This window comes from Ruegeria sp. BHSC026, from assembly GCF_059613065.1.
The window spans coordinates 1-57,110 of sequence record NZ_JBXWRV010000017.1 but is presented as its reverse complement, the minus strand read 5'-3'; the positions used below and the strand labels follow the sequence as shown (position 1 = coordinate 57,110).

General features: G+C 59.8%; 51 protein-coding genes, 2 tRNA genes and 2 pseudogenes (1 of these 55 running past the window's edge). 27 read left to right on the top strand and 28 right to left on the bottom strand.

The genetic code is table 11. The features are described 5' to 3' along the window. From AC2FME_RS16050 to AC2FME_RS16040, 3 genes are all read right to left on the bottom strand, one after another. Nucleotides 1-952: the 5' portion of a sarcosine oxidase subunit beta family protein gene (locus AC2FME_RS16050; protein ID WP_496800968.1), read on the bottom strand. It extends 302 nt beyond the left edge of the window; 952 of the gene's 1,254 nt are visible here — the first part of the coding sequence; the start codon lies at nt 950-952; the stop codon falls past the left edge of the window. Nucleotides 953-1,086: 134 nt separating this feature from the next. Next, nucleotides 1,087-1,986: a hypothetical protein gene (locus tag AC2FME_RS16045; protein WP_496741802.1), complete on the bottom strand. Its 900-nt coding sequence runs from the start codon at nt 1,984-1,986 to the stop codon at nt 1,087-1,089. 99 nt (nt 1,987-2,085) lie between these two features. After that, entirely contained in the window at nt 2,086-3,516 is a 1,431-nt protein-coding gene (locus AC2FME_RS16040) for a Glu/Leu/Phe/Val family dehydrogenase (RefSeq protein WP_496679563.1), read from the bottom strand. 322 nt (nt 3,517-3,838) lie between these two features. On the opposite strand from AC2FME_RS16040, the gene AC2FME_RS16035 reads away from it, so the two are divergent. The 3 genes from AC2FME_RS16035 to AC2FME_RS16025 are packed head-to-tail and all read left to right on the top strand — an operon-like array spanning nt 3,839 to nt 6,556. Beyond that, a complete protein-coding gene (locus AC2FME_RS16035) occupies nt 3,839-5,458 on the top strand; it encodes a pilus assembly protein TadG-related protein (protein WP_496800967.1) in 1,620 nt (539 codons plus the stop codon). Beyond that, entirely contained in the window at nt 5,455-5,988 is a 534-nt protein-coding gene (locus AC2FME_RS16030; protein WP_496710921.1) for a TadE/TadG family type IV pilus assembly protein, read from the top strand. Before AC2FME_RS16035 ends, AC2FME_RS16030 begins: the two co-directional genes overlap by 4 nt. Before the next feature lies 1 nt (nt 5,989). Continuing rightward, a complete protein-coding gene (locus tag AC2FME_RS16025; protein ID WP_496710922.1) occupies nt 5,990-6,556 on the top strand; it encodes a TadE/TadG family type IV pilus assembly protein in 567 nt (188 codons plus the stop codon). Here the strand turns inward: AC2FME_RS16025 and AC2FME_RS16020 are convergent. Further along, the gene (locus tag AC2FME_RS16020; protein ID WP_496710923.1) at nt 6,553-7,029 is read right to left on the bottom strand and encodes a hypothetical protein; all 477 of its coding nucleotides are present in this window, start codon (nt 7,027-7,029) and stop codon (nt 6,553-6,555) included. The two genes, AC2FME_RS16025 and AC2FME_RS16020, sit on opposite strands and share 4 nt — an antisense overlap. A gap of 158 nt (nt 7,030-7,187) precedes the next feature. On the opposite strand from AC2FME_RS16020, the gene AC2FME_RS16015 reads away from it, so the two are divergent. Further along, nucleotides 7,188-8,099 carry a pirin family protein gene (locus AC2FME_RS16015; RefSeq protein WP_496800966.1) on the top strand — a complete coding sequence of 304 codons (912 nt, stop codon included), beginning with the start codon at nt 7,188-7,190 and terminating at the stop codon, nt 8,097-8,099. 21 nt (nt 8,100-8,120) lie between these two features. On the opposite strand, the gene AC2FME_RS16010 is transcribed toward AC2FME_RS16015, so the two are convergent. Further along, on the bottom strand, nt 8,121-8,708 hold the full coding sequence (locus AC2FME_RS16010; RefSeq protein ID WP_490360811.1) for a TetR-type transcription factor C-terminal domain-containing protein: 588 nt from the start codon (nt 8,706-8,708) through the stop codon (nt 8,121-8,123). Nucleotides 8,709-8,809: 101 nt separating this feature from the next. On the opposite strand from AC2FME_RS16010, the gene AC2FME_RS16005 reads away from it, so the two are divergent. The 14 genes from AC2FME_RS16005 to AC2FME_RS15940 all read left to right on the top strand — a co-directional run bounded on the left by AC2FME_RS16005 (nt 8,810) and on the right by AC2FME_RS15940 (nt 21,551). Then, on the top strand, nt 8,810-9,058 hold the full coding sequence (locus AC2FME_RS16005) for a hypothetical protein (protein ID WP_496679548.1): 249 nt from the start codon (nt 8,810-8,812) through the stop codon (nt 9,056-9,058). Nucleotides 9,059-9,197: 139 nt separating this feature from the next. Next, entirely contained in the window at nt 9,198-10,484 is a 1,287-nt protein-coding gene (locus AC2FME_RS16000) for a homoserine dehydrogenase (RefSeq protein ID WP_496679546.1), read from the top strand. 72 nt (nt 10,485-10,556) lie between these two features. Further along, nucleotides 10,557-11,540 carry a class II fructose-bisphosphatase gene (glpX, locus tag AC2FME_RS15995; RefSeq protein WP_496710925.1) on the top strand — a complete coding sequence of 328 codons (984 nt, stop codon included), beginning with the start codon at nt 10,557-10,559 and terminating at the stop codon, nt 11,538-11,540. Nucleotides 11,541-11,618: 78 nt separating this feature from the next. Continuing rightward, nucleotides 11,619-13,361 (top strand): single-stranded-DNA-specific exonuclease RecJ, encoded by a 1,743-nt coding sequence (gene recJ, locus AC2FME_RS15990; RefSeq protein WP_496800965.1) that lies wholly within the window; start codon nt 11,619-11,621, stop codon nt 13,359-13,361. 109 nt (nt 13,362-13,470) lie between these two features. Beyond that, nucleotides 13,471-13,545 (top strand) — tRNA-Glu (locus AC2FME_RS15985). Nucleotides 13,546-13,569: 24 nt separating this feature from the next. Further along, nucleotides 13,570-13,644: transfer RNA gene (locus AC2FME_RS15980), tRNA-Glu, on the top strand. Between the two features lie 319 nt (nt 13,645-13,963). Continuing rightward, nucleotides 13,964-15,703, top strand: a complete 1,740-nt coding sequence (locus tag AC2FME_RS15975; protein ID WP_496679539.1) for an ABC transporter substrate-binding protein — start codon at nt 13,964-13,966, stop codon at nt 15,701-15,703. A 93-nt stretch (nt 15,704-15,796) separates the two neighbouring features. Next, nucleotides 15,797-16,855, top strand: a complete 1,059-nt coding sequence (locus tag AC2FME_RS15970; RefSeq protein WP_496679538.1) for an ABC transporter ATP-binding protein — start codon at nt 15,797-15,799, stop codon at nt 16,853-16,855. A gap of 1 nt (nt 16,856) precedes the next feature. Continuing rightward, nucleotides 16,857-17,933, top strand: coding sequence for an ABC transporter ATP-binding protein (locus AC2FME_RS15965; RefSeq protein WP_496800964.1), 1,077 nt, complete (start codon nt 16,857-16,859; stop codon nt 17,931-17,933). Then, nucleotides 17,930-18,793, top strand: coding sequence for a carbohydrate ABC transporter permease (locus AC2FME_RS15960; protein ID WP_496741794.1), 864 nt, complete (start codon nt 17,930-17,932; stop codon nt 18,791-18,793). The genes AC2FME_RS15965 and AC2FME_RS15960 overlap by 4 nt, the downstream gene beginning before the upstream one ends. Next, a complete protein-coding gene (locus AC2FME_RS15955; RefSeq protein WP_475143518.1) occupies nt 18,790-19,587 on the top strand; it encodes a carbohydrate ABC transporter permease in 798 nt (265 codons plus the stop codon). The genes AC2FME_RS15960 and AC2FME_RS15955 overlap by 4 nt, the downstream gene beginning before the upstream one ends. A 146-nt stretch (nt 19,588-19,733) precedes the next feature. After that, nucleotides 19,734-20,003 carry a DUF2160 domain-containing protein gene (locus AC2FME_RS15950; RefSeq protein ID WP_370797609.1) on the top strand — a complete coding sequence of 90 codons (270 nt, stop codon included), beginning with the start codon at nt 19,734-19,736 and terminating at the stop codon, nt 20,001-20,003. A 68-nt stretch (nt 20,004-20,071) separates the two neighbouring features. Continuing rightward, entirely contained in the window at nt 20,072-20,467 is a 396-nt protein-coding gene (locus AC2FME_RS15945; RefSeq protein WP_005983946.1) for a BlaI/MecI/CopY family transcriptional regulator, read from the top strand. Beyond that, the gene (locus AC2FME_RS15940; RefSeq protein WP_496800963.1) at nt 20,454-21,551 is read left to right on the top strand and encodes a M56 family metallopeptidase; all 1,098 of its coding nucleotides are present in this window, start codon (nt 20,454-20,456) and stop codon (nt 21,549-21,551) included. The genes AC2FME_RS15945 and AC2FME_RS15940 overlap by 14 nt, the downstream gene beginning before the upstream one ends. A 9-nt stretch (nt 21,552-21,560) precedes the next feature. On the opposite strand, the gene AC2FME_RS15935 is transcribed toward AC2FME_RS15940, so the two are convergent. From AC2FME_RS15935 to AC2FME_RS15895, 9 genes are all read right to left on the bottom strand, one after another. Continuing rightward, nucleotides 21,561-21,719: a hypothetical protein gene (locus AC2FME_RS15935; protein ID WP_496687030.1), complete on the bottom strand. Its 159-nt coding sequence runs from the start codon at nt 21,717-21,719 to the stop codon at nt 21,561-21,563. Nucleotides 21,720-22,047: 328 nt separating this feature from the next. Further along, nucleotides 22,048-23,091 (bottom strand): ACR3 family arsenite efflux transporter, encoded by a 1,044-nt coding sequence (gene arsB / locus AC2FME_RS15930; RefSeq protein WP_496710929.1) that lies wholly within the window; start codon nt 23,089-23,091, stop codon nt 22,048-22,050. Next, the gene (gene arsJ / locus AC2FME_RS15925; protein ID WP_496800970.1) at nt 23,088-24,323 is read right to left on the bottom strand and encodes an organoarsenical effux MFS transporter ArsJ; all 1,236 of its coding nucleotides are present in this window, start codon (nt 24,321-24,323) and stop codon (nt 23,088-23,090) included. The genes arsB and arsJ overlap by 4 nt, the downstream gene beginning before the upstream one ends. Nucleotides 24,324-24,361: 38 nt before the next feature. Then, nucleotides 24,362-25,360: an ArsJ-associated glyceraldehyde-3-phosphate dehydrogenase gene (locus AC2FME_RS15920; protein ID WP_496800962.1), complete on the bottom strand. Its 999-nt coding sequence runs from the start codon at nt 25,358-25,360 to the stop codon at nt 24,362-24,364. Then, nucleotides 25,357-26,196, bottom strand: a complete 840-nt coding sequence (locus AC2FME_RS15915) for an arsenate reductase/protein-tyrosine-phosphatase family protein (RefSeq protein ID WP_496800961.1) — start codon at nt 26,194-26,196, stop codon at nt 25,357-25,359. Before AC2FME_RS15915 ends, AC2FME_RS15920 begins: the two co-directional genes overlap by 4 nt. Before the next feature lie 139 nt (nt 26,197-26,335). Further along, complete coding sequence (gene modC, locus AC2FME_RS15910) at nt 26,336-27,454, bottom strand: molybdenum ABC transporter ATP-binding protein (RefSeq protein ID WP_496800960.1); 1,119 nt, start codon at nt 27,452-27,454, stop codon at nt 26,336-26,338. After that, nucleotides 27,454-28,122, bottom strand: a complete 669-nt coding sequence (gene modB, locus AC2FME_RS15905) for a molybdate ABC transporter permease subunit (protein WP_496682487.1) — start codon at nt 28,120-28,122, stop codon at nt 27,454-27,456. The genes modC and modB overlap by 1 nt, the downstream gene beginning before the upstream one ends. Nucleotides 28,123-28,126: 4 nt before the next feature. Continuing rightward, entirely contained in the window at nt 28,127-28,918 is a 792-nt protein-coding gene (gene modA, locus AC2FME_RS15900) for a molybdate ABC transporter substrate-binding protein (protein ID WP_496800959.1), read from the bottom strand. A 596-nt stretch (nt 28,919-29,514) separates the two neighbouring features. Beyond that, nucleotides 29,515-30,399, bottom strand: coding sequence for a LysR family transcriptional regulator (locus AC2FME_RS15895; RefSeq protein WP_496800958.1), 885 nt, complete (start codon nt 30,397-30,399; stop codon nt 29,515-29,517). Between the two features lie 101 nt (nt 30,400-30,500). Between AC2FME_RS15895 and AC2FME_RS15890 the strand changes: the two genes are divergently transcribed. Next, nucleotides 30,501-32,063 carry a proton-conducting transporter transmembrane domain-containing protein gene (locus tag AC2FME_RS15890; RefSeq protein WP_496800957.1) on the top strand — a complete coding sequence of 521 codons (1,563 nt, stop codon included), beginning with the start codon at nt 30,501-30,503 and terminating at the stop codon, nt 32,061-32,063. 29 nt (nt 32,064-32,092) lie between these two features. Further along, nucleotides 32,093-34,468, top strand: a complete 2,376-nt coding sequence (locus AC2FME_RS15885; RefSeq protein ID WP_496800956.1) for a YbcC family protein — start codon at nt 32,093-32,095, stop codon at nt 34,466-34,468. A 408-nt stretch (nt 34,469-34,876) separates the two neighbouring features. Here AC2FME_RS15885 and cls read toward each other — a convergent pair whose 3' ends face one another. The 5 genes from cls to AC2FME_RS15860 all read right to left on the bottom strand — a co-directional run bounded on the left by cls (nt 34,877) and on the right by AC2FME_RS15860 (nt 38,768). Further along, nucleotides 34,877-36,283 carry a cardiolipin synthase gene (cls, locus tag AC2FME_RS15880; RefSeq protein ID WP_496800955.1) on the bottom strand — a complete coding sequence of 469 codons (1,407 nt, stop codon included), beginning with the start codon at nt 36,281-36,283 and terminating at the stop codon, nt 34,877-34,879. After that, complete coding sequence (locus tag AC2FME_RS15875; protein WP_496682468.1) at nt 36,276-37,433, bottom strand: mechanosensitive ion channel family protein; 1,158 nt, start codon at nt 37,431-37,433, stop codon at nt 36,276-36,278. The genes cls and AC2FME_RS15875 overlap by 8 nt, the downstream gene beginning before the upstream one ends. Nucleotides 37,434-37,628: 195 nt before the next feature. Then, complete coding sequence (locus AC2FME_RS15870; RefSeq protein WP_496682466.1) at nt 37,629-38,111, bottom strand: hypothetical protein; 483 nt, start codon at nt 38,109-38,111, stop codon at nt 37,629-37,631. Between the two features lie 10 nt (nt 38,112-38,121). Then, complete coding sequence (locus AC2FME_RS15865) at nt 38,122-38,367, bottom strand: hypothetical protein (protein WP_496682465.1); 246 nt, start codon at nt 38,365-38,367, stop codon at nt 38,122-38,124. A gap of 170 nt (nt 38,368-38,537) precedes the next feature. Beyond that, on the bottom strand, nt 38,538-38,768 hold the full coding sequence (locus AC2FME_RS15860; RefSeq protein WP_496682463.1) for a hypothetical protein: 231 nt from the start codon (nt 38,766-38,768) through the stop codon (nt 38,538-38,540). Between the two features lie 271 nt (nt 38,769-39,039). Between AC2FME_RS15860 and AC2FME_RS15855 the strand changes: the two genes are divergently transcribed. Then, entirely contained in the window at nt 39,040-40,224 is a 1,185-nt protein-coding gene (locus tag AC2FME_RS15855; protein ID WP_496800954.1) for an AI-2E family transporter, read from the top strand. Nucleotides 40,225-40,382: 158 nt separating this feature from the next. Here the strand turns inward: AC2FME_RS15855 and AC2FME_RS15850 are convergent, their stop codons facing one another. Next, nucleotides 40,383-41,429 carry an AraC family transcriptional regulator gene (locus tag AC2FME_RS15850; protein WP_496800953.1) on the bottom strand — a complete coding sequence of 349 codons (1,047 nt, stop codon included), beginning with the start codon at nt 41,427-41,429 and terminating at the stop codon, nt 40,383-40,385. A gap of 218 nt (nt 41,430-41,647) precedes the next feature. Here AC2FME_RS15850 and AC2FME_RS15845 point away from each other — a divergent pair, with 218 nt between their 5' ends. The 6 genes from AC2FME_RS15845 (at nt 41,648) to AC2FME_RS15820 (ending at nt 49,435) form a co-directional block, all read left to right on the top strand. Continuing rightward, nucleotides 41,648-42,556: a hypothetical protein gene (locus AC2FME_RS15845; RefSeq protein ID WP_496800952.1), complete on the top strand. Its 909-nt coding sequence runs from the start codon at nt 41,648-41,650 to the stop codon at nt 42,554-42,556. A 50-nt stretch (nt 42,557-42,606) separates the two neighbouring features. Further along, nucleotides 42,607-43,467, top strand: a complete 861-nt coding sequence (locus tag AC2FME_RS15840; RefSeq protein ID WP_496800951.1) for a hypothetical protein — start codon at nt 42,607-42,609, stop codon at nt 43,465-43,467. A 178-nt stretch (nt 43,468-43,645) separates the two neighbouring features. Further along, on the top strand, nt 43,646-44,173 hold the full coding sequence (locus AC2FME_RS15835) for an HdeD family acid-resistance protein (RefSeq protein WP_496800950.1): 528 nt from the start codon (nt 43,646-43,648) through the stop codon (nt 44,171-44,173). Between the two features lie 185 nt (nt 44,174-44,358). Further along, nucleotides 44,359-45,939, top strand: coding sequence for an arylsulfatase (locus AC2FME_RS15830; RefSeq protein ID WP_496687009.1), 1,581 nt, complete (start codon nt 44,359-44,361; stop codon nt 45,937-45,939). Nucleotides 45,940-46,018: 79 nt separating this feature from the next. Further along, nucleotides 46,019-47,695 (top strand): alkaline phosphatase family protein, encoded by a 1,677-nt coding sequence (locus tag AC2FME_RS15825; RefSeq protein ID WP_496800949.1) that lies wholly within the window; start codon nt 46,019-46,021, stop codon nt 47,693-47,695. A gap of 9 nt (nt 47,696-47,704) precedes the next feature. Beyond that, nucleotides 47,705-49,435 carry a Na/Pi cotransporter family protein gene (locus AC2FME_RS15820; protein ID WP_496800948.1) on the top strand — a complete coding sequence of 577 codons (1,731 nt, stop codon included), beginning with the start codon at nt 47,705-47,707 and terminating at the stop codon, nt 49,433-49,435. A gap of 54 nt (nt 49,436-49,489) precedes the next feature. On the opposite strand, the pseudogene AC2FME_RS15815 reads toward AC2FME_RS15820, so the two are convergent. From AC2FME_RS15815 to AC2FME_RS15780, 8 genes and pseudogenes are all read right to left on the bottom strand, one after another. Continuing rightward, a pseudogene (locus AC2FME_RS15815) lies at nt 49,490-50,193 on the bottom strand (IS6 family transposase). A gap of 158 nt (nt 50,194-50,351) precedes the next feature. Next, nucleotides 50,352-51,101 carry a proteasome-type protease gene (locus tag AC2FME_RS15810; RefSeq protein WP_496710978.1) on the bottom strand — a complete coding sequence of 250 codons (750 nt, stop codon included), beginning with the start codon at nt 51,099-51,101 and terminating at the stop codon, nt 50,352-50,354. A gap of 11 nt (nt 51,102-51,112) precedes the next feature. Then, complete coding sequence (locus AC2FME_RS15805; RefSeq protein WP_496687002.1) at nt 51,113-51,910, bottom strand: transglutaminase family protein; 798 nt, start codon at nt 51,908-51,910, stop codon at nt 51,113-51,115. A 3-nt stretch (nt 51,911-51,913) separates the two neighbouring features. Then, nucleotides 51,914-52,855 carry an alpha-E domain-containing protein gene (locus AC2FME_RS15800; RefSeq protein ID WP_496687001.1) on the bottom strand — a complete coding sequence of 314 codons (942 nt, stop codon included), beginning with the start codon at nt 52,853-52,855 and terminating at the stop codon, nt 51,914-51,916. A gap of 2 nt (nt 52,856-52,857) precedes the next feature. After that, on the bottom strand, nt 52,858-54,276 hold the full coding sequence (locus AC2FME_RS15795; protein ID WP_496710949.1) for a circularly permuted type 2 ATP-grasp protein: 1,419 nt from the start codon (nt 54,274-54,276) through the stop codon (nt 52,858-52,860). 532 nt (nt 54,277-54,808) lie between these two features. Continuing rightward, a complete protein-coding gene (locus AC2FME_RS15790; protein ID WP_496800947.1) occupies nt 54,809-55,807 on the bottom strand; it encodes a DUF1214 domain-containing protein in 999 nt (332 codons plus the stop codon). A 14-nt stretch (nt 55,808-55,821) separates the two neighbouring features. Beyond that, nucleotides 55,822-56,838 carry a DUF1214 domain-containing protein gene (locus AC2FME_RS15785; RefSeq protein WP_496800946.1) on the bottom strand — a complete coding sequence of 339 codons (1,017 nt, stop codon included), beginning with the start codon at nt 56,836-56,838 and terminating at the stop codon, nt 55,822-55,824. Between the two features lie 175 nt (nt 56,839-57,013). Next, nucleotides 57,014-57,110, bottom strand: a pseudogene (locus AC2FME_RS15780) (IS5/IS1182 family transposase); the annotation flags it as partial.

Below are 57,110 nucleotides of genomic sequence, written 5' to 3'. Positions count from 1 at the left end.
CGGCCTCCATCACGCTTTCGACCGTGGGCAGATTGCCGCGCGCCGCGTAGGAGGAATAAAAATCCAGGTCGCCGCCGAACACTAGCCCGCCCTTGTCGGATTGGCTGATGTAGAAATGCCCCATCCCAAAGGTCACGACGTGGTCGATGCAGGGCTTCAGCCCCTCGGTCACAAAGGCCTGAAGCACGTGGCTTTCGATCGGCAAGCGCATCCCGGCCATCGCCGCGACCTGGCTGGACCGGCCTGCAACCACGATCCCCACCTTCTTGGCCCGGATCGCCCCGCGCGTCGTCTGCACCCCGCGCACGGCGCCGTTTTCGATGTCGATGCCCGTGACCTCACAATTCTGGATCAGATCCACCCCGCGCTGGTCCGCCCCGCGGGCATAACCCCAAGCCACGGCATCATGCCGCGCTGTACCGCCGCGCGGATGGTATAGACCGCCATAGATGGGAAAGCGCAGATCGTCATAGTTCAGATACGGCAGCATCTCGCGCAGTGCATCGCGGTCCAGCAGGATGGCATCGTCGCCTTGGCTGATCATCATGTTGCCCCGCCGCGCGGCCGCGTCCCGCTGCCCGTCTGAATGGAACAGGTTGATGATGCCTCGCTGTGAATGCATCACGTTGTAGTTCAGGTCCTCTTCCAACCCCTCCCACAGCTTGAGGGAATGCGAATAGAACTCGGAATTTCCTTGCAGAAAATAGTTGGCGCGAACGATTGTCGTGTTGCGCCCCACATTGCCGCCGCCGATATAGCCCTTTTCCAGCACGGCGACATTTGTCAGCCCGTGCTCTTTCGCCAGATAGTACGCGGTGCTGAGACCGTGCCCCCCGCCGCCGATGATGACGATGTCGTATTCGGCTTTGGGCTCGGGATCACGCCAATGCGCCGTCCAACCTTTGTTGCCGGTCAGTCCTTCCTTCAGGACGCGTAAGCCGGAAAAGCGCATTCAGATCTCCCTGCGGGTTTGCTGGCATCAAACCAACTTCCAAAAGGAGTAGCAATCCGGGCTCGGGGCTCCGCATCCGTTTTCGACAAGAACTTGTCAACGCGCGACCAAACCGGTCGCAAACGAATTCGCCCTCAGAACCGCAGACGGAAGGCAACACCGACGATCGGAGCGGTATCATAGCCCTGCCGGCTGACCTCTTGCCCCGCTGCATTGTCCAGGCGCAACTCGCCGTCAAACTCGGCACCCGCAAATGCCGACAGCGAAACTCCGGGGTTTGGCGCGTATTCAACCGACAAAACGACCGGAATGCTGCTGTCCTCGCCCACGCCGCCCGGTGCCAACCCGCTTTCGTTCAGCTGAAAGCGGACCCGCTCGGACCGAACGGCAAGCCCCACGCTGACACTTTCCGAAGCCTTGTATTCCAGCGTGACGCCGGGGCCTTGAGTGGCCCCCAGCGCGCGCCCGGTGCTCAGACGCCAGCGCTCGGCAAAGGTCCAGTCGACCAGAAGCGCAGGAAAGACTTCGAGGTCATTGGTTCCAACCTCGGAGAACACGCCAAATGCCGGGCCGATGCGCAGATTGGGGTTCACCGCCCATGAAATGCCGGCGAAGGCACCATAGGTGAAGCCGTCCGAGGCACTGGCGCCGGTCTCGTAATCCCATCTCAACTGGGGCGAGACGATCACCGTAGCCCCGTTGTCCAAAGTGAAGCGCAATGGAACGCTCAGGCGAATGTCGCGGATGTCGTCCCACGGCTGGTTTCCGGGCAACCCGAAATCGTAGGCAAACTGACCGAAACTAGCCAGCAACCCCACAAAGGACCCGTCACCATAGCCGTAAATGCCGCCTGCCCGCAGGAACGCGCGCGATGCGCTGAAATCACCGCCGCCCTCAAGATCGGCGCTGCCCTGATAGACAACCAACCCTTCCACAGTCGGCGTCCAGCCTTGTCGGGGTTGGGCAATGGCAGCAGTCGCAAGCGCCAAGGTCGCGGACCCAATCGCCGCGGCCCAAGCTACAGAACGGGTCATTTGCATGAGATCCTCGGTGGCTTCACTGCATGAACTCCAGCGCAGGATGTGCGGCAACCGGACTTTTTGTCAAAGCCCGATTGCCCAGTTTCCGAGACGTCAAAGGCCTTTGGCGCGATAGCTTTTGGCCACGCGGTCGATGGACACGATGTAGGCCGCGGTGCGCAGGTCCTCGACGTCATTGCGATCGTGCCATACTTCACGCATCGCTTGGTAGGCGATGCGCATCGTGTCATCCAGGCCCGAACGCACCAACTCGAGCTCATCCGCACCTTTGAGGTATTTGGCCTTGAAGTCCGGAGACATCGACCATGCATCGCCAAGATAGCGGTCCAGCCGTTCCAGCTCCTTCACGATCAGCTCGTGTCGCGCCTCTTCCTGACGGCGCTGCATCCGGCCGAAACGAATGTGACTCAGGTTCTTGACCCATTCGAAATACGAGACCGTCACACCGCCCGCGTTGGCATACATGTCGGGAATGATCACGGTGCCCTTCTTGCGCAGAACTTCGTCGGCCCCGGCGGTCACCGGACCATTCGCCGCCTCGATGATCAGCGGCGCCTTGATGCGCTCGGCATTGGACAGGTTGATCACGCCCTCCAGCGCCGCCGGGATCAGGATGTCGCACTCCTCTTCCAGCACAGCAGTGCCTTCGGCGGTATGCGTCGCATCCGGGTAGCCCTTCACGCCCCCATGTTTGACGATCCATTGATGCACCGCCTCGACGTCGATCCCCTCGGGGTCATACAGAGCACCGTCGCGCTCGATGATGCCCACGATCAACGATCCGTCCTCTTCGCTGAGGAATTTGGCCGCGTGATAGCCTACGTTGCCCAACCCCTGAACGATGACCCGCTTGCCCTCCAGCGACCCCGACAGGCGCGCCTTCTTGACGTCCTCAGGATGGCGGAAGAATTCGCGCAGCGCATATTGGATGCCACGCCCCGTCGCCTCGACCCGGCCCGAGATGCCGCCCGCATTCAGCGGCTTGCCGGTCACGCAGGCCCTCGCGTTGATATCGGTGGTGTTCATCCGCGCGTATTGGTCGGCGATCCAGGCCATCTCGCGCTCGCCGGTGCCCATGTCGGGGGCCGGAACGTTCTGCGAGGGGTTGATCAGGTCGCGCTTGGCCAGTTCATAGGCGAAACGGCGGGTGATCTGCTCCAGTTCATGCTCTTCATATTTGCGCGGGTCGATGCGCAAACCGCCCTTGGACCCGCCGAAAGGCGCCTCGACCAGGGCACACTTGTAGGTCATCAGCGCGGCAAGCGCCTCGACCTCGTCCTGGTTCACGGCCATGGCATAGCGGATACCACCCTTTACCGGCTCCATGTGTTCGGAATGAACCGAGCGATATCCGGTGAAGGTATGGATCTGCCCTCGCAACCGAACCCCGAAACGGACGGTGTAGGTGGCGTTGCACACCCGGATCTTCTCCTCCAGCCCCGGCGGAAGATCCATCAGGGCGGCCGCCCTGTTGAACATCAGATCCACGCTTTCCCGAAAGCTGGGTTCCTTGATGGTCGTCATAAAATCCTCCATGACGGTAGACGACGAAGCAATGGCGTTTTGTCGCACCCTTGGCAGGTGGCTGCAATCACGATCTGCACTTTTTTTCATCAGCTTGTGAACGGCAGGTTTACGCGCGCAGACCTGAGTCGCCGCAGGTTAACCATTTGGTCAAATTGTCAACTTACCGGAAACAAAGCCCAGTCATCACCCGGAATGCGGACGATTCTCATTCAAAAAGAGCGCTCTAGGGGCAAATCCGCCCAATTCTCGCCACGTTCTGTGGGTAATTTTGTACACGAAATTTTTACGCGTCCGCTCTCTGCTCCGCGAGGTATCCAAAATGGCAACGCCGAATAACTATTTCAAAAAGGTCCGTGCCAACAGTGTTTTTTGTCGCGTCCGTCAATTTGCCGCGAACGAAGACGGCACCTTCACTATTTTGGTCGTTTTCCTGTTTCTGGCACTTCTTGCCGCAGCCGGGATCGGCGCGGACTTGATGAATTACGAGCGCGACAGAGCCAACTTGCAGTCGACTCTTGACCGGGCGGTACTTGCTGCCGCCGATCTGGACCAGAAAGAACCTCCCCAAAAGGTGGTCGAAGCCTATCTCGAAAAAGCCGGTCTGCTGGAGCAACTGAAAACAGTAGAGGTTCAGGAGTCATTCGGAACCCGCAAAGTGTCGGCAACGGCAGAAGCAGTGGTGGAAACGAACTTCATGCGCCTCTCCGGTATCAAAACCATGACGGCTCCTGCAGCAAGCGCCGCTGAGGAATCGATCGGTGCCGTCGAAATTTCGCTGGTGCTGGATATTTCTGGATCAATGGGCAATGCTTCGGCCACTGCCGGAAAAACGAAACTGCAGGTTTTGCAGGACGCTGCTGTCGATTTCGTTCGACTTATGCTGGACAGGGAAGACGGTGGTTCGGACGGCATATCGATTTCGATTATTCCTTATGCCACCCAAGTCAACGCTGGAGAGCCGATCCTGAGCAAGTTCACAAATGTAACGCAAGAGCATAGCTACTCTCACTGCGTGAACTTTATTCCCGAGCAATACAGCGATTCAGACCTGCATCGGGATGACACGCTCGAACGGACCGCTCATTTCGATCCATTCACTTATTCCGAGGGCACCATCCGGATGCCGGTGTGCCCGGTTCGTGCCGGCAGCGCGATCACCCCGGTGACCGATAATCTGGTCGCATTGGAGAACCAGATCAAGGCCTTGACCGCTCAGGGGAACACATCAATCGATGTGGGCATGAAATGGGGCACCGCCCTCTTGGACCCCAGTATGCGTGGTATCGTGGCCGATCTTTCCGCAGAAGGTCTGGTGCCAGCCAAGTTTGCCAACCGCCCGACGGATTACGGCGGCGACGTTCTAAAGATTGCGATCGTTATGACCGATGGTCAGAACACGGATCAGTACATGCTGAACCCATCGCTGCGCGAAGGAATGTCTGATGTGTGGTACAACGAAGAAGCAGAAGAATACACGATTTACCATTCTCAGGGCAAACCCAATTACTTCTGGCCACAGCAAGACATGTGGGCTGATCATCCATTTGGCAGCCCCGACCCCGAAACGCCAGCCAATGAAGAGGTCGGGACGGCTGTTCGGTTGAGCTATCCGGAACTGTTCAACCGCGTCTCGCTGGCCTGGAATGCCAAGTACAACTACTATTGGCAGTCCAGCGGCTGGGCCGAATGGTATTCCAAGGCATATTCCAAGGTGGAAACATCCGCCAAGAACCAGCGCACCAAGCACATTTGCGATGCGGCCAAGGATCAGGGCATCATCGTTTATGGCATCGCTTTCGAAGCGCCCCGCTCCGGATACAGAACGATCAAAAACTGCGCGAGTTCGGACAGCCATGTGTATGACGTCGAAGGGCTGGACCTGGAAAAAGCCTTCGCGTCGATTGCATCCTCGATCAGAAAACTTCGGTTGACCCAATGATTAAGTTGCTCGAGTCCAGAATGCGTCGGTTCCGACGCTCGGAAGATGGCAACGCAACAATCGAGTTCATCTTCATCTTCCCTGCCTTCATGTTCTTCGTGTTGTCGGGTGTCGAACTCGCCTTGCTGACGACGCAGCAGGGCATGCTGGAAAGGGCCGTCGACATAACAGTTAGGGACATTCGTCTTGGAACCGGCAACAACCTGCAACATGACGATATCAAGGACGTCGTTTGTGAGCGTGCCCAGTTTATCAAGAACTGCTCGGAAAACCTTCGCCTGGAGATGATCAAACAAGACCCATTTCAGGTTTTGGCTCTTCCAGAAACGCCAGACTGCACCGACAACTCGGAGCAAGTAAACCCCGTTCGCAACTTTGAAAACGGCCTCGAGAACGAACTGATGATATTGCGGGTCTGCGCGAAAATTGATCCGGTATTCCCCACGTCGGCAATGGGACGAGCGTTGGTGGATGAAACCGGGCAATACGCCTTGACCGCGACGACTGCGTTTGTACAGGAGCCTTCGTAAAATGTGGACTAGTCTAAGGCGCATAGGAACCCGTATCAGCCAGTTCAAGCGAGACGAAAGTGGAATTCTGACCGTCGAAGCGATAATGATCTTTCCGCTTCTGTTTTGGGCGGTAACCGCGACCTATGTCGTGTTTGAGGGATTTCGCCAGAGCGCATCGAATTTGAAAGCCGCATACACGATTGGCGACCTAATCTCGCGAGAAACCCGAACGATCACAGAGACATATGTCGACACGCTTCATGAACTTATGGAAGCGATGGTAAACAATCGATCGGAAATGAGGATGCGCATTTCTCTGATCGTCTATGATGAGGAAGAAAAGCGTCACGAAGTACGTTGGTCCACGGTGCGTGGGTACGATTTTGAATGGACCAACGCCAACATCAAGGAAATAGAAAACAGCCTTCCGCCAATGCCTGATCAGGACACGTTGATCCTCGTGGAAACATCCAACGACTATGTACCGTTTCGCACTCCAGGATGGGGCATCGGAACAGGAATTACATTTGATAACTTCGTGTTTACGCGACCTCGATTCACCAACGAAGTTGCGGGCGCAGTTTAGCCGTCGGATTCGCCCGCCAACAACGCGGACAGCATCTCAGACATGAACTTGGTCTCGGCGGCGGCCGTCATGCCGCCGACACCAACCCGTCGCCCGATGCGCCACCACAGGCCGGGCGCCCAGGCGCGCTCGGCCCTGCTTTTGGTCGTGACCAGAAAACCGTTTGACGGTTTGAACGCAAACACACCGCGGTCCACGCCTTCGATATCCGCCACGTCCAGAATCCTGATGCCGCTGCCCGTGCGCAGTTCCGTGCGCGTCAGCTCGATCCGGTCGGCAGTCGCGTGCCAGACCCGATGCGCCAACCAAAGGGCCGAGCCGCCGACGGCGAACAGAAAAACCTGCCACAGCGGCGCGGGCGGTCTGGCCAAGGCGACATAGATCACCAGCGCCCCAACCGACAGCAGCATCGCCACCCCCATCCACCGACGTGCCGCCGAGGCCTGCACCGTCGCCAGAATCTCGTCCTGCATTCAAACCTCCATTCGTTTCGTACCCCGTAGCCGAAATTCCGCGACAACAACAGACCATTGACGGATTTGTTGAAACACGCACAGGCGCGGTGAGTTTTCGTTGAATTGACCGCAGCGCGTCGCCGCCCATATTCACAATCACAACCGCAGGAGGCCCTATGTCCCTTAGACCCACCCTCGAAACCCGCAAAGCCGTTCCGACTCTTGAAGGCGCCGGCGTTAAGCTGCACCGCGCATTTGGTTTTCAGGACCCGTCCGAGCTGGATCCGTTCCTGCTGTTCGATGATTTCCGGAACGAGGTCCCTCGGGACTATCTGGCTGGGTTTCCCTGGCACCCCCATCGCGGAATCGAGACGATCACCTATGTGCTGTCCGGTATGGTCGAACACAAGGATTCGCTGGGCAACAGCGGGACCCTCGGCGCTGGCGACGTGCAGTGGATGACCGCCGGATCGGGAATCCTGCATCAAGAGATGCCCAAGGGGAACGCGTCAGGTCAGATGCATGGGTTTCAGTTGTGGGGCAACCTGCCCTCGGCCCAGAAAATGACTGCGCCCCGGTATCAGGACGTTCAAGGCAAGGACATTCCCGAAATCGTCGATGACGACGGCACCCGGGTTCGGGTCATCGTCGGCACGTTCTGGGGAAAGACCGGCCCGGTGGACGGAATCGCGGCCGACCCGCAATACTTGGATATCTCGGTTCCCGCCGGTGTTCGAAAGACCTTTAAGATCGACACCTACCGCCGCGCCTTTGCCTATGTGTTCGAAGGGCAGGCCGCCTTTGCGGATGCCTCCAAGCCCAGAGGGGTCCTGTTGGAGAAAGAAGTCGCCGGGCAGGAAGTGAACATCCGGGACATGTCCGGAAACCGAACCCTTGTGCGCTTTGGAACGGGTGACGAAGTAACCGTCCAGGCGGGACCGGACGGGGTACGGTTCCTGCTGATTTCAGGGGCTCCGATCAACGAGCCCGTGGCCTGGCACGGACCGATCGTCATGAACACCCGCGCCGAGCTTGAACAGGCCTTTCGCGAGTTGCGCAACGGCACCTTCATCCGACCTGCCCATTGACGGCCCAGGCGGAGAGACGGGTCAGGCGGACACGGCCTTGCGCACCATGTCCCAATAGATCTGTTCGACCTGATCCAGCGACAGGCGCCCGCCGGCCCGATACCAGGTCATGACGCCGTTCAGCATCGCAATCACCGCAAGCGTGGCAATCTTGGCATCCTGAAGCGCGAACACCCCCTCGGCCTGTCCGGCGACCAGGATTCCCTGCAGCGCGTCCTCGTAATCGCGCCGCAGGGCTTCGATCTCGGCAAAGTTCTCGGGGGTGAGGTTGCGCAGCTCCATGTAGGCGATGAAAACCTCTTCGGGCCGCTGCATGTGGAACCGGATGTGGAACCCGACGAACTGACGCAGCGCATCAAGCGCGCAATCCTGCGGCGGCAAACCCTTCTGGGCGGCCAGCAACTCCTCCATGTGGTCGCGCATCAACCGGTACAGAAGGCTTTGCTTGTCGGGCGTATAATTGTACAGCGCACCGGCCTGTACGCCGACCTCGGCCGCGATTTGCCGCATGGAAACAGCGGCATATCCATATCGCGCGAACAGATGCAACGCCGCTTTGCGTATGCGCGGGCCTGTGATATCCGAGTGAGAACCTTGTGTGCGTGCCATGATCGGCAGTTTATATGAACAAACGTTCAAATAGAACCCCGCTTGATCCCGGGCGTCGGAAGGTGCATCACGACAGGGTACGCAACTCTACGGGATCCGCGATGAAGCCGCTGCCTGTCCTTTTTCTTGTGGCACTGTCCGCCGGATGCACGGACTTCCCCGAGCTCCGAGGCCGCGAGGCAGCAACCGTCGTGGATGCCCCCTACCCCAAACTGATCCCGCTGGACGAGGCCTTGGGGCCACCGGTTGACGTGGCCAGCGAGGCCGCTGATCTGAGAAAGGATCTGACCGAGCGCAAGAAGTCCCTGCGCAAGCGCGCCAACAGGTTGCAGAACACCCCAATCGACTAAAGGAAGACCGGCCATCGACCGGTGCAGACGGTTGCTGGGACGCTGACCGATTGCACCGCCGGTCCGAACCCGCTAAGGCAGCGAAGAACGGGCGGAATGCCCCGAACAGCCGAAACCCGAGCAGAAAGGAACCCACGGAATGACACAGGCGCTGCGGCTTGGAATTGCTGGCTTGGGAACCGTGGGTGTGGGCGTGGTCAAGATCATCCGGCGCCACGCCGATCTGCTGCAGTCCCGCACCGGCCGACCCATCGAGATCGTGGCCGTTTCAGCGCGTGATTCCACCAAGGACCGCGGCGTCAACCTGTCGGGCTACGCTTGGGAGACCGACCCGGTCGCCTTGGCCCGGCGTGACGACATCGACGTGTTCGTCGAGCTGATGGGCGGTGAGAACGGGCCAGCCAAGGCCTCGGTCGAGGCGGCCCTGACCACCGGCAAGGATGTCGTGACGGCAAACAAGGCGCTTCTGGCGATCCACGGTCAGGCGCTGGCCGAAATGGCCGAGGCTGCCGGCCGCGTGATCCGGTTCGAGGCGGCCGTCGCGGGTGGTATCCCGGTCATCAAATCGCTGACCGAAGGTCTGGCCGGGAACGAGATCACCCGCGTGATGGGCGTAATGAACGGCACCTGCAACTATATTCTGACCCGCATGCAGTCGCAGGGTCTGGGCTACAACGCCCTATTTGAGGAATGCGCGCAGCTGGGCTACCTCGAGGCCGATCCGAACCTGGACGTAGGCGGCATCGACGCGGCGCACAAGCTGGCGCTGCTGGCGTCGATCGCCTTCGGCACGAAACCCAATTTCGACGGGATCGAGATCGAGGGGATTCAACACATCAGCCTGGACGACATCCACCAGGCAGACGACATGGGCTACCGCATCAAGCTGCTGGGCGTGGCGCAACGCACACCGCGCGGGCTGGAACAGCGGATGCAGCCTTGCCTGGTGCCCAGCGACTCGCCGCTGGGACAGTTGGAAGGCGGCACCAACATGGTGGTGATCGAGGGCGACGCGGTGGAACAGGTCGTTCTGCGCGGCCCCGGCGCGGGCGAAGGCCCCACGGCCAGCGCAGTCATGGGCGATGTCTGCGACCTGGCGCGCGGGCTGCGCATCGCGACCTTCGGGCGTCCGGCCACCACTCTGGTCGATGCCAAACCCGCCATCACCGGCCTGCCCGCCCCGTATTACCTGCGACTGGCTCTGCTGGACAAACCCGGTGCGCTGGCAAAGGTGGCAGCCATTCTGGGCAATGCCGGCGTCTCGATCGACCGGATGCGCCAATACGCCCATGCCGAGGACACCGCCCCGGTTTTGATCGTCACCCACAAGACCACCCGCGCCACCCTGGACATCGCGCTGGAGGAACTGCGCAAGACTGACGTGGTTTCCGGTGAACCGGTCGCGCTGCGCATTGAGCAGGTCTGAACCCTTGCGGCCTGCGCCACGGGCAGGCTATGCCAGTCAACAACGTCCAAGATTGCCAAAGGATACCCACGCATGAGCGCTGCCAAGATCGATTTCAATGACCGCATGTTGTCCCTCGGCCTGGCCCGGGTCGCCGAACAGGCCGCCTTGGCCTCGGCCTCGTTGGTCGGGCGCGGTGACGAGAAGGCAGCCGATCAGGCCGCCGTCAACGCCATGCGCGAACAGCTGAACTTGCTGGACATCGCCGGCGTGGTCGTCATTGGCGAGGGCGAGCGCGACGAGGCGCCGATGCTGTATATCGGCGAAGAGGTCGGCACCGGCAACGGCCCCGGCGTGGACATCGCGCTGGACCCGCTGGAAGGCACTACCCTGACCGCCAAGGACATGCCCAACGCGCTGACCGTCATCGCCATGGGGCCGCGTGGGTCGATGCTGCACGCGCCCGACGTGTACATGGACAAGCTGGCCGTGGGCCCGGGCTATCCGGAAAACGTTGTGTCGCTTGACATGAGCCCGCGCGAGCGGGTCGAGGCCCTGGCCAAGGCCAAGGGCTGCGAGCCCAGCGACATCACCGTCTGCATTTTGGAACGTCCCCGGCACGAGGCGATGATCGCCGAAGTGCGTGAAACTGGCGCGTCGATCCGGCTTATCACCGATGGGGACGTGGCCGGTGTGATGCACTGCGCCGAGGCAGAGGAAACCGGGATCGACATGTATATGGGCCAAGGCGGCGCCCCCGAGGGCGTGCTGGCGGCCGCGGCGCTGAAATGCATGGGCGGCCAGATCTTCGGCCGGCTGCTGTTCCGGAACGATGACGAACGCGGACGCGCCGCCAAGGCGGGCATCACCGATCTGGACCGCGTCTATTCGCGCGACGAAATGGTGACGGCCGACGTGATCTTTGCCGCAACCGGCGTGACCGGCGGGTCGCTGCTGCCGCGCATCAAACGTCAGCCGGGCTGGGTGGAAACCACCACGCTGCTGATGCGGTCGAAAACCGGCTCGGTCCGGCGCATGACCTACCGTACGCCGATCTGGCCGCACCTGAACGGGTGATTGCCCGACCGGCATCGTCAAAACCAACTCACAGGCCGTGCCCGCCCGGGCTCGGCCTTGCCCGTCAGGAGGGATAGGTTGAGCTTTCTGGGTGTCGAGCACTCTCTGACCGGCCGTAGGTGGGTTGGCCCACCGCCCGAGATGGACCGCGCCGCCGAAATGCTGGCACAGCAGACCGACCTGCCCCGCCCGCTGTGCCAGGTGCTGGCCCGCCGCGGCGTGGCCCCAGCCGAGGCCGAGAGCTTTCTGGCGCCCAAGCTGCGCGACCTCCTGCCCGACCCGCGAGAGCTGAAGGACATGGAAACCGCCGCCGCCCGTTTCCTGCAAGCCGTGCGGCACAAACAGCGCATCGCGATCTTTGCCGATTACGACGTGGACGGTGGCAGTTCGGCCGCCCTGCTGATCGTGTGGCTGCGTCAGATGGGGCTGAACGCCACGCTGTACGTTCCCGACCGGATCGACGAGGGCTATGGCCCGAACGCACCCGCGATGGCCCAGCTGGCCGCGACGCATGACCTTGTCATCTGCGTCGATTGCGGGACGCTCAGCCATGATGCCATCGCGGCGGCCCAGGGGGCGGACGTGATCGTCCTGGACCACCACCTGGGCGGAGAGACCCTGCCCGACTGCGTGGCCGTCGTGAACCCGAACCGCCAGGACGAAAGCGGAGACCTCGCCTATCTGTGCGCCGCCGCCGTCGTGTTCCTGATGCTGGTTGAGGCCGGCCGGCAGCTGCGTGCGGCGGGCGCCAACGGCCCTGACCTGATGGCGATGCTGGATCTCGTGGCTCTGGCCACGGTTGCCGATGTTGCGCCTCTGGTCGGGGTCAACCGCGCGTTGGTGCAGCAAGGGTTGAAGGTCATGGCGCAGCGCCTGCGGCCCGGCCTTGTGGCTCTGTCCGACGTGGCGCGCATGGATACCGCGCCCAACAGCTATCACCTGGGGTTCCTGCTGGGGCCGCGGGTCAACGCTGGAGGGCGCATCGGCCAGGCCGATCTGGGCGCGCGCTTGCTGAGCACCGACTCTACCGTCGAAGCAGAAGCCTTGGCCAAGCGGTTGGACGCGTTGAATACCGAACGGCGCGACATCGAAAACGCCGTGCGCGCCGCCGCGCTGGCCCAGGCCGAAGATCGCGGGCTGGACGCACCGCTGGTCTGGGCAGCGGGCGACGGTTGGCATCCGGGCGTCGTGGGCATCGTGGCCTCGCGCCTGAAAGAGACGGCCAACCGCCCGGCGATCGTGATCGGCTTTGACGGCGACGAGGGCAAAGGGTCGGGCCGCTCGGTTTCGGGTGTCGATCTGGGGGCCGCGATTCACCGGCTGGCGTCCGAAGGGCTGCTGGTCAAGGGAGGCGGGCACAAGATGGCCGCAGGTCTGACCGTGATGCGCGATCAGCTGGAACCCGCCATGGCGCGCCTGAGCGAGTTGCTGGCCAAACAGGGGGCGGGCGAAGGCGGCCCCGCCGACCTGAAACTTGACGGTGTTCTGATGCCTGGCGCCGCCACGGTGGCATTGATCGAGCAGATTGAGCAGGCGGGTCCGTTCGGGGCCGGTGCCCCTGCCCCACGCTTTGCCCTGCCAGACCTGCAGGTGCGCTTTGCCAAACGCGTGGGCGAGACCCATCTGAAGTTGTCCCTGTCCGACGGTATGGGCGCAGGGATCGACGCCATCGCCTTTGGCGCCTTTGATGGCCCGATGGGCGATCGGCTGTCAAATCACGGCGGTGCCCGGTTCCATTTCGCAGGCCGGCTCGAGATCAATACCTGGGGCGGACGGCAGAGCGTTCAGCTGCGCCTGGAAGACGCGGCCGAGGCGAAATGACCCCTTTCGAGCCTGCCGGAACCGGGGCGCAAAAAAGTTTCACATGGCTGCATTTTTCGTCTTGCGGGGGCGGAACGTAATCCGTAAAAGGCCCTCCACAAGCCAGCGTGGCCCGTTCGTCTATCGGTTAGGACGCCAGGTTTTCAACCTGGAAAGAGGGGTTCGATTCCCCTACGGGCTGCCACTTGTGCTTGTGCAAGGCTTGCGTGGCCCGTTCGTCTATCGGTTAGGACGCCAGGTTTTCAACCTGGAAAGAGGGGTTCGATTCCCCTACGGGCTGCCACTCTTACTTTCCACCAAATCCATGGCGTTCCGTCGCTGGTGAACTGTTCACAGCCCGGGTCCGGCTGGGTCTGAGGTTCGGCGTCGACACCTTTCGGGTGGCTGGGCAACACAGCCCGACGCGTCCTCATCGCCCGCGACGCTACGTCGAACCCATTTAATGTCTCATTAATTCAAGATCTTACCTCATATCTCTGAGAGATCGAAACCGGGTGCCGCCTCAATTACTAATTTTTTAGTTTGACAGACTCGCGGAAAATCGCCGATGCTGCCTTTCATCCGGGTCGCACCGGAGAACCATAAATCTTGGGAGGAGAAAGATGCGGAAACATCTTTTGTCCGCAGTGGCGGCGGCTGCCGTCATTGCGGGGCACGGTCCGGTTTGGGCCGACGAAGCCGCAGCCAAACGCTGGATCGACGACGAATTTCAGCCATCCGCCTTGTCAAAAGACGAGCAGATGGCGGAGATGCAGTGGTTCATTAAGGCTGCTGAACCCTTTGCCGGAATGGAAATCAACGTCCTGTCGGAAGGCATCCCGACCCATTCCTATGAATCCGAGGTTCTGACCAAGGCATTCGAGGAAATCACCGGCATCAAGGTCAACCACCAGATCCTGGGTGAAGGCGAGGTCGTCCAGGCCGTTCAAACCCAGATGCAGACCGGTCGGAACCTGTATGACGGCTATGTCAACGACAGCGACCTGATCGGAACGCATTCGCGCCTGCAACTGGCCTATCCCCTCTCGGACATGATGGAAGGCGAATGGGCGGCTACGACCTCTCCAACGCTGGATCTGGACGACTTCATGGGCATCCAGTTCACTACCGGGCCGGACGGCAAGCTGTACCAGCTGCCCGACCAACAATTCGCCAACCTGTACTGGTTCCGCAAGGACTGGTTCGATGATGAAGCCAACAAGGCCGCATTCAAGGAAAAATATGGCTATGATTTGGGCGTTCCGGTCAACTGGTCGGCCTACGAGGATATCGCCGAGTTCTTCACCGAGGACGTCAAGGAAGTCGACGGGGTCGCGATCTATGGCCACATGGATTACGGCAAGCGCGCGCCCGACCTTGGCTGGCGCATGACCGATGCCTGGCTGTCGATGGCTGGCGCCGGCGACAAGGGCGAGCCCAACGGTATACCTGTCGATGAATGGGGCATCCGCATGGAAGCGGGCACCTGCAACCCGGTCGGCGCTTCGGTGTCGCGTGGCGGTGCCGCGAACGGCCCGGCGGCGGTCTATGCGATCCGCAAATGGGACGAATGGCTGCGCAAATACGCGCCTCCGGGTGCGGCGTCCTATGACTTCTACCAGTCGCTGCCCGCTCTGTCGCAAGGCAACGTGGCTCAGCAGATCTTCTGGTACACGGCCTTTACCGCCGACATGGTCAAGCCCAAGTCCGAAGGCAACAACACCGTCGACGACGAGGGCAACCCGCTGTGGCGGATGGCGCCCAGCCCGCATGGTCCCTATTGGGAAGAAGGTCAGAAGGTTGGCTATCAGGACGTGGGATCGTGGACCTTCCTGAAATCCACCCCGTCGGATCGGGCACAGGCCGCGTGGCTGTACGCTCAGTTCGTGACGTCCAAGACCGTCGATGTGAAAAAGTCCCATGTGGGTCTGACTTTCATCCGCGACAGCTCGGTCAATCATGAGTCATTTACCGAACGCGCACCCAAGCTGGGTGGCCTGGTCGAGTTCTACCGCTCGCCCGACCGCGTGGCATGGTCGCCGACCGGTATCAACGTTCCCGACTACCCCAAGCTGGCCCAGATCTGGTGGCAGCAGATCGGCGACGTGAACTCGGGCGCCTTCACCCCGCAAGAGGCGATGGACCGTCTGGCCGAAGAGATGGACATCACCATGGCCCGTATGCAGGCCGCGGATGAAAGCGCTGGCGTTTACGGCGGCTGTGGTCCGCGCCTGAACGAGCCGCGCGACCCCGAATATTGGCTGAGCCAGCCGGGCGCGCCGAAGCCGAAGCTGGAAAACGAGAAGCCGCAAGGCCAGACCGTCAACTATGACGAACTGGTGGCACGCTGGCAGTCCCAGTAAGCCACTACTCCCCGGGGGGCGCCGGTACCGGCGCCCCTTGCCAACCAAGACCAAACAGCGTTGCCACGCGCTGCGGGATCGGAACCCACGGACATGATCGAATTACAAGACGCGACCAAGCGGGTCGGCACCGTTACCCATATCAAACCCACGTCCCTGACGCTGCAGACCGGCCATTTCAACGTGCTTCTGGGCGCGACCGGGTCGGGCAAGACATCTCTGATCAAGATGATGGCCGGCCTGGATCCGATTGCCTCGGGCAAGGTTCTGATGGACGGGCAGGACGTGACACGGCTGAGCACTCAGAAACGCAAGATCAGCCTCGTCCATCAGTTCTTCGTGAACTACCCGCATATGACTGTATTCGACAACATCGCCTCGCCGCTGCGCGTGGCCGGAATGGCGCAATCCGAGATCGAAGGCCGCGTGGAAGAGGCCGCCGACCTGCTGCAACTGCGCCCGATGCTGCACCGTCGCCCGCATGAACTGTCGGGTGGCCAACAGCAGCGCACCGCTCTGGCCCGTGCCATCGCCAAGGACAGCCGCGCGGTATTCCTGGACGAGCCGCTGGCCAACCTGGACTACAAGCTGCGCGAGGAATTGCGCGAGCAATTGCCCGAGCTGTTCGCCGGGCGCGGCGCCGTGGTGGTCTATGCCACGTCCGAACCCGAAGAGGCGCTGCTGCTGGGCGGCTACACCGCCTTGATGGAGGACGGCCGCGTGACTCAGTTCGGCCCGACGGCGGACATCTATCGCAATCCCGAAAACCTCGCCGCCGCGCGGGTGTTTTCCGACCCGCCCATCAACGTGGCCCGCGTCACGATCACCGGTGGCCAGGTTCAGTTGGCCGGCGGCGGCACATGGCGGCTGAGCGAGGGCATCAGCCTGTCCGACGGGCAATACAAGGTCGCCGTGCGCCCGCACCGCGTCACCCCCGTGCGCGCCTCGGCCGATGACGTCGAGCTGACCGGCCGCGTGATCGTGACCGAACTGTCCGGATCGGATTCCAGCGCGCATTTCCAGCATGGCGAAGACGCCTGGGTGTCGCTGGCCGCCGGGGTCCACCCCTATCAGGTGGGCGAGGACCACACATTCTACATGAACCCGGCCCATTGCCGGTATTTCGGCCAAGACGGCAAAAGGGTGGCCTGACATGGCACAGATCAAGCTTTCAAACCTCAAACACAGCTACATGCCGTCGCCGCAAGGTACGCAGGACTATGCGCTGAAGGAAATCGACGTGACCTGGCGTGATGGCGGGGCCTATGCACTGCTGGGGCCGTCGGGCTGCGGCAAGTCCACGCTGCTGAACATCATCTCGGGCCTGTTGACCCCGTCCGAGGGGCAGATCCTGTTCGACGACCGCGACGTGACCGCCCTGCCCCCTGATCAGCGCAACATCGCGCAAGTGTTCCAGTTTCCGGTGATCTACGACACGATGACCGTCGGCGAGAACTTGGCCTTTCCGCTCAAGAACCGCGGCGTCGATCCGGCGACGATTAAGCGGCGCGTCGACGAGATCGCCGAGATGCTGGATGTCACCGACATGCTGAACACCCGCGCCAGCGGCCTCAGCCCGGACAACAAGCAGAAGATCTCGATGGGCCGCGGTCTGGTCCGCGACGACGTGAACGCAGTGATGTTCGACGAGCCGCTGACCGTGATCGACCCGCATCTGAAATGGAAGCTGCGGTCCAAGCTGAAAGAGCTTCACCAGCGCGTCAAGGCGACGATGATCTATGTCACACACGACCAGACCGAAGCGCTCACCTTCGCAGACGAGGTGGTTGTGATGCAGGAAGGCGAAGTGGTCCAGATCGGAACTCCGGTCGAGCTGTTCGAGCGCCCGCAACACACATTCGTGGGCCATTTCATCGGCTCGCCCGGCATGAACGTGCTGCCCTGCGAGGCGCGGGGCGACCGTGCCCTGTTCGAAGGGCACGAGGTGATGCTGGAAGGTCCGGTCAGCGGCACCGGCGGTCGCACCGATCTGGGAATCCGGCCCGAATATGTGGGCTTTGGCCCCGATGGCATCCCGGCCCATATCACCAAGGTGGCCGATATCGGGCGGCACTATGTGGTCAGCGCCATGGTCGGCACCAGCCCAGTGAAGGCGGTGACCGAACACGCGCCCCCCGAGCCCGGATCGCAAGTCTGTCTTCAATTCAAACCTGAACAGACGCGCGTCTATCGTGACGGCTGGATCGCAACCGAGGAGCGCGCCCGATGAAAACGGAAAATCAGAAAGCGTGGTTCTTTGTCCTGCCGGTGCTGGCGCTGGTGGCGTTCAACGCACTGGTGCCCATGATGACGGTGGTCAACTACTCGGTCCAGGAAACCTTCGGCAACAACCAGTTCTTCTGGGAAGGGCTGGGCTGGTTCGAACAGATCCTGCGGTCTGACCGCTTCCAGGCGGCGCTGGGGCGACAGTTCCTGTTCACCGCGCTGATCCTGATGATCGAGGTGCCGCTGGGCATCATCGTGGCCCTGTCGATGCCGCGCAAGGGCTTCTGGGTGCCGGTCTGCCTGGTACTGATGGCCCTGCCGATGCTGATCCCGTGGAACGTGGTCGGCTCGATGTGGAACATCTTCACCCTGCCCAAGATCGGCCTGCTGGGGTATTTCCTGAACGACGTGCTGGGCATCAACTATGACATGACCCAACAACCGCTGTCGGCCTGGATCACCATCGTGGTGATGGATGTCTGGCACTGGACCTCGCTGGTTGTGCTGCTGTGCTATGCCGGTCTGGTGTCCATCCCCGACGCCTATTACCAGGCAGCCAAGATCGACGGGGCAAGCCCGTGGTCGGTGTTCCGCTATATTCAGCTGCCCAAGATGAAGACGGTTCTGACCATCGCGGTTCTGCTGCGGTTCATGGACAGTTTCAACATTTACACCGAACCCTTCGTTCTGACCGGCGGCGGTCCCGGCAACTCGACCACCCTGCTGTCGATCGACCTGGTGAAGATCGCGCTGGGACAGTTCGACCTTGGCCCCGCGGCCGCGATGAGCCTGATCTATTTCGCCATCACGCTGCTGGTTTCCTGGGTCTTCTACACCCTCATGACAAAGGATGACGCGCAATGAAGAAGCGGTCCCTCATCCCGATCCTGTATATCGCGTTCCTGATGTTGCCGATCTATTGGCTGGTGGCGATGTCCTTCAAGACCACGAACGAGATCCTGTCAGGCTTCTCCCTTTTTCCCCAGACCTTTACGCTGGAGAACTACAAGGCCATCTTCACCGATCCGACGTGGTATTGGGGCTATATCAACTCGATCACCTATGTGACGATCAACACGGTCCTGTCGGTCTGCGTGGCGTTGCCTGCGGCCTACGCGTTCTCGCGCTATCGGTTCCTGGGCGACAAGCAGCTGTTCTTCTGGCTGCTGACCAACCGCATGGCCCCGGCGGCCGTGTTCGCCCTGCCCTTCTTTCAGCTGTATTCGTCGATCCACCTCTTCGACACCTACCTGGCGGTGGCACTGGCGCACACGCTGTTCAACGTGCCGCTGGCAGTGTGGATCCTGGAAGGTTTCATGCGCGGCATTCCGAAAGAGCTGGATGAAACCGCCTATGTCGACGGCTATTCCTTCCCCCGGTTCTTCGTCACGATCTTCCTGCCCAACATCAAGGCGGGCGTGGGCGTGGCGGCATTCTTCTGTTTCATGTTCTCGTGGGTGGAAATGCTGCTGGCCAAGACCCTGACGGCGGTTGAGGCCAAACCGATCGCCGCCGTGATGACCCGCACCGCGTCCAGCGCAGGCTACGAGTTGGGCCTGCTGGCTGCCGCCGGCACCCTGACCATCATCCCCGGCGCCATCGTCATCTGGTTTGTCCGCAACTACATCGCGCGCGGTTTCGCGATGGGACGTGTATGAGGTTCGACATGCGCAAACTCCTTCTCTCCTTCTCCCTGCTCGCCCCGTCCTCGGCGCTGGCGCAAGCCAAGGCCGGCTGGGGCAATGTCGGTCAGGAAGAACCCAAGGGCTTTTCCTGGACCGACCCGCTGTGGCCCGATTTCTGGATGGCCTGGACCCCGGCAACGCTGGCGGTTTTCGTGGGCATCTTCTCGGCCATCGCCCTGATCGGGGTACTCGAGGTGGTCAAGTTTCGCGACGGGATCGAACGCCGGGGCGTGCTGGGCCTGACCACCACATTGGGCGACCGGCTGTTCATCACCCTGCTGGGTTCGGCCTATATCTTTCTGGCCTGGCTGGGGCTGGTCGGCCAACCGGTCTGGACCCCGCTTTTCCTGTCGATCGGCTGGGGCATTTTCGTTTTCTGGAAAGTTTAGGCTTTGCGCAACCGCGAAAGGATGCTTGTCTGGCAAGCATAACAGGCAAAATGGTGACACCGAAACCGATGCGAAAGAGAAAGACAGGAAATCTGCTGACCGAGGTTGAACTGGAGTTCATGAACGAGCTTTGGGCACTTGGCGAAGGCTCGGTACGCGACGTGCTGGACCGGCTGCCGCCCGAGCGGAACCTGGCCTACACCTCGGGCGCGACGATCCTGCGTATCCTGGATGAAAAGGGATTTGTCCAAAGCCGCAAGGATGGCAAAACCCTGATCTATCGCCCGCTGCTTGAGAAGGACACCTATCAGGCGCGGTCGCTGCAGAACCTGTCTCGCACGTTGTTCGATGACACTCCGGCCTCGCTGGTGGCACGTCTTGTCGATGACGCCGGCCTGACCGAAGCTGATCTGGAGGAAATTCGAGCACTGGTAGAGAGGAGACTGCAAAATGACAGCGGTTAAACCGGTACTCGACGCCTATTTGGACCTGAATGTCGTGCTGGCCTTGTCCGCGCTAATTTGGCTGGCCGCCCGGGCGGCGTTGCGCCCAACGGTGCAGCGGCACAATTTCGTCGTTCAATTGCGTGTGCTCAAGGCGCTTTGCCTGTGTGTTCTGCTCAGCCCGGTTCTGGCGCTGACGGTGACCGCACTGTCCGCGCAAATGTGGCCCGGACGCGCCGTGGCCATCGGGGACATCGCCGTCGCGGCCTATCTGCGGGGCGACATCGCCATGCCGGCGACCCAGTTCGAGGCCTTGCTGAACACACGCCAGCGCTGGGTCGATCTTGTGCTGTCCGGTCAAAGCCCGGTTCTGACCGGGCTTGTCGCGGCGCTGATACTTGCCGCGCTGCGCATTCTGGCACGGACGGTTCGGGATGCGCTGGCCATTCGCGAAACCGTTCAGAACAGCTTCCTCTGGCGCCGCTCTGCCAGCGTGGACATACGCCTCTCGGACCGGATCACCGTTCCCTTCGCTGTGCGCGGTCTGCGCCGCCGCCATGTGGTGCTGCCCAGCCATCTGCTGGACACCCCGTGCGAGCTGCGCTTCGCGCTGGCACATGAACTCGAGCATGTCCGCGCCCGGGACGTCGAATGGGAGCTTGGATTCGAACTGCTGCGTCCGCTGTTGTTCTGGAACCCGGCCTTCTGGCTGCTGAAATATCAGTTCAGCCGTCTGCGCGAACTGTCCTGCGACCAATCCGTGGTCATGCGCCGCGGAATCGACGCCCGCGACTATACCAAATGTCTGCTGGATTACTGCGCCAGAACGGTCTCGCAGGGCCGCCCGCGTGTTCTGAACGTGGCCCTGGTTCCCGGTGGCAAGGCCAAGCGGGTCCTGCGGCAGCGGGTGATCGCCCTGGCCGACGCGCCCCGACTGAACGCGCCCGTGCCCGCCTTCTTTCTTGCGACGACGCTGATCTTTGCCGTTCTGGTGGCATTCGCGGCGGCATCGTTCCGCCAGACCCAGGATTGGAGCCACGACAGGCTGATGCTGTCGACGGTGGTCAATCTTGAACGGCTGGAAGCGCGCAACAACGGGAACTGACCGCCGCCGTCACCTATACACGCCCCACGGACCAAAGCGCGGCGCGGCGATCCGCGCCGGCCCAGAACAGCGGGCCGGACCATCACCGGACAGGCGGTCAAAGTCACGCATCATCGACCGCATGATTGCAAACGGATCGTTGCGTCGGTTGAATGCAGGTGCAAGCATGCGCGTCCTCCTCTGGTGTCGTTTCCCGGGCGCGACCTGTGGCGTATCGCGCCGCGCACCCCCCCCGACGGAGATCGGACATGCGGCAAGTCGGGCCGCCCCGAGGGCAGCGCAGTGTAGTCGCGTCAGTCATCTGCTCCCGTCCTGGCGAACGGCTGGCGGTCCGCTGTTTCAGCCGAACCTGTCACGTAACCACGAAACCTCAATCGGGCGTCTCACAACCGGCCAAAGTTTCGTTGAAACCAGATTTCAAGTGGGCGCCGATAGAATTTTTCGCGCCCTCCGAGATGGGCAAGACGTGCTTTCTTTCAGCATGTTAAACCGACAGTCAGATGCCGGCACGTTCCACGGCACCTGTTTCGCGTTGCTGGAACCTGCCGCGTGTCCGGTTGGCGAAAGTCACCAGCGACAGCATCACCGGCACCTCGACCAACACACCCACTACCGTGGCCAGAGCCGCACCCGAGTTCAGGCCGAACAGGCTGATGGCGACGGCCACCGCCAGTTCAAAGAAGTTCGACGTGCCGATCAGCGCGCAGGGCGCCGCGATCCGGTGCGGCACGCGCAGGGCAAAGGCCGCCGCATAGGCCACCGCAAAGATCCCGTAGGACTGGATCAGGATCGGCACGGCGATCAATGCAATGACCGCCGGCCGGTCTAGAATCACCTGCCCCTGCAGTCCGAACAGGATGACGACGGTCGCGATCAGGCCGACAACACCCCACGGCTTGACCCGGTCGCGGAACGCCGCGATCCGCTCAGCCGAGCCCAGCCGGTTGCGCGTCCAGACACCCGCCGCCAGTGGCAGTGCCACGAACAGGACAACCGACAGGACCAGCGTCTGCCACGGAACGGAAATGTCGGTCACGCCCAGCAGGAAGGCCACGATCGGAGCGAAGGCAAAGACCATGACAATATCATTCACCGACACCTGCAGCAGGGTATAGTTCTCGTCCCCCTTGGTCAGATGCGACCAGACGAACACCATTGCCGTGCAGGGTGCCGCACCCAGCAGGATCAGCCCCGCGATATATTGCTGGGCATCGGCGGGCGCGATCAGGTCGGCGAAGACGTATTCGAAGAACAGCACGCCCAGCGCCGCCATGGTAAAGGGCTTGATCAGCCAGTTGACCACCAGGGTGATCGCCAGCCCTTTGGGCTGTTTCACCACGTCGCGCAGGCTGCCTGGGTCCACCCCTACCATCATCGGATAGACCATGGCCCAGATCAGCACCGCCACCACCAGGTTGACATTGGCCACCTCGGCCGCCGCGATGGCCTGAACCAAACCCGGCGCGAACGAGCCGATGGCGATCCCAGCGGCCATGGCCAGCGCGATCCACAGGGACAGATACCGTTCAAATACGCTCATGCCGAGATCTCCGAAGTTGTTTGGGGCTGCAAGCGCCCCGCCGTCACGGCGGACAGCGAGACCATGGCGGCCGCCGTCCCCAGCATCAAGGGCAACCCGCCCCATTGATAGGTCAGCCCAGACAGCAGCGTACCCAACAGCCGCCCGCCCGCGTTAGCCATGTAGTAGAACCCCACATCCATCGTCACCCGCTCGGCTTGGGTGAAGGCCAGGATCAGGTAAGAATGCAGCGAGGAATTCACCGCAAAGACCGCGCCAAAGGCCAGCAGACCACCCACCAGCGTCAGCGTCAGCCATGGCGTCGGACCAGAGGACAGCAGCGCGGCCACCGTCAATAGGGCCGGCACACAGGCTAGCCCCCAGGCCCAGCTGCGCGCCGCTGCGACCAGATCGGCCTCATCCCGCGCCCCTGCCCGCAGCTGGCGCGGGGCGGCGGCCTGAACGATGCCATACAGAATGACCCACATGGCCATGAACCCGCCGATCAGAAAAAAAGCCGCGCGGTTGCCTGCTTCGCTGCCATCCGACAGCACAGCATAGAAATAGATCGGGATGCCGACGACGAACCAGACGTCGCGCGCCCCGAACAGGAAGACCCGCGCCGCGGACAGCCAGTTCACATTGGCCGATTTCGAAAAGACCTCGGAAAACTTCGCGCCCTTGCGCCCTTTAGGCAGCCCCGGCGGCATCGCCAGCAGCACCGCCACCAAGATAAGGAACAAAACCCCCGCCATGCCCAGCACGGCACCCGTGAAGCCGAGCCCGGCCAACAAGGCCGCCCCCAGCAGGAAGCCAAGCCCTTTGACCGCGTTCTTCGACCCTGTCAGCACCGCCACCCAGCGGAACAGTCCGCCGCCTTCTGTGGGGGCCAACAGCTTGACTGCCGATTTCGACGACATCTTGGTCAGGTCCTTGGCCACTCCGCTGGCGCCCTGCACGACCATCACGAAGGCGACGGACACACCGATGGTCCAGCCCGGATCCAATTGCGCCAGCGCCAGCAATGCCAGCACCTGTATCGTCAGCCCTGCGTACAGGGTCGCGGTCAGCCCGAACCGCGCGGCGATCCACCCGGCGGCCAAGTTGGTGGCCATCCCGGCGATCTCGTACAGCACGAACAAATAGGCCAGCTGGACCGGTGAAAAGCCCAGAGTGTGAAAATGCAGCAGCACCAGCATCCGCAGGGCGCCGTCGGTCAGCATGAAGGCCCAATAGGCTGCCGTGACGGCCATATAGGCCGACAGCCCGTCCGGACGTTGGGAAGCGCGTGTCAAAGCGATGCCCCGACCATCATCGCGACATCCACCACGCGGTGCGCATAGCCCATCTCGTTGTCGTACCAGGCATAAACCTTTACCTGCGTTCCGTTCACCACCATGGTCGACGGTGCATCCACGATGCTGGACCGGGTATCATTGGTATAGTCGGTCGAGACCAGCGGACGCTCCTCATAGCCCAGAATGTCGGCCAGAGGCCCCTCGGCCGCGGCCTTGAACAGGGCGTTCACCTCTTCGGCCGTCGTTTCGCGTTCAACCTCGAACACGCAATCGGTCAGCGAGGCATTCAGCAGCGGCACCCGCACCGCATGCCCGTTCAGCCGCCCCGTCAGCTCGGGATAGATCAGGGTGATCGCCGTGGCGCTGCCGGTGGTCGTGGGGATCAGCGAGTTCAGCGCCGACCGGGCACGGCGCAGGTCCTTGGCCGGACGGTCCACGATCGTCTGCGTGTTGGTCACGTCATGAATCGTGGTGATCGAGCCGTGCCGGATACCCAGGCTCTCGTGGATGACTTTGACCACAGGGGCTAGGCAGTTCGTGGTGCAGCTGGCCGCGGTCACGATGCGGTGGCGGGCCGGGTCATAGGTGCCTTCGTTCACGCCAAAGACGATATTGGCCGTATCACCATCCTTGACCGGAGCCGAGACCACCACCTTTTTCAGGCCGGCGTCGAAGTAAGGGGCCAGCTTTGCCTCGGTCTTGAAAACTCCGGTGCAGTCGATGACGACGTCGACGCCCTCAAGCGGCAGCTCCGACAGGTTGCGGGTTCCGATGAAGGGCAACCGCACGCCGTCAATGGTGACCGAGTTTTCGTCATGACTGAAGTCGGCGGCCCAGCGGCCATGCACGGTGTCGAACTCCAGAAGATGCGCGTGCATCGCGGGGTCCCCCACCGCATCATTGATCCAGGCGATCTGCGCCCCTTTCTCAAGCAGGGGTTTCAGGGCCAGCTTGCCGATGCGGCCCAAGCCGTTGAGAGCATAAACGGTCATGAGGTTTCTTCGGTATGGATCCGGCCGATGTCATCCACGGCGTTCTGAAGAGATATGCGATCCAGGGTTTCAAGCGGCAGCGATGAAAAGGTCAGGATTCGGTTGCGGATCGCGTCGTAAGCATCTTGAAAGGCGAGTGTTTTCTGGGCTTGCGTCCCGTCGGCCCCAACCGGATCGGGCACACCCCAATGGGCGCTGATGGGCTGGCCGGGCCAGGCGGGACAGTCTTCGTTCGCGGCCTGATCGCAGACCGTGAACACGAAATCGAAATCCGGCGCGCCCGGGGTTTGAAGCTCGGTGATGGTCTTGGCGCGCAAATCCGAAATGTCATGGCCATTGAGCTTCAGCACCTGCAAAGCAACCGGGTTCAACGCAGCCCGGGCCCGGGTGCCGGCCGAATACACGTTGAACCGGTCGCCCGCCTCGTCCCGCAGGATCGCCTCGGCAAAGATCGACCGCGCCGAATTGCCGGTGCAAATGAACAGCACATTGAGCTTCCGGTCCCGATCGGTCTTGTTAGACGTGGTACAGGAAGCGGGCGCGCAGATCTCGGGGCGGCCGCGGCAGCAGTCCAGCAGCAAACAGTCGATCGTCCCGCGCACTGCCGCCATCTCGATGGCATAGCGCAACGAGGTCCCTGCCCGCTCCTGCGAAACCAGGCCCACCTGCAGCAATGCACTCAGGTAATTCGACAGCGTGTTGGGCTTTAGCCCCAGCGCGCGCGCGATCTCCGAGGCCGGGACGCGGTCGGGATAGCGCCGCATCAGCAGCCGAAATACGGTAAGCCGCTGTGGATGTCCCAGGGTGGACAGACGTTCGGGAATCATTTTTTCCATATTTCATGAATATTCGAAATTAAAAGCGCAGCGCAAGTGACGGTTTGATGACAGCTCGTACTCTCGCAGTGCCGCAAACCGACAGGACGCCCCCGGCATGACCCCGGCCTGTGCCGCAACGGACCCTTGCCCGATCTGATCAGCCCAGGCCTCCGCCCCCCGCGTCATCAGCGGCACGCGCAACATGATCGCGGGCAACGGACATGGATTTGAGGATGGCGTGGACCGGATCCCCCGGTCGCAAACCAAGATCGGCTGCCGCGCGGCGTGTGATCCGAGCGAGGATCTCGTGTTCACCGACCGCAACATGGACCAGCACGCCCGGTCCTGCTCCGGGTACGATCCGTGTCACTGTTCCGCCAAGGATGTTCTGCGCCGACAGCCCCAGAGGCCGGGCGCGCGACAGGATCACGTCATGCGCCATGATCCGCACCCGGACACCGGTGCCGGGCGCCCCGTCGATCCTGGGCAAGAACAGCGGACCGGTCGCGGCGTCAAGTCGGGTCAGACCGTCGTCGAGATGCTCGGCCACCATCGCGGGCAGCATGACAGCCGCTTCGCGGATTCCCATGGCCCGCAGCGCGTCGGCGTCGGCCATCACTTCGGCCGTGGTGCCGTCGCGCACGACCCGGCCGCGGTCGATAACCAACATCCGATCCGCAAGCAACTGCGCCTCGTTCACGTCATGGGTCACCAGAACCACCGGCATTTCCAGATCGGACCGCAAAGCGATGATCTCGCCGTACAGCCGCTCACGCGTGGCACGATCCACGGCCGAGAACGGCTCGTCCAGAAGCAGCACGTCGGGGCGCCGCGCCAAGGCCCGAGCCAGCGCCACGCGCTGCTTCTGCCCGCCCGACAGGTCCGCCGGCCGGCGATGGCCGAGCCCATCCAGATGGACGCGCTGCAACAGGTGTTCGGCCTCGCGCACCCGCGCACGGCGGGGCAGATCCCCCAGGGACGTGGCCACGTTCTGCGCCGCCGTCAAATGCGGAAACAGCGCATAGTCTTGAAACACAAAGCCCACGCGGCGGCGGTGCGTCGGCAAGCAGACCCCCGCCTCGGTATCGAGCCATGTGATCCCGGCGTCCTCGACCCGCGCCGCTTCGGGCCGCCAGAACCCAGCGATGGTCCGCAAGGTCGTGGTCTTGCCCGATCCCGAGGGTCCGACCAGCGCAAGCAACTCTCCAGGTCCTACCGCGAAGGTCAGATCAAGCGGAATTGGCGCCTTGGCCCGGAGCGTAACTCTGAGCGTCATCAGTCGAGCTTTCGCCCCATGCGGGCCGACAGGGCGAAGGTGACAGCGATGGTGAACAGCGAAATGGCGACCAGAACCGAAGACATCGTCGCTGCCGACTGCATGTCGAAGGCCTGCACGCGGTCATAGATCGCGATGGCGATGGTCTTGGTCTCGCCGGGGATCGAGCCCCCCACCATGAGGACGATGCCGAATTCACCCAGCGTATGCGCGAAGGTCAGCACCATGGCCGTCATCACCCCCGGCCATGCCAGGGGAAGTTCTATGCGCAGCAACGCGCTCAGGGGGCGCAACCCGCTGGCTGCCGCCGCCTCGCGCAGGGACGTCGGGATCGCCTCGAAGGCGCGCTGCGCCGGTTGGATGGCAAATGGCAGGTTGAAGATGACCGAGGCCACGACCAACCCCTCGAAGCTGAAGACCAATTGGTGGCCGAACAGCCCCTGCCAGGCCGCACCGATCGGAGAGTTCCGCCCGAGCGTGACCAGAAGGTAGAAGCCGAACACGGTCGGCGGCAGGACCAGCGGCAGCATCACAAGCCCCTCGACCACACCCTTTCCCCGGAACTTACGGGTCGCCAGAAACCGCCCGAACAGGATCGATACCGGTAGAAGCAAGGCCACCGTCCACGCAGCCAGCGAAAGCGAAAGCCAGAGCGCCTGCCAATCCATGCGTCTAACCCGGCACGGTAAAGCCGTGGCGCGCCAAGATTTCAAGCGCAACAGGCATTTTCATGTAGCGATAGAACGCCTCTGCCACGGGCCCCGCATTCCGCACCAAGGCCATGCGCTGCATCAGCGGCTGGTGCCAATCGGCGGGAATGAGCGCAAATTCCCCCAGCGGCTGGAGCTGCGGCGACTGGGCCAGGGACCAAGCGATGATGCCGCCATCGGCGCTGCCCGACAGCGCGAACTGCGCGGCCTGGCTGACATTTTCACCCAACACCAGCGACGGTTCGATTGCCGTCCAGATGCCCACATGCTGCAGGACCTCCATCGCCCGCATGCCATAGGGCGCGTGCTGGGGATTGGCGATTGCAAAGCGCGACACCTGCCCGGCGCCAAGCGCGCGGTGCAGGTCTTCCAGCGTCCCGTCGGCTGCCAGCGCCGACCCTTGGTTCGGAACTGCGATGGCCACGCGCCCCTGGGCGTAGAGAGCGCCCTCGTCCCGCAAGAACCCGTCGCGGGCCAGATCGAGAACAAAGCTTTCATCGGCCGCCATGAACATTTCAAAAGGCGCGCCTTCGCGGATCTGCCGCGCGAAATTGCCGGTGGACCCGAACGCAAGCCGCAGTTCGTGGCCGGTTTCCATGGCGAAGGCGGCGGCGATATCCTGAACCGCAAAGCGCAGATCCGATGCCGCGGCAATAACGGGCGGTTCCTGCGCCCGGGCCGCTGCGGGTTGCGCAATGGCGGCAATTCCGCAGGCGAGAGTCGCTGCCCCGAACATGCGGCGGGTGAGGTTCATATCTGCGCTCCGGGTGAATGTGCCACCATTTTTCCTTGGCAAAATATCCACGCTCGCTCCCAAAGGGTCAATTGCTATTTCTTGCCGCAGACCATCCGGCTCTGTGGCAAGGACCTCTGCGACGAGTCCCTCCAGAAAACCAAAAAAGAGTACGCCGACACAGGCAACTGGCGCTGCAATAGACGGCCTTTGGATTGGGTCCGGCCGTCTCAGCCGCACGAACGACATATTTCATCATCCTTGACCGCCAGTCGATCAACGGCGATGCCCGCTTTGCCTCCTGTCGGCTTGCCCCGTTGCCCAGCTTGCACGCGTTCGAAACCGGTGCCGAAATTTTGGCGGGGCTTACTTTCAGTCCATCGAAAATCCCTGTGAAAATAGCACCGCTCCAAATTGCGCGGGTTTCGTTTCATCAGTGGCCAAGGATGACTCAGGGTCCAAAACCGGATGCTAGAACCGAGATTGAGGTTCGCAAAAAATCGCGCGAGCATTTTGACAAAACCAAGACTCCAGCACTGCCTGTGGCTGCATAAGCTTACGCAAGGGATATTCGGCTGGACAGCACGGAAGTTTTCTTGACGCTACAAAGATCAGCCTTAGCCGAACTCCGCGGCCATGGCCGCCTCCAGCGCGTCGCGGATGAGAGGGTTGGGGAAGCGGCGACGCAGAGTCACGGCAAAGAAAGTCTCCGACAGCCCGTCGAGCTTGGCAAGCTCGACCAGCCGGCCTGACGCAAGCTCGTCCTGTACGACGATGGGTGGGATTACAGCGAGCCCCGCACCCGAGCGCGCCAGAAGCCGCAGCATGGCCATGTCATCGGCTTCGGCGACGATGCGGGGCAGGATTGAGAACCCGTCGAACATAGCGTCGATGGCCGCCCGCAGCGCGCTTCCGGAGGCAGGCAGGATCAGTGGCCGGCTTTCCAGCAAGTCGTGCAGCGGCTGCCCAGCAAGATCGGGCGGACCGATCAGACTGACTGGTTGCTCGGCAATGCTGTGGATCAGGTGGCGGCTAGCTGCGTCTTGCGCGGGGGGGTGGTTGGTAAGCACCACGTCAAGCGCTAGTGCCTCTAGACCGGCGATGAGTTGAGACTGCGGACCGGAGCGCAGAATAACTTCGACATCTTCTTGCACAAGAAAGGGCGCGATGAAACCAATCTGAAAGTTGCGCGACAGCGTGGACAATGCGCCGACGCGCAGAGCTCTCCGACCGGCGTGGCGGTCGCGCAGAGTGGCCACCAGATCGTCTGCGGTCCGGAAGATCGACTCGGCATGGTCGAGCGCAATCCGTCCTGCCTCGGTCAGCACCAGCCCGCGTCCGCGGCGCTCGAACAACTGATGGCCAAGCGTGCTTTCGAGCGTCTTGATCTGTGTCGACATCGCCGACTGCGACAGGTTCAGCCGCTGCGCCGCGCCGGTGAGCGTACCTTCGCGCGCGACTGCACGGAACAGGTGAAGATGGTGAAGGTTGAGCTTGGCCATTGTTCCATCAGATCGAACGTTTACACTAAAATTATGTAATTTTCTGGATGACGCCAAGAGTTTATGTCCGCTCCACAGTTCCTTGAACGTGGAGATTGACAATGGATGCCCTTCTTGCCTTCCCGGGCCAATTCGCGCCTCTGGTTTTGCTGATCGGCGCTGCCACAATGATGGTCACACCGGGCCGTCGTCCGCCCCGTGCGCGCTGGCTGCCGGAAAGCGCAAGCCTTGTCGCGCTAGTGCTGGCCCTTTCCGGGGCCGCCATGCTCGCGACAGGTTCCGCGCCAAAGACCGGCGTCAGCGGATTCGGGCAGCTGCTCATGCTCGACGTGATCGGCGCGACAATGTCGCTGCTTGTCGCCTTTATCGGCTGGATCGTGACACGCTATTCAAAGCGCTACATGGACGGCGAAGCGCAGGAGGGGCGGTTTCACGCATTGATGCTGACAACGCTGGCCATTGTTCTGGCGTTGGTCCAAGCCGGCCATATTGCCGTTTTGGTCGCAGCTTTTCTGGCAACCGGGATAGTGTTGCGTCAACTCTTGCTTTTCTATTCGGATCGGCCGGCGGCGCGGAGAGCGGCAACGAAGTTCTCGCTGGTCTGGCACGCCGGCGATATAGCGCTGGTGCTTGCAGCAGGTCTGCTTTGGGTGTCTTTCGGCACCGCCGATCTGACCGCACTGCGCGAGTCTGTGCAAGCGCAAGGCCTGGGCGCTGCGGGACAGGCAGCCGTGGCGCTCATTGTGCTGGCAGCGCTCTTGAAGACGGCAGCCTTCCCCGTGCACGGCTGGCTGACTGAGGTGATGGAGGCGCCTACCCCGGTTTCGGCGCTACTGCATGCAGGGATCATCAATGCAGGCGGAGTCCTGCTGATCCGGCTCGCAGAGCTGGTGCAGGCCAGCCCTGCGGCGATGGCGGTTCTGGTCCTGATGGGCGGGCTCACTGCTCTCTTTGGGGCGGTGGTGATGCTGACACAAAGCGCGGTCAAGACGGCACTGGCCTGGTCGACGGTCGGGCAGATGGGCTTCATGCTGATGCAATGCGGGCTGGGCTTGTGGCCGATTGCGCTCCTGCACATCGTCGCCCATGGGCTCTACAAGAGCCATGCCTTCCTGACTGCCGGTATGGCCGTGGCCGAGGTCAACGCCGCGCGCCGTCCGGGGCCTGTGGCGGTGCCGGGATGGGGGGCAGTGTTTCGGGCCTTTGCCCTGGCGCTGGCACTTTATGCGGCTATGGCGGGGGCTTTCATGGCCATCGCCGGGCCGAAGTCACCGCAGGCGTTGGCGCTGGGCGCGATTCTTGTCTTCGGCGTCGCCTACCTCGTGGCGCAGGGGCTGGCCGATGCCGCGCCGCGGGCCCTGACGCGCCGCACCGCGCGCGCCGCGCTCGCCGCCACCGTTGCCTATTTTGCCTTCCAACTCGGCGCGCAAGCGCTCTGGGGCGCTCATCTGCCCGCACCGCCTGTTCCGGGCCCGCTGGAATGGGCGCTGATCGTGCTCGCGGTTACGTCCTTTGGGTTGGTGGCGCTTGCTCAGGCTCTGTTTCCGCTCTGGGCGAACCACCCAGCTGCTGCAGGGCTGCGTGTGCATGTCACCAACGGCCTGTACCTAAATGCGCTCATTGACCAGGCGATCGGCGGCTTCCGCACTGTGAAGTCCAAATAATCGCGAAATAAGGATCTTACGAAATGTTCATGCAAGAAATCGACATAGCGCCAGCCCGGCTGTCGGCGATCCTGAAGGCCGCCGAGGCCGCCGTGCGGGCGATCCCACCCGCCTTCCCGCTTGATGCCACGGTGGCAGTCAACCCCTTTCTTGGACAGGCGGGAGAAAACATGACCGTAGCGGCGGCACGTCTTGCGCGCGTATCCGGTGCGGCGCTCTTCCGTCCGCGCACTGAGCTTGCAGCCGATGTTGCAGCAGGGCGTATCACCGATGACGATCTCGCAGCGGCGCTGATTGCCTGCACCTCACCGCTTAAACCGGCCAACTTGGCGCTTCTAAAGGCCAAGATGCATGCGCCGACACCAGCGCCCCGCGCTCTGCCAACCGTTGCCGATCTTGCTGCCGAGTTGAGCGGGACCGACTGGCCCGCCGTGATCGAACGCTGCGTCGGCCTCTGGGCGGCCGGTCACTTCGACCGGGGGCAAGCGTTTTGGTTACCTGCGACGGATGCCCCCGCCTGGGCCGCCTGGAGGGCCTGGGCCGCGCGCGACCTGACCCCCGAGATCGCCGGACTCCATGGCTTCTGCGCGCATGTCGCAGCCGTCCCAGACACCCCGGAGCGAGCGATCGCCAGAGCGGCCGAGTCGCTGGGCATCGAGGCAGACGCGGCCGAAACGGCCTTTCACCGGCTGCTTTTGGATCTCGGTGGCTGGGAGCAGCACGCTCGCTGGTTGCTGTGGAAGGCCGAGCAAGAGAGAGGGACCGACCGCACCCTTCCGGCGCTGCTAGCGATCCGTCTGACCTGGGAGGAGGCTCTTTTTGCGCAGTACTCCGAACTCGCGCCCCGCTGGGCCGAGGTGGTTCGGGCGCATGCCGAACCCGTCGCGCCAACCCCGGACCTCGTGATTGACGCAATCCTTCAGGATGCCGCCGAACGTGCCCTCCAGCGGCGCCTCGACGAGCGGCTCGATGGGCCCGCCGCCCTGCCCTCGGCACGCTCGACGCTGCAGGCGGCCTTTTGCATCGACGTGCGCTCCGAGCCGTTTCGCCGCGCTCTCGAGGCGCAGGCACCGGGGATCGAGACCCTTGGTTTCGCTGGTTTCTTCGGCCTGCCGGTCGCGCATTCTCCACATGGCTCCGATGCGGTCGAGGCGCATCTGCCGGTGCTGCTGACGCCCGCCATGCGCAGCTCGAGCCAGCAGCCCGGGAACGCCGAGAAGGCAACACGCATTGACGCGCGGGCAGTGCGCGCCTGGGGGCGTTTCCGGCAGGCGGCAGTCTCGTCTTTTGCCTTTGTGGAGGCGGCGGGGCTCGTCTATGGTTGCAAGCTTCTGGCCGGCACATTCGGCAAGGCCGCCGCAGCAGCGACGCCAGAACCCGCCCCTCGCCTTGCAGATACGCTCTCGCCGGAACGCCGGGCGGAAATCGTGGCCGACGTGCTCAAGGCAATGGGCCTTCGTGAAGGATTCGCACGGCTGATGTTACTCGTCGGCCATGGCGCACAGGCCACCAACAACCCCCACGAAAGCGCCTATCACTGCGGCGCCTGCGGAGGTCACACAGGTGCGGTTTCGGCGCGGCTTCTGGCCGCACTACTGAACGATCCAGAAACCCGTGCGCATCTTCCGGGGCTCGGGATCGCGCTGCCCGAGGACACGCACTTCGTGGCCGCGCTGCACGACACCACAACCGAGGAAGTGAGTTTGTTCGATGCCGAAGCCCCCGCCACGCATGCGCCGGAGCTTGCACAGACCCGCGCGTGGCTTGCAGCGGCGAGCAATCAGGCGCGGATGGAGCGCGCTCTCAAGCTTCCCGGCGCAACGCCCCAAACCGTGGCGACGCGGGCGCGCGACTGGTCCGAAATCCGCCCCGAATGGGGGCTTGCGGGCTGTTCCGTGTTTATCGCCGCCCCGCGCGCGGCGACCGCTGGCAAGGATCTCGGCGGGCGTGCCTTTCTGCACAGTTACGACTGGAAGGCGGACGAGGGCTTTGCCACGCTCGAGTTGATCCTGACCGCACCTGTCGTGGTGGCAAGCTGGATCTCCCTGCAATACTACGGCTCAAGCCTCGCACCCGAAGTCTTCGGTGCCGGCAACAAACTCATCCACAATGTCGCAGGCGGCATCGGCGTGGTCGAGGGAAACGGCGGGCGGCTGCGGGCAGGACTGCCCTGGCAGGCAGTGCATGACGGCATGCGTCAGATGCATGAGCCGCAGCGCCTGACCGTGCTCATCGAGGCCCCGCGCGAAGCGATCTCGGACATCCTCGCCCGCCACAGCGAGGTTGCGGCGCTGTTCAACAACGGCTGGCTCCACCTGCTGCAACTCGAATCTGGACGCGTCGCCGCTCGCTATCGGCCAGGTGGAGAATGGCGGACACAAACCGTTCCAAGGCAGGTAGCTTGAGCGTTAAAGACGCATCGCCTTCGGTATCATGCATGGCAAAGAGGCGGTGTTCGCACTGCCTCGGCACAAGGTCTCCGCCTCTTGCGCGCCATCGGCCGGGCATGGCGCTAGCGGAAGATTCTGGAGGCCGGCTAGGTCGCCACACTCACGGATCTCGCCGCCGACGAGGGCCTGTCCGACCGCTACTTTGGCCACCTCAAACGCCTCGCCTGGCTTGCGCCCGAAGTGATCGGGCGCCTCGTCGTCCACCGCGAGCCCTGCACGATCACGATCGGCGACTACAGCGGCAGGTTTTCCGGTAAACTAGGCGCGATTGATACGCCACATGCTTACCCCCAGTCAAAATCACAACTCTACGAAAAACTCTGAAGAAGGAATGAAACTTCAAAGATCGCACCAGCAAAGCAGTCAGAGTAATGGGGAAAACAGCCGCGAAATTGGAGCGCCAACGCGAACTCTCCAAGGTTGCTCCATCAGTGTCTTTGTGAGTTCAAACGACCGCGTAAAGTCAGCGTCGAGCATCGCGTGCAACTGGGAAGCCGCGCGAGTGTCAAAAAGCATTGCCATGGCCTCGAAGTTCAAACGGAATGAGCGGTTGTCCATGTTTGTTGTGCCCACTGCCGCCACGGCATCATCGACCAGGACGACTTTCTGATGCATGAAGCCTGCATCGTATCGAAAGACCTTGACCCCCGCGTCGCGAATTTCGTCGAAATACGCAAAGGCTGCAAGCCAGGGCACTTTGTGGTCGACGACTTCGGGAACAAGTATCCGGACATCAACGCCACGCAGTGCGGCGAATTTCAAGGCCGCGATCACGTCGGTGTCCGGCACGAAATAGGGCGAGGCAATCCAGATGCGGTCTTTGGCCATGGAAATGCAGGCAAAGAAAAACAACGCCCCGGTTTCCATCTCGTCCCCCGGGCCGGTCGCCATCAGCATCGCGGCCATGTCATCCCCGGCCAGGGGGGCATCCCAGAGCAGATCGTCAAGCAGCACCTCTTCGGTGGCCCAGTGCCAGTCCTCGGCAAAGATCAGCTGCAGCTGTGACACAATCGGCCCTTGCAGCCGGGCATGGGTGTCGCGCCAGTCGCCAAATTTCGGGTCCAGTCCTTTGTACTCGTCGCCGAAATTCAGCCCGCCGGTAAAGCCGGTCTTACCATCCACGATGATTGTCTTGCGGTGGTTGCGGAAGTTGAGGTGAAAGCGCGTCCGGGGCCCGGGCATTTTTTTGGGGTCGACGAATTCTACGCCGCCCGCACGTAATCGATCGAAGTAGGTTGCGGGCAGCGCAATCGAGCCGACCGCATCGACGAGGAACCTAACGCTAACGCCCCGGCCTGCCGCCGCGATCATTCGCTCGGCCAGTGCGCGCCCCACACCGTCGTCCTTGACGATATAGGATTGCACCAGCACATAATTCTCGGCCTCATCGATAGCATTGAAGATGTCTGCGAATGTTTCCTCGCCATCGACAAGCAGCCGCATGGAATTGCCGCGCACTGCCGGAAACCCGGAAATCGCCTCCAGCGGCCGGGGCGACACCGGCAGCGGTGCCACGGGCCTATACGTTTCAGCATGGACGCGCAGGCCTTCCATCACGCGTTCGCTGCCCTTGCGCGAAAGGATGAATCCCCGGTATTTGTGATGGCCCAAGAATAGGTAAAGTGGCACGCCCAGGTAAGGCGCGGCGATCAGCAGGATGGCCCAGCCCACCGCCCCTTGCGGCGTGCGTGCGGTTTGAACGGCGCGCCAAGCGAAGAAGATGGCAATCCCCTCGAGGACAACCAGAAAGGCCAGGATAAACTCAGTCATTGAGGTCCTCCTTGTCCGGGCCGGGCGTCTGATGAGGCGCCGGGGAAACCGTTTTTATCGTTTGGGTCGGATGGGCCAGTTGGGTTCCCACTTCTGCGACCAGAGACAGGATTTTCAGGCTGAGGTTTTCGCTGACGCGCAGAAAGTCTGAATAAGTCGGCGATCGGCTACGCCCGTAGAACAAAATATCTATCGAATGGTCGCTCAGCCCCGTGACGCGCACGTAGCACGGGGCGTCATCCGAGGTATCAAAATCGCCGCTTTCGTGCATGTAGCGCTGCAGCCCGTCGCGAACGGCGATCACCTGACTTTCGCTGGCAGAGAGCACCAAGCCGAAGGTCATCATGATCCGACGATGCTTCATCCGGGAATAATTCAGCACAACGCTGTTGGCCAGTTCCGCGTTCGGAACGAAGCGTGGGATCTGGTCAAATCCAACAACCAGAGTCGAGCGCAGGTCCACCCGCTCCACAACACCGGCGACCAAACCCTCAACATCAATCGTATCTCCGGACACGAAGCGCTCTTCGCTGCTGTTGGTCATGCCGGCAAGCAAGTTTCTTACTAGGTCTTGTGAGGCGATTGCCAGCCCCGCGCCAAGCACGCCGACACCCGTCAGCGCACCAGAAATGTCGATCTCCCAGACCTCGAGCAATGCAGCTAAACCAAAAAGAACAACTGAGAACTGTGTCACTCTAACAGTCCAGTCCTGTTCGAGACGGATAGACTTCGCGTGTTCTTCACTGCTCAACATGGAAACGAATACGGCCGCCAATCGATACCAGCCAGAAAACACCGCAATGATGCATATCGATGTCAACACTCGACGCAAAAATCGGGAGAGTAGTTCCGGAGGCTGGATAATCTCTAGAACTATAAACATAGCAAAGGTGACGAGAAGCACTTGAACGGCTTCACGCAGCTTGCCGCGTATTTCCTCTGATATTGCGCTTTCGAGGCGCCGCATGAGAAAACTCAGAAGCTGCAGCACACAATTTGCCAATGGCTTTCTAAAAACGTACACCAAAACAACGAAAGCCAGTAAACTGATCGCAAGAACTGGATCGATGCTCTCAACCCAAATGGATATGTTTTCTGCTGTTCTCTCTATGCTTGATTTCCCAAAAGTGTTGTCCAGATGAGTGGTCACAGCAAAAGACTTCCCATAAATTACACTCGCCAAGCAGCCTGATTTCATGATCCTTGGCTGATCACTGTCCGAAAAACTACAAGTTCTAAGCCTATTTTGCCCGCCCTGGTTTTGGGGCAAGTGTTACGCTCGCAGTATCGATAATCGGCGCCAAAAAGTTTAGAGCAGCTGGTAGATTGAAGGCAGGAGCATGCGCTAGCTTTTGTCCTTTTTTGAGCTCTCCGTGGTGTTCCGGATCACTGCGCTGACCACGCTGCTTGCAACTTTGGGGGCGATGGAACCCAACGGGTCATTCGCCATTTTCTTGACGGCTTCCGCCGTGGCCTTGGCTTCTTCGGAAAAGGCTCGGATCTCGGCCTCGATGTCTTCAAGGGCCATGTCCCGCACCTCTGCAACCGGTGCTGTTTCCTGTTCCGCGCTGGACTTACCTGCAATCGAAATCAAGATCGCGGCGACGATCAAATTCGCCAGCGACACAACCAAAGCCGCAATTGGCGCCGAAACACTTTGCGAAAGCGCCAAGTATGCCGACGCGTTCAACATGATCAAACCGACTGCCGCAGCGATACCCGCCGCCGCCATCAGACCGGTTTGTCGCCGCAATACGGCCAAGTGCCGCTGAGCGATCAGTCGCTCGGAACGCAGGACGATAGAAACGTTTCTGGAGATGCGGTTCATAACAAGTTCCCTACTTTGAGCGACCGATCAAATATCCTAGAGCGAATACCCCCAATGTAAGAAGCAGGGGATGTTTGCTCGGCAATTCTTCGATTTGTGCCAAAAGCTCAGAAAGCTCGCTGTCCCACCCCCCCGGCTCCCGCTTTTCATCGGTGTTGTCGGGCACTTTCTGCGTTTGCGCTGATGAACCGCCATTTTCCTTGAGCTTCTCGCGAAGAACAGCCAGTTCAGCTTCGAGCTCAGCTTTTGTCGCCATGGGGCGATCTCCCATTTGGTTGCGTTGTCCGAGGTCGAGGCACGTGAAACCGGACACTTTATAAGGCAGAGACACTTCTGCTCATTCAGCGCAGGACGTTTCCATCGCCACTCTTGCCGGGAACCATGCCCACGGCCCCTTTCGCTGCGCGCGGTCGGGGCAGCTCGGACCTAAGACTTCTTGAACTTGTCGTAGGCCGCCTTCATCTGCAGGCCAATCGCCCGCGCCGCCTCGCCCACTTCCTCGGCGCTTTTTTCGAACTCGTCGCGTGTCAAGAACTTGTCCCACTGAGCGGTCAACTCTTTCCATTCGTCCTCGGCTTCCTTCGTCGCCAGGTGCAGTTGGAGCCGCAGCTCGTCTCGACGCCGCTGCAGGTCCTCCATTAGATCCTTGATTTCCATACCCATTCCTCCTGTGTCATCACATGCTGACAGCGTAGTGCCGTCTTGAAAATACATCAAACCTTTACTTTTGGCGATCTGCGAACCTCGCTGCGCCATGATCGCCGTGTCACGCACGAGCAGAAGATTTTTGCGTATGGAGCAACCAGCCGAATGCAGCTAGGATCTTTCGCCAGAGGCCATTTGCCTCAAAAGGAAAAGGCCAGACTCACGCTGACGAATTACGCTGAGGTCAGCCCGCGCTCGCGACCCAAGGACAGGACCACGTAACATGGACCAAAACACGCCTACCCGACCAGCTGCGACCTTGGCGTTTTGGGCTTACTCTTCAATTGTTGTGGGAACTACCGTTACAGGGCTTTTTGTTCTTAAAGAGCTGCTGATACCTCTGGCCATTTCTGGCCTGCTATTCGTACTCATTGTATCTGTCATTGATCGTATCGCAGCAATTCGGATCGGTGGCCGTTCGGTTCCGATTTGGCTGTCATATGTTTTGGGCTTCTTGCTTATCGTGGCCGGTATCCTCGCTATCTTGAGTGTACTGTCGGCTCAGGCAAAGGAAGTGGCAGCCGCGGTCCCACGATATCAAGACCGGTTCGCCGGAATCCTTGCGAATATCGTCGAGATCATTGGGGACGATAATGCAAACGCGGTTGTCAACGTCATCCAGGACTTGGATGCCTCGGGGTTTGCAGTGGAAACGGTCAGCTCGGCCAAGACGTTCTTGTCCGGCGCTTTCTTGGTTCTCCTGTACTTGCCGTTCATGTTGATTGAACGCCGCCCAATGCGGGAAAAGCTGGCAATCTCTGCCAATGATCCAGAGCTGGGTGCGGAAATAGGCAGGACCGTCATTCACATCTCAGAGTCCCTGCAACGGTATGTGGGCATCAAAACATTTGTGAGCGCTCTAACCGGGCTTTTGTGCTATGCGATCATGAAATCCGTCGGCCTAGACTTTGCCGAAACGTGGGGCGTCCTGACGTTCGCCCTGAACTTCATTCCGTCAATTGGTTCGGTACTGGCCGTCATTTTCCCGGCGGTTGTGGCGCTGGTCCAGTTCGATGGCTATTCCGCATTACTGATCATCGTTCTGGGCTGCGGAGCAGTCCAATTCGTCATCGGCAACATTTTGGAGCCTGCTCTTACCGGGAAATCTCTCAACTTATCCCCGATGATGGTCATTGTCGCCTTGACGACATGGACGACGATCTGGGGTTTGCCTGGCGCTTTTCTCAGCGTTCCCATTACGGTTTGCGTAATGATAATTTTTGCCCATGTTCCCGGCCTGAGATGGGCGGCGATCTTGATGTCTGGCGACGGAAGGCTCTCGACACACGATCAGGAGACAGCGTCCGTTAGGCCCACAATCGAAGATGCTGAGAATAGCTCACAGACGGATCTGGAGATCGAGGCCAATCGGCTTAGGGAAGAGTATGAAAAGAACCGTGCCAAGTGAGCCGGAGAGCGCCAGTCAGTCTCGAAGGTCTGCTTGCGTCCAACCCCGCGCTGTCTTTCGACACAAATAAAGATGAACCGGGACTATCCTGAGCTGCGACAGGGGCTCTGTGCCGCGCCACCGCATCTTTCCCTGCGGTCGTTTCGGGCTTACTGTCTTTAACATTTCGCAAGTGACGCGAAAACAGAAGGTGCCGTCCCCTCCCAACGATGAAACGCCTCTGAAAAACTCTGCCTATGTTCAAACCCCAATAGGTCACTCGTCTCGTTGATCGATCGTCCAGCAGCAAGTTCTATCCGTGCTTTTTGGTGCACAGCAGTTTTTCTAAGATCGCTGAATGTCGTTCCCCTATTTTTTAGGCGCAACTGAAGGGTGCGCGCGTTGGTGTCGAGCAGATAAGCTGCCTCGGACAGTCGAAGCGGGCGAAAGCGCGTGTTCAAAGCCGCGGCGTTCATCTTGTTGAGCAGCAGGGCTAAGTCCGCGTCGTTTTCAAGTTGATCCAATTCTTCAACGATCAAGGGCAAGAAAGCGTTTAGTTCCGGGTTCGAGAATTTCAGGGGGCTTTTCAGCAGATGTTCATCGAACTCCAAAGCATTTTCCGAAGCAGATACGAACCGCTGTACTTTTGGAAACACGCCCAGATGTGCGCACGAAGCACCCGGGAAAAAAATTTTCAGATCAGCGTTCGAGGTTCTATCCGATAGACAAACCAGATAGCAAAGCAATGAAATCAAATACTTGGAGCTCTCGTCAAAGCCATCGGGAACAAGCGGCGCAGTAGACACCGATACTCGACAACGGTTTCGTTGCAAGCGAATGTTTATTTTCCCTGCGCTGACAAGGCCGTCCATTAGCCGCTGTGCTGTTTTCAACGCTGTCCATAAAGTGTCGGAGTGGATGCAGGCCTTTCCGAATAAACCTAGTGTTCCCAAATCTGGTGCCATTCCGGCCCGTAAGAGCAGATTTCCATCCTCGTCATCGGAACCGACACGCGCCAAGACGTGCAGATAGTCGAAATAAGGCAACCGGGCCTCGGCAAACCATTGACCAACACTGTCTCTCAGGTCCCGCCTGATCCGCGCCGCCTTAGAGGGATGCGTCTTTGAAAAGAGCTCAAGGGGCGCGCGCACGAGCGCCAACCGGACCTTTGGAGAATCCTCCACCTCCGAGAGCTTAGCATTCGATTTTTGCGCGTTCGCCGACATGTCTCAAGCCCTTGTGATCTAATATGTTCTACAGAATCACCGCATGCAGAAAAGCAGATAGCGTGAGTTCGAGTTTAGAGTGCGGCAACGCGGTATCAAAGCGTTTCGCCTTGTTTCCGGCGGTTGGCCTAATGGGCATTGCCTGTTGGGGTTGGAATGCGGAGGCTCGATCGGGCTCTGCATGAACACCTTCAAGTGATCCGGGAAGGATTGGCCAGATGACCCTTGGGAAAGCTTCCCAAAAGATGCTTCGACGGAATTCTTACAGGGCCCGAGCAGTGTCGCCGGGGCAGGCAGCAGGCATAACCGGAGCGGCGTCTGCGAACGTTCCGATCAAAGCGTTCATATTGTTCGCTTCGATCTGTTTGTCCCTGACTGCGGGTGTCGCCCTGGCGTCGCCGGACAGCGAAAACCAAGCCGCTGCCCAAGCCAACAATCCCCTGGCGGACATCCGTGCGCTCAACCTCCAAAACTACTATGTTGGCGCGTTCAATGGCGTTCCGAACGGCTCAGGAAACCAATTCGTTCTGCGTTATGCGCAGCCTTTGCAGATCGGAGCTTCGAACTGGCTAGTACGAGCCTCGCTTCCGATGAACTCTCTGCCCGTCGGTCCGGGTTTCTCAACCGTCTCCGGCATCGGCGATTTGGATATTTTTGCTGCCTATCAGTTCGACACCGGAAACCCTGCAACCAGTTTTGCCATCGGGCCTCAGATCGTGGCGCCTACAGGAAAGAACGGTCTTGGGGCGGACCAGTGGCAATTGGGTCTTGCCAACGTTTACTTCAACGCGATTTCGCCATTGTTTCAGTACGGTTACCTGCTGACCTACCGCGGAGGCGTCGGTGATACGAATGGCAAACCCCGTGCCAGCGTGACCGCATTCCAACCCTTTGTTTTTTATCAGCTGGGCAAAGGTTGGTATTCAGGTGGCGCCCCGATTTGGAGCTACAATTTCGAGAACGACAACTATGCAGTCCCGCTGGGGCTGAGGCTGGGTAAAGTGACCCGGCAAGACAAGACTATCTTCAACGTTTTTGTCGAACCCCAGTACTCCGTTGCCAGGCGCGGGGCCGGCGTGCCGGAATGGCAGATCTACCTGGCTTTGAACATGCAGTTTCTCAAATAGCCGGGTTCCCCCGTTTCCATCCACAAATGAACCAAAAGAGGAGCAATTTTATGGAAAAGTTTGTAGCAGTCGTGTTCGACTCAGAAGAAGCCGCTTTCAAAGGGGCGGAGGCGTTACGGGATCTGCACCGGAACGGTGAACTGGCGGTATACGCAGCTGCCGTGATCGGTAAAGACGAAGACGGACAGGTCGCGGTCAAGAAAGCCCAGGACGAAGGCCCGATCGGCACGGCCTTCGGAATGATGATCGGCGCCATGGTTGGTGTTTTGGCCGGACCCGCTGCTATCGCGTCTGGCGCGGCCGTCGCGGGGACCGCCGCTGCCAGCCAGGCCGCGCTTGGCGGCATGGCCATGGGAAGTATGACCGGTGGTCTTTTTGGCGTTTATCGCGACCTTATGGTTTCCGGCGTAGACATGACGATGCTCGATCAGGTTTCCATTGAGTTGCTTCCGGGCAAATCTTGCATCGTTGCGTCCGTCGACGAGATATGGACGGCCCCCCTCGACACCAAGATGGCTGAAATCGGGGGCACAATTTTCCGCAAACCCCGCGTCGATGCGGTCGATGAGCAGTGGGAAGCGGAAATGCGTGCCATGGACCGCGAACTTGCTGAACTGGACGAAGAGTTGCGGGCTTCCCACGAAGAAAACAAGGCCGCGATCATGGCCAAAGTTGATACCGTGAAGGCGCGGATCGCGGAAAACAACAAGAAGATCAATGAGCGCCTTGACGCAATGGATGCAGAAATGGACGCGCGTCTGGATGCTCTTGACGAGCAGATCGCCAAAGCCTCTGCTGAACGAAAGGCAAAATTTGAAAAGCGCAAGGCCGAGATCAAGGAAGAGTACCAGGTCCGCAAGGAAAAGCTGAAAAACTCTGCCGAATTGGCGCGCGAGGCGTTGAAACCCTGATTTCGTGGTGGCTCCCGGACAGGTCCAAAACCGCAAATCCTTTCTATTCCATTGGGTAGAGTATCTGTCGGGAGCATAAAAGTCGGGAGACACGCAAGAACCAAGACAGGCTGGGCTTTTCGGTCAATCCTATCAGATCTTCTGGAAAGCCCACCCAATCAACTCAGGAGGTACAGACATGCAAAACAGGTTTCTTTGGGTTCTCATGGGGATTGTATCTCTGCTGGGTGGGTTATTTGCCCTTGCAAATCCGGTATTGGCCAGCGGTTTCGCGACCTTAGTGATAGCTTTTGTCTTTGTGGCCTTCGGCGTCGCTCAGGTGATCGCCGCCTTTCGTGATGAAACAAACACCGTAAAGTTCTGGACTATCCTTCTCGGGATCATGTGGTTTCTCATCGGCTTGATGATCTTGGGTCGGCCTTTGATGGGCATGGTGGTTCTAACCACTTTGATAGCAATTGCGTTCCTGTTTGGCGGCGCGGCCAAGATCGCGTATGCGTTTGCTCTTGAGGATCGAAAAGCTTTCTGGATGGTCTTGATCTCCGGTGTCGCCTCGCTTGCGCTTGGCGTCATTATCTTCATGGATTGGCCGGTTTCCGCTGTCTCGACTCTCGGCATACTTCTCGGGGTAGAGCTTGTCGCCGACGGTGTGTCTTCGTTCGCCTTGGCGTTTAGCAAGGGCAAGACAAAAGCAGCGGCAACTTAAAGGGACCGCTTCATATCGGACGATAGTAATTCCGTCATCATCGGGCAGTCCATGGATAAATCCGCCGGAGAGAGCATGAACGCCGCCGTTACTGTCCGTTCTGGCGAGATCGCGCAACAGCAAGGCAATTAGGCGTAACTGTCGGAAAGCACTGTCGGGCATCGCCCGAAACAAAGGAGGAAATCATGTTATTCACCAAGATAACCAGAATGTGCGCCATAGCGGCGACAGCTCTGGGACTAACGTCCGCGGCCGCTATGGCGCAAAACACGGAAAAACCCAATATTCTCGTGATCTGGGGCGACGATGTCGGCATGTTCAACATCAGCGCCTATAACCACGGAATGATGGGTTATCAGACGCCAAATATCGACCGTCTGGCGGCCGAAGGCGGAATGTTCACCGACGCATATGCTCAACAATCCTGCACAGCTGGTCGGGCCTCATTCATTCTAGGCCAACATCCGTTCCGTACCGGTCTTTTGACAATTGGCATGCCCGGGTCCAAGCATGGAATGCCCGAATGGTCACCCACGATCGCCTCGCTGCTCAAGAACCATGGCTACGCCACGGCACAGTTCGGCAAGAACCACCTCGGTGATCAGAATGAACACCTTCCAACCAACCATGGGTTCGATGAATTCTTTGGCAACCTCTATCATCTCAACGCAGAAGAGGAGCCTGAGGGCTACTTCTACCCGAAAGACCCCGAGTTTCGCGAGCGGTATGGCCCGCGTGGCGTGATCAAGGCATCGGCGGACGGTCAGATTGAGGATACTGGCCCGATGACCCGTAAGCGCATGGAAACGGCCGACGAGGAATTCCTCGCAGGCGCCCTGGACTTCATCGATCGCTCGGTGGAACAGGACAAACCCTTCTTCGTTTGGATGAACACAACGCGAATGCATGTCTGGACTCGCTTGAAGCCGGAAAGCGTCGGATTGACCGGAATGGGTCTCTATCCGGATGGCATGGCAGAGCACGACGGCCATGTCGGACAATTGCTCGACAAGCTTGACGAACTGGGAATTGCGGATAACACAATCGTTATCTACTCTACCGATAACGGCGCCGAGAAGGTTTCATGGCCAGACGGCGGCATCACCCCTTTCCATGGCGAAAAAGGCACAACCTTCGAGGGCGGTTTTCGCGTTCCACAGTTGATTCGTTGGCCTGGCACTGTGAAACCGGGAACGAAGTTTAACGACATCATCAGCCATGAAGACTGGATGCCGACACTTCTCGCAGCGGCCGGCGAGCCGGATATCAAGGAGAAGCTGCTGCAGGGCCACACGGCGAACGGCAAGGATTTCCGGGTGCATCTCGACGGCTACAATATGATGCCGTATCTCTCGGGCGAGGTCGACGAGAGCCCACGCGACCGGATCTTCTACTTCTCAGCCAACGGTGAACTGAATGCGGTGAGGTGGAATGACTGGAAGGTGCATTTCGCAACGCTGGAGGGGAATATCACTGACGCCGTGCGCTTCGCTTCGAACTGGCCCAAGATCGTTCACTTGCGATCCGACCCTCTCGAAGAAATGTGGCTGGAATCGGAAATGTACCTGCGATGGATGGCGGATCAGATGTGGCTCTTCGTGCCGATCCAAGAAGAAATCCGTGATTTCATTGCGTCTATGGACGGTTACCCTTTCCGAGAGGGGCAGGTCTTGAATGCCAGCGGCATCAATTACCAGTCACTGCGAGCGTATCAGGTTTTGAAGGAGATCACTGAAAAGGGTATTATTGCACCTGCATACCAGTGATTAGGCCCAAAAAGACTGATTGCGGCGTGCCTCATTGGGATGCCGTGATCAAAAAACCATCAAATACGAGGAGAGGCAAATGAAGACGCTGTATTTGGTTGCGGGCCTCTTAACGCTTCTCTCCAGTACATCAAGCGCGCAAGAGAAGCCGCGCTTGGTCTTGCAGATCACCGTCGATCAGCTGCGTGGCGACCTGATCGATCGCTACGGCCAGCACCTGGGAGAGGACGGGTTTAGCCGCCTGATCGAAAGCGGCGTGCATTTCGTCGATGCCCATCACCGACATGCGAACACTGAAACTATTGTCGGACACACGACGCTCGCCACCGGCACGGATCCGGCGATCCACGGCATGGTCGCGAACCTGTGGTTCGACCGGATCGGAGGCTCGCAGTTTTACAACGTACAGGATCCCGACTTTCCGCTCGTAGGCGCCGAAGGCGTCGATACCGACGCCGAGATCGACCCCACCCAGCGGGCCGCGACGACGGATGGCCGCTCGCCCCGCAACATCCTGACGTCCACGATCTCAGACGAGATCGCGCTGCATTTCGGCCCCGAGGCGAAGGTCTTTGGCGTCTCTATCAAGGATCGCGGTGCTATCTCGATGGCAGGGCACGCGGGCACCGCTTACTGGTTCTCGAAGTCGGAAGGACGGTTCGTCACCAGCACGTTCTACCGGGAAGCCTACCCGGATTGGATTACCGAGTGGGAGGCAAAGGGCGTCGTGGCGCGCTACGCCGACACCGCGTGGGAGCTGTCCGCCACGCCAGACGCCTACATGTTCGGCACCCGCGACGATCAGCCATGGGAAACCGATTTCCCTGGCTTCGGACGAACGTTCCCGCACGCATTCGGCGCGGCGGACGACAAGTATTTCACCACGCGTCTGACGCTGAGCCCCGCCGGCGACGAGATCACTGCCGACTTCGCCAAGGCGCTGATTGACAACGAGGGGCTCGGGCAGGACGATGTGCCCGACTACCTCGCCGTCAGCCTGTCTTCCACCGACTATGTCGGCCACATTTTCGGCCCCTCCAGCCTGGAGTCAGAGGATAACATTCTGCGGCTCGACCGGACGCTGGCCGACTTGCTGGCACATATCAACGACCGTGTCGGGCTGGACCGGACGCTCGTGGTTCTGTCTGCCGACCACGGCGCGCCAGAGCATCCAGACTACCTCGCCACACTCGGCATCGAAGCTGGGACCTTCGACTTCGAGCGCATCGACACCGAGCCGGGTTTCGTGCGCCTGACTGCCGAATTCGGCGAGAGTCGCGACCTGATCCTCAATTTTTCCAACCCTTACTTGTATCTCGACACGGAAGAAATCGCGGCCCGCGGCTTAGACCGCGTCTTGGTGGAGCGCGCAGTGGCAGAGGAACTGGAGCGGCTGCCAGGCATCGCCCATGCCATCGCCAGCTCAGACCTTCGCGTGGGAGCAGTGCCACGAGGCAAGATCCAGGACGCAGTTCTGGCCAACTTCCACCCCGACCGCTCGGGCGACATTTACCTCGTCTTCGAACCGCACTGGTTCATCGCCGATTTCGACGGGCTGCATGTGGCCTCAGCCCACGGCTCGCCCTGGACTTACGACACGCACGTACCAATAATTGTCACAGGCCCTGGCATACAACCTAACCGGGTCTTTCGAAGGGTTGAAACGGTTGACGTTGCCCCTACCCTCGCAGCCTATTTGGGCACAAAGCCGCCCTCAGGTGCGCTGGGCCAGCCGCTTGTCGAAGCGCTGAGGTAATCTGCGAAAATGAGCTTGATTGCCGCTGTCGCCTTCACCTCAGTATTTCTTGCCGCGACAACGGTTGATGCTACCGGCGCCGTCCTTTCGCTCGATTTTGGCGGGATGTCGATGGGACTTTTCGGTGGATTGGCGCTATTTCTTCTGGGAATGAACTTCCTGTCAGATGGCCTCAAGAACGCTGCCGGCGACCAGATGCGTGTTGTGCTCCAGAAGTTCACCAAGAACAGGGTGATGGCCGCCATCACTGGTGCCGGCGTGACAGCCGTGGTCCAGTCTTCGTCCGTCACCACAGTGCTTGTGGTAGGGTTCGTGTCCGGCGGTGTCATGTCACTGCAACAGTCTGTTGGTGTGATCATGGGCGCCAACGTAGGGTCCACCATGACCGCTCAAATTGTGGCTTTTAGTGTTGAAGAGTACGCTCCGGCGATGATAACGCTGGGTTTCTTCACTAACTTCATCGCCAAAAAGGACCGAACCAGGCATCTTGGCTCTATCCTTTTGGGTCTCGGCCTCGTCTTTTTCGGGATGGGCATGATGAGTGCCGCAATGGTGCCTCTGCGTGGCTACGAGCCATTTCTCCGCCTGATGCAGTCGATTGCGGAAAGCCCGTTTCTTGCCATACTTATTGCGGCGCTCTTCACTGCGCTAGTGCAATCCTCTTCGGCCACTACAAGCATAATCGTGGTTATGTCCAGCGAGGGTTTGGTTTCCCTAGAGGCTGGAATCGCCATGGCGCTCGGCGCCAATATCGGGACATGCGTGACAGCCGCTTTGTCCTCGATCGGTAAACCGCTGGATGCGCGTCGTGCAGCGGCAGTACACGTCATTTTCAACGTCGCGGGTGTTTTGCTATGGTTGCCCCTGATTTCGTTCCTCGCCTCGCTGACGGTCTCTGTTTCGCCTAGCTACCCGGATCTTGTCGGTGCGGAGCGCTTGGCCGTTGAAACCCCGCGGCAGATTGCGAATGCGAACACGCTTTTCAACGTTATCAACACGGTGATATTCCTGTTCTTCACTCAGCAGATCGCCGCCCTTGCCATCCGCCTGGTGCCAGAGTCGAAGTCTGCAGAGGCAACCGTTTCTGTCGTTCCGGAGTTTCTTGACGACGCGCTCCTGAGCACGCCAGTCATGGCGCTGCAAGCCGCGCGTGAAGAGACGGCACGGCTAGGAGGTCTCGCCCAAAACATGCTCGACGAGATTTGGGCAGTTGTACAATCGGGGGACAAAGCCAGACTCGACGAAGCCGAAAGCCAGGCAAAAACGGGTGCGGCCCTGCTGCCACAAATTACGCGTTTTTTGGCGCGCGTTGGTGAAAGCGAACTGCGTGAAGCGGATGCAGACGAACGGGTCAATCTCGCCATTGCAGCCACCGAACTCAACATGGTTTCGGAGATCCTCAATGTTCGGATTTTGCCCGTTCTCCGTACGATACGTTCTAATGACGAAGAATTAGGACTCTCCGATATGTATAAGTTGATGGAAATGTCGGTTCGGGACGCCGTCAGCGCCGTTCGCGACAGAGACAAAAACGCAGCTATGCGTGTGCTCGGATACAAGGATGCCGGAGAACGGGCCTTCGCATCGCTTGCTGCGGCACAGGTTTTGACGACCGATGACAAGGTAAGGGCCGAAGATTTACGCCTGCGGATTGAGCTTGCCCAAACGCTGCGCGTGCTCATGATGATAACCCGTCGCGCCGCCCGAACGGTTCTTCGTAGTGGCGACGATCAGGATTAAGGGTGCTGTCAGACAAATTCTAACCAGTCTCTACAAGGACAGGATGCTTGCCCCCTATTCGGCGCAGAGACCGCGCCACTCGGCGTGAGCAGCGGCGCGGGTCAGCTTGAAACTTGGTCTGGAGTAGAGGCTGCGCTCCGAATTGAACAGGTTGTAGACCGAAGCGTGGACGGCCGCGAATTTCTGCAGACTTCGCATCCGCCGGAAGCGCAACATCGCCCGTTCTCGTCGTAGAAGTGAAAAGTGTGAATTCTCTGCGCGATTGTTCAACCACCCACCGGTTTGCTGGCGGTGGCCAGAGCCAATGTCCTTCAAGGCAGCACCGTCGGATCTGAGCCGATCGGTCACGATCACTTCGGGGCGACCGTGCTTGCGCATTGCTTTTCTTAAGAATTTCAGCGCAGCTTTCTTGTCACGCGTCTTCGTGACGAAGCTTTCCAAAACCTCGCCTTCGTGATCAACCGCACGCCAAAGTTAATGGCGTTCACCGTTGATCTTCACGAACAATTCGTCGAGATGCCAGCGCCACTTGCTGGAACACATGCCGTCGGTTCGACGTTTTCGGATCTCACTGGCGAACATCGGTCCGAACCGATGTCACCAGAACCTCACCGCCTCGTGGCTGACGTCGATCCCGCGTGCATTCAGAAGATCCTCGACGTTGCGCAACGAAAGTGGAAACCGACATACAGCATCACCGCCAAGCGGATGATCTCTGGGCTCGTTTTGAAGTAGCGAAACGGGGATCGTGTCGTCATAAACTGACGCTACAAATCAGACCTCCACGTCTCAAGCCGTCTTCTATAACAGAGCTCCAAAAGGTGTATGTGCGCAGCGACAAGAACGCCCGCTTGGGGCTCAGTGCGGACGTTGAGCGAAAAATCGCGAATGGCAACTATGCGCACAAAGCGGACGCTCAATCGTTTGATTTTCGCCCCGATTTGTATTCTGGAAGTTTGGCCAAAGCCGACTTCAAAGCGTCACCCCATCTGTCAGAAACAACGCGCAAGTACTGGTCGTCGGACTCGAATCTTGACCGCGTGCCGGCCGTAAGACTGTCTTCCTCGTAGAGAAGCAGGTCAAGCGGAGCCCCGACAGACAGATTGGCCTTAATCGTGGAGTCAAAACTGACAAGCAAGAGTTTCACGGTTTCCGGAAAACTCATTTCCGGATCGTAGGCACGCACCAGAATCGGGCGGCCATATTTTGTCTCACCGATCTGAAAGAACGGGGTGTCGTCGCCGGCCTCGATAAAATTGCCTTCCGGGTAAATCAAAAACAGACGAGACGGGCCGCCCTTGATCTGGCCTCCGACAATGAGTGTCGCGTGAAAAGCACTGTCCGCTTGCTGACCAGACCGGGCATGCCCCTCGATGACGTCGTTCAGCGTAGCCGCGACCAGTTGCGCAACTTGAAACATTGTGGGCGCCTCTAAGATCGATGGTGAACGATCTGCCGGCGCTTTTGTTCGTTCTTCCAGAAGGCTTATCGTGGCCTGAGTAGTGGCCAGGTTTCCGGCCGTCAGGATTGTGATCGACCGGTCCCCTTCGACTGTCCAGTTGAACATCTTGTTGAAGGTCGAAACATTGTCCACGCCTGCGTTCGTGCGCGTATCCGACATGAATACCAGCCCGCTATTCAGCCGCATGCCAACAGCATAGGTCATCATGTTCTCCGTTACTGCTGTGCGACTTTCAATTGCACTGTCAATTGCTCGCCCGCTGTCCCAATTCTATTCCCTATTACCGGTGCGGCTTGGGCATAGTCCAGCCCGGTTGCGACGCGTACGTATCGATCGTCAGGTGAAATCCCATTTGAAACGTCAAACCCTACCCAGCCAAGCCCGTCCAAATGCACTTCGGCCCAAGCATGGGTCGCGTCCTGAAGTTCTGTTTCGTTCATCATCAAGTAACCCGATACATAGCGTGCCGGCACTCCAATCTGTCGTGCGCATGTAATGAAGATATGCGCATGGTCCTGACACACACCGCGCCCAGCTTTGAGTGCATCTTCTGCGCTCCAGCCCGGGTGCGAACCTCCAATTTCATACGCGACCTGAGCTCGAATTGTTTCGGACAGAGCATGTAGCTGTTCCAGCGGTTCACCTTTGGGCAACGCGCCTATCAGTTCGGCAACCCCTTTCCCCGGCGTTGTCAGAGGGGTGCGCCTTTTGAACAGCCACAAAGGAGTCGACCCTTCGTGAGGCCCCAAGACGCCGTGGGTGTCTTCAACCTCGACCACACCCTCGGAGATCAACGAGATACTTTGGGTGTTTGCGTCGAAACTGATCAATTCCACGGTGTTACGATGGTAGTCTTCAAACACCAGCTCTTTGCGCCCGCCGGTGATTTCGGTGTTCCAACTTTCAATGCTTTGATTGCGAAAAGACTTTGGTGTCTTCCTCAGCTGTTGCAAACCGAAGGGAACCGGCGCGTCGAAATCGTATCGTGTCTCGTGGCGTATATGCAGTTTCATTGGTCACTCATAGAACCGGTAATCAATTTCGATCTGGCGGCTCAAGTCCCCGAGATCCTTCAAAAAGTCCTGAATGTATTCGTGCAGCCCGAGGTCAAAGATATCGGTAATCTGCCGGTCGAGATACTTCTCGGAAAGCGCGTTGGCCGCCGTAACGGACGGACCCGCAAAGCCATAGTCTTTGCTGAGGTAGGACAGGTTCTCTTGAATCTTCCTACAGCAGAAATGCAGGCTGCGGGGCATCCTCTGATCAAGGATCAGAAACTGCGCAATTTCCGACGGCCGGGTGTTCTGGCCGTGGGTCATGCGATAGCCACCGCCTGCCCCAACGGACCGCAGGATACTTTCCCACTGGATGTTGTCCAGCGACGAGCCGACCGAGAAGGCCGTGGGCAGAAGGACATAGTACTTCACGTCCAGGATACGCCCGGTATTGTCGGCCCGCTCGACAAAGGTGCCGATCCGGGTGAAATCGAAAATATCGTTGCGCAGCATGGTCCCAAGAGTTGCGCCACGAACCAGAGCGGCCTGTTGACGAATAAGTTCCAGCGTTGCCGGCAGGTCCCTCTCATTCACGCGGCGCTTCATGGCTTGATCAATCTGCATCCACGTGGCGTTCACCGCACTCCAGACATCATTGGTCAATGCGGTTCGAACAAGGCGCGCGTTGTCCCGCGCCTGTTTGATGACCGACTTGATCGAGGATGGATTGTCGGCATCACGCAACATCCAATCCACGGCATTGTCTTTCGAAATCTCATCATATTTGGCGCTGTACCCGCTGAAAACGCCGGCAGTTTTCAGAACCGAGCCCCATTCCGCATCGGAATTCTTTGTCCGGGTCAGCGCCATCCTCTGGCCTGTTTCCAGCAATCTGGCCGTATTTTCCGCCCTCTCAAGATACCGGGACATCCAGAACAACCCGCCAGCAGTTTTTCCCAGCATGGTCAGTCCTCCAGAACCCAGGTGTCTTTGGTCCCGCCGCCTTGGCTTGAATTAACGACCAAGGACCCTTTTTTCAGCGCAACGCGCGTCAGGCCGCCGGGGGTGATCTCGATCCCTTGCGGGGACACCAGAACAAACGGCCGCAGATCGACATGCCTGGGGGCAAGCCCCGAACGGGCGAAGATGGGCACCGTCGAGAGAGACAATGTGGGCTGAGCGATGTAGTTCGACGGCCGCGACTTGAGCTTGTCACGGAAGGCCGCGATCTCTTTCTTGCTGGCGGTCGGACCGATCAGCATCCCATAGCCGCCCGACCCGTGCACCTCTTTGACAACAAGATCCGACAGGTTGTCCAATACGTAGGACAGCGACTCGGGGTCGCTGCAGCGCCACGTAGGAACGTTTTTTAGCAGGGGCTTCTCGCCCGTGTAGAACTCAACGATTTCCGGCATGTAGGAATAGATCGCCTTGTCATCGGCTATACCTGTTCCCGGCGCGTTCGCAATTGTGATGCCGCCAGCACGATAGACATCCAGAATACCCGGCACGCCCAATGCGCTGTTGGGGTTGAAATTCAGCGGATCCAGGAACTCGTCATCAACCCTGCGATAAAGTACGTCGATGGGAGTATAACCTCTGGTGGTGCGCATGCAGACTCGTCCGTCGACAACCCGCAGATCGTGGCCTTCGACCAATTCCACGCCCATTTGATCAGCAAGAAACGCATGTTCGTAGTAGGCTGAATTATAGATGCCGGGGGTTAACACCGCGACAGTGGGTTCTCCGTCTGCTACAGTTGGTGCGCAGGCAGCAAGAGAACGTCTCAGATTACGGGGATAGTCTGAAACATTCCGAACATTGGTTGCGCTAAAGAGTTCGGGGAACATCTTTAGCATCGTTTCCCGGTTCTCCAACATATAGCTGACCCCGGATGGCGTACGAGCATTGTCTTCCAGAACGAAAAACTCGTCTGGTCCGGTTCGCACCAGATCGACGCCGACAATGTGCGTATAGACCTGACCAGGCGGTGAGACACCAAGCATCTGTGGCAGGAAGGCCTCGTTTCCGGCAATCATCTCAACCGGCACACGCCCGGCCCGGACAATTTCTTGACGGTGGTAAATGTCATGTAGAAATGCGTTGATTGCGCGCACCCGCTGTTCGATACCGCGTTCCAACCGCTGCCATTCCCGCGCTGAAATAACTCGTGGCACGATATCAAACGGTATCAGACGTTCTTCGGCCTCGGCTTTGCCGTATACGTTAAAAGTGATGCCCGTCAGCCTAAAAACTTTTTCGGCTTCGCGCTGTTTCGCCCTCAGTCGTGACACGTCTTCCGCGTTGAACCAGCGACCGATCTCTTCGTATGGACCTCTGAGTGATCCATCGCCGTTGAACATTTCATCAAAATACTCACTCATACTTTAAGTTTTACGCATAGATCAGATTTTTCAAGTCATTCAGGCTTGGTTGGAAGCTGTCTTCGGAAGGAGCGTCTAATTTTCAGGCGAACTGGATAATGTGATGATCTTAACAACATGGCGTTATTCGCGTTTCCAGTTGAAGTCACATTCAATGTTTTGTGCTGCATCTGAACGTCCGCTTTGGGCTCCGTGCCGACGGTCAGCCCGAATTGCGCGATACAAAGCTTCCTAATGTCGAATGTCGGCGCATCAGGCTACGCCATTGAAACCGAAAGGCAGTCTCGATTTCTTCAATGGCGGCTTTCGGGGCTGGGCTGCAGCTCGGACCGTCGCAGCGCCGCGAGACCGCTCTGAGCCCACTCCGGACGTGGCCTCGCAGGGTCCCCTGCAAATGCAGCATGGCCCCCTACATTTGGTTGCTGCGATACAGCGGGAAAAGCAGTCATTAGTTGCCGGCTCAGCGAGATTTGAGGTCGCGATGTCCGAGATGCGGACGATGCGGTCACCTGGAAACCAGCTTGAGTGCCCCTTACTCCAACGCCTCGATTGCAGGGAAGGACCAGTTACCGTTCAAGATTTCTTCACGAGGTTCATATAGCCGAATGGTGTAGTTCCAACCTGGCGTAATAGGAATGCAATTCAAGCGCCCATCCTCGCAGGCGCCAAAATTGATGGTAATGCTGCCGTCGGAATTGGGTTCGGCTGTTACGTTATTGAGGCTGTTGCGGCCGAGATCGTTTGCTTCCAGGTAGCCGTCGGCGTTGTACACAGTGATTGACCAGAACGCGTCAACCGGTACTGCATTCAACGTGACCGAATGTGGTGTTACGCCATCATTTGCATCGACGCTGTCGATCTCATAGAGCGCCGCAGTGCGTGGCAGACCGCCCCAGCCGGCGGCGGCACCAACCAGGTGATCGATAGGCTTTGTTTCTCCCTCGGTACCGAACGAGTAAAAGCTGCTGAAACCGAGTTCGGCAAGGTTGCTTAGGGCCGTGCGTGCAAGTGCCAAATCATCCAGATCCCAATCCGGTGCCTCGAACGGACCTGCTCCACCCCCAGCCACGACAAGGCTGTCCTGAGCGGCATGTGCCTCTAACACATCGTCAGGATCGTTGGCGTCCATGAATATTCGTACAGTCACATAGGCAAAACGAGTACCAACGTTTTCTTCGGTCAGCGTGTATGTCCCAGGCGCGGTTTCGACGTACATGTAGTGATCCTGGTTGACCACATGCATCGAGATGTATCGCTCGCCCAAATCGGGCAGAGTGAATTCAACCGGATCGGACAGGTCCAGGACAATCCCGGAGTAGAGCGTGTCCTGGTTCATCCGGATAACCGGTTGGTTGTCCGGGGTCGTCGGTTTGCGAACGTGGATCAATTCTCCAACGCCCACGTCAAAAGCGGCCATGTTGGCACGGAACATATGATCCGTCTCGGCCCGGACAAAGGTGTCCAGCGTCACTGGTTCGGCAACAGCCAGAGATGGGGCCAGCAGCGCAATCGGAATCAATTTCTTCAACATTTTAAGCGCCCTTCTCAATCCACAGGTTGCGCAACGGGGAAGGTCCAGCTTCCATCTAGGACTTCCGGGCGGGGGCGATACAGGCGCACCACATAGTTCCAGCCCTCTGTGATAGGTAAGCAATTCACCCGCCCGTCGTCGCAGGCTCCAAGATGGATGGTCATGCTTCCGTCAGTATTCCGCGCGCCGGTGACGGAGTTGATGCTGTAGGCGTTCAGAGCGTTCGGTTCATAGAAGCCGTCGGCGTTATACATGCTCACCGACCAGAAAGCATCCACCGGCACGTTCTGCGGCACTTCGATCTTGTACGCACCGACGGGCAGACCTGGGAAAAACGCCGGGTAGAATGCTTCCTCTTCCGGAAGCCCGCCCCAACCGGCAATCGTGCCAAGCATGTGACGTATGGGGTGGACGTTTTCCTTTTTGCCGAACATGCGGGAACTGTCTGGAACGAAACCAAGAGCACCGAGCGGTAGCAGCTGTTCGACTACCGCCTCAAAGGCGTCTTCATCGTAGTTTGGGGCCACGAACGCGTTCGAAGCGTTGGCCTCGATTGTCATCGCGTCCTGGATCGCATTGACAGCCGCCACATCCTCTTGGTCTGCGGCATCGACAAGCACGCGGAGATAGACAATCACGTAAGGGGTGTCGAACGTTTCCATGTCGAGGGTATAGGTGCCGCCACCGAAGAACACCTCGTTTATGAAGTGATCCTGATTGACAACCATTGCCGTCATGTAGCGATCCGCAACGTCTGGAAGGATCAACGTCGCGCCCTCGCTTATGTCGACAACCGCGGTGCTGTAGAGCGTGTCGCGGTTCATCCGGATCGTCGGTTGGTTTTCGACCGGGGTCGGTTCCCGGAAGTGGAAAAACCGATTGATGCCACCCGCGAGCGACACGTATTTTTGAAGCTCAAGGTCAGTGGCGGCCCGAATGAAATTGTCCGAGGTGATCGGCACCTCCGCACTCTCGATCAGGCCCTCGAGGGTGTTCGTCGTCGTCTGCGCCTGCCCCGTTGTTCCGACCATTACTGCCAAAGCCAAGGCAGTTAGACTTACTCGCATCGCAACTATCCCCTCGTTCCATTGACAAGCCAATATCTACGTTTGACCTTAAAGTTCTTTGACATGCGTCAAGCGCAACGCCTTAGGAACAAGCCCTTGGTTCCAATTTGCCGGTTCGTTGGACCGCTAGGGTCAGGACTCATAACCAGTATATGACGAGAGCGGCAAGGGCGATGGCGGACAGGAAGACTTTCGGGCATCTGTCGTAGCGGGTTGCCACCCGCCGCCAATCCTTG

Excerpts from the sequence above, each read along its gene's own strand:
- AC2FME_RS16045 (WP_496741802.1), bottom strand. The coding sequence starts at position 1,986 with ATGACCCGTTCTGTAGCTTGGGCCGCGGCGATTGGGTCCGCGACCTTG.
- AC2FME_RS16040 (WP_496679563.1), bottom strand. The coding sequence starts at position 3,516 with ATGACGACCATCAAGGAACCCAGCTTTCGGGAAAGCGTGGATCTGATG.
- AC2FME_RS16035 (WP_496800967.1), top strand. The coding sequence starts at position 3,839 with ATGGCAACGCCGAATAACTATTTCAAAAAGGTCCGTGCCAACAGTGTT.
- AC2FME_RS16030 (WP_496710921.1), top strand. The coding sequence starts at position 5,455 with ATGATTAAGTTGCTCGAGTCCAGAATGCGTCGGTTCCGACGCTCGGAA.
- AC2FME_RS16025 (WP_496710922.1), top strand. The coding sequence starts at position 5,990 with ATGTGGACTAGTCTAAGGCGCATAGGAACCCGTATCAGCCAGTTCAAG.
- AC2FME_RS16020 (WP_496710923.1), bottom strand. The coding sequence starts at position 7,029 with ATGCAGGACGAGATTCTGGCGACGGTGCAGGCCTCGGCGGCACGTCGG.
- AC2FME_RS16015 (WP_496800966.1), top strand. The coding sequence starts at position 7,188 with ATGTCCCTTAGACCCACCCTCGAAACCCGCAAAGCCGTTCCGACTCTT.
- AC2FME_RS16010 (WP_490360811.1), bottom strand. The coding sequence starts at position 8,708 with ATGGCACGCACACAAGGTTCTCACTCGGATATCACAGGCCCGCGCATA.
- AC2FME_RS16005 (WP_496679548.1), top strand. The coding sequence starts at position 8,810 with ATGAAGCCGCTGCCTGTCCTTTTTCTTGTGGCACTGTCCGCCGGATGC.
- AC2FME_RS16000 (WP_496679546.1), top strand. The coding sequence starts at position 9,198 with ATGACACAGGCGCTGCGGCTTGGAATTGCTGGCTTGGGAACCGTGGGT.
- glpX (WP_496710925.1), top strand. The coding sequence starts at position 10,557 with ATGAGCGCTGCCAAGATCGATTTCAATGACCGCATGTTGTCCCTCGGC.
- AC2FME_RS15975 (WP_496679539.1), top strand. The coding sequence starts at position 13,964 with ATGCGGAAACATCTTTTGTCCGCAGTGGCGGCGGCTGCCGTCATTGCG.
- AC2FME_RS15970 (WP_496679538.1), top strand. The coding sequence starts at position 15,797 with ATGATCGAATTACAAGACGCGACCAAGCGGGTCGGCACCGTTACCCAT.
- AC2FME_RS15965 (WP_496800964.1), top strand. The coding sequence starts at position 16,857 with ATGGCACAGATCAAGCTTTCAAACCTCAAACACAGCTACATGCCGTCG.
- AC2FME_RS15960 (WP_496741794.1), top strand. The coding sequence starts at position 17,930 with ATGAAAACGGAAAATCAGAAAGCGTGGTTCTTTGTCCTGCCGGTGCTG.
- AC2FME_RS15955 (WP_475143518.1), top strand. The coding sequence starts at position 18,790 with ATGAAGAAGCGGTCCCTCATCCCGATCCTGTATATCGCGTTCCTGATG.
- AC2FME_RS15950 (WP_370797609.1), top strand. The coding sequence starts at position 19,734 with ATGGCCTGGACCCCGGCAACGCTGGCGGTTTTCGTGGGCATCTTCTCG.
- AC2FME_RS15945 (WP_005983946.1), top strand. The coding sequence starts at position 20,072 with ATGCGAAAGAGAAAGACAGGAAATCTGCTGACCGAGGTTGAACTGGAG.
- AC2FME_RS15940 (WP_496800963.1), top strand. The coding sequence starts at position 20,454 with ATGACAGCGGTTAAACCGGTACTCGACGCCTATTTGGACCTGAATGTC.
- AC2FME_RS15935 (WP_496687030.1), bottom strand. The coding sequence starts at position 21,719 with ATGCTTGCACCTGCATTCAACCGACGCAACGATCCGTTTGCAATCATG.
- arsB (WP_496710929.1), bottom strand. The coding sequence starts at position 23,091 with ATGAGCGTATTTGAACGGTATCTGTCCCTGTGGATCGCGCTGGCCATG.
- arsJ (WP_496800970.1), bottom strand. The coding sequence starts at position 24,323 with ATGGCCGTCACGGCAGCCTATTGGGCCTTCATGCTGACCGACGGCGCC.
- AC2FME_RS15920 (WP_496800962.1), bottom strand. The coding sequence starts at position 25,360 with ATGACCGTTTATGCTCTCAACGGCTTGGGCCGCATCGGCAAGCTGGCC.
- AC2FME_RS15915 (WP_496800961.1), bottom strand. The coding sequence starts at position 26,196 with ATGGAAAAAATGATTCCCGAACGTCTGTCCACCCTGGGACATCCACAG.
- modC (WP_496800960.1), bottom strand. The coding sequence starts at position 27,454 with ATGACGCTCAGAGTTACGCTCCGGGCCAAGGCGCCAATTCCGCTTGAT.
- modB (WP_496682487.1), bottom strand. The coding sequence starts at position 28,122 with ATGGATTGGCAGGCGCTCTGGCTTTCGCTTTCGCTGGCTGCGTGGACG.
- modA (WP_496800959.1), bottom strand. The coding sequence starts at position 28,918 with ATGAACCTCACCCGCCGCATGTTCGGGGCAGCGACTCTCGCCTGCGGA.
- AC2FME_RS15895 (WP_496800958.1), bottom strand. The coding sequence starts at position 30,399 with ATGGCCAAGCTCAACCTTCACCATCTTCACCTGTTCCGTGCAGTCGCG.
- AC2FME_RS15890 (WP_496800957.1), top strand. The coding sequence starts at position 30,501 with ATGGATGCCCTTCTTGCCTTCCCGGGCCAATTCGCGCCTCTGGTTTTG.
- AC2FME_RS15885 (WP_496800956.1), top strand. The coding sequence starts at position 32,093 with ATGCAAGAAATCGACATAGCGCCAGCCCGGCTGTCGGCGATCCTGAAG.
- cls (WP_496800955.1), bottom strand. The coding sequence starts at position 36,283 with ATGACTGAGTTTATCCTGGCCTTTCTGGTTGTCCTCGAGGGGATTGCC.
- AC2FME_RS15870 (WP_496682466.1), bottom strand. The coding sequence starts at position 38,111 with ATGAACCGCATCTCCAGAAACGTTTCTATCGTCCTGCGTTCCGAGCGA.
- AC2FME_RS15865 (WP_496682465.1), bottom strand. The coding sequence starts at position 38,367 with ATGGCGACAAAAGCTGAGCTCGAAGCTGAACTGGCTGTTCTTCGCGAG.
- AC2FME_RS15860 (WP_496682463.1), bottom strand. The coding sequence starts at position 38,768 with ATGGAAATCAAGGATCTAATGGAGGACCTGCAGCGGCGTCGAGACGAG.
- AC2FME_RS15855 (WP_496800954.1), top strand. The coding sequence starts at position 39,040 with ATGGACCAAAACACGCCTACCCGACCAGCTGCGACCTTGGCGTTTTGG.
- AC2FME_RS15850 (WP_496800953.1), bottom strand. The coding sequence starts at position 41,429 with ATGTCGGCGAACGCGCAAAAATCGAATGCTAAGCTCTCGGAGGTGGAG.
- AC2FME_RS15845 (WP_496800952.1), top strand. The coding sequence starts at position 41,648 with ATGACCCTTGGGAAAGCTTCCCAAAAGATGCTTCGACGGAATTCTTAC.
- AC2FME_RS15840 (WP_496800951.1), top strand. The coding sequence starts at position 42,607 with ATGGAAAAGTTTGTAGCAGTCGTGTTCGACTCAGAAGAAGCCGCTTTC.
- AC2FME_RS15835 (WP_496800950.1), top strand. The coding sequence starts at position 43,646 with ATGCAAAACAGGTTTCTTTGGGTTCTCATGGGGATTGTATCTCTGCTG.
- AC2FME_RS15830 (WP_496687009.1), top strand. The coding sequence starts at position 44,359 with ATGTTATTCACCAAGATAACCAGAATGTGCGCCATAGCGGCGACAGCT.
- AC2FME_RS15825 (WP_496800949.1), top strand. The coding sequence starts at position 46,019 with ATGAAGACGCTGTATTTGGTTGCGGGCCTCTTAACGCTTCTCTCCAGT.
- AC2FME_RS15820 (WP_496800948.1), top strand. The coding sequence starts at position 47,705 with ATGAGCTTGATTGCCGCTGTCGCCTTCACCTCAGTATTTCTTGCCGCG.
- AC2FME_RS15810 (WP_496710978.1), bottom strand. The coding sequence starts at position 51,101 with ATGACCTATGCTGTTGGCATGCGGCTGAATAGCGGGCTGGTATTCATG.
- AC2FME_RS15805 (WP_496687002.1), bottom strand. The coding sequence starts at position 51,910 with ATGAAACTGCATATACGCCACGAGACACGATACGATTTCGACGCGCCG.
- AC2FME_RS15800 (WP_496687001.1), bottom strand. The coding sequence starts at position 52,855 with ATGCTGGGAAAAACTGCTGGCGGGTTGTTCTGGATGTCCCGGTATCTT.
- AC2FME_RS15795 (WP_496710949.1), bottom strand. The coding sequence starts at position 54,276 with ATGAGTGAGTATTTTGATGAAATGTTCAACGGCGATGGATCACTCAGA.
- AC2FME_RS15790 (WP_496800947.1), bottom strand. The coding sequence starts at position 55,807 with ATGTTGAAGAAATTGATTCCGATTGCGCTGCTGGCCCCATCTCTGGCT.
- AC2FME_RS15785 (WP_496800946.1), bottom strand. The coding sequence starts at position 56,838 with ATGGTCGGAACAACGGGGCAGGCGCAGACGACGACGAACACCCTCGAG.